Annotated in this window: 50 protein-coding genes, 1 tRNA gene and 2 pseudogenes; 21 read left to right on the forward strand and 32 right to left on the reverse strand. The window is 70.1% G+C overall.

Annotated features, from left to right (window positions below; translation table 11 throughout):
• Positions 1-105 precede the first annotated feature (105 nt).
• From topA to AB0K36_RS25890, 7 genes are all read right to left on the reverse strand, one after another.
• A complete protein-coding gene (gene topA / locus AB0K36_RS25860) occupies positions 106-2,925 on the reverse strand; it encodes a type I DNA topoisomerase (RefSeq protein ID WP_364598774.1) in 2,820 nt (939 codons plus the stop codon).
• A 224-nt stretch (positions 2,926-3,149) separates the two neighbouring features.
• Positions 3,150-3,347: a hypothetical protein gene (locus AB0K36_RS25865; RefSeq protein ID WP_159689215.1), complete on the reverse strand. Its 198-nt coding sequence runs from the start codon at positions 3,345-3,347 to the stop codon at positions 3,150-3,152.
• Positions 3,348-3,683: 336 nt separating this feature from the next.
• Positions 3,684-5,183, reverse strand: a complete 1,500-nt coding sequence (locus AB0K36_RS25870) for a DUF7059 domain-containing protein (protein WP_364598777.1) — start codon at positions 5,181-5,183, stop codon at positions 3,684-3,686.
• A gap of 178 nt (positions 5,184-5,361) precedes the next feature.
• Positions 5,362-5,949, reverse strand: coding sequence for a small secreted protein (locus AB0K36_RS25875; RefSeq protein ID WP_189470578.1), 588 nt, complete (start codon positions 5,947-5,949; stop codon positions 5,362-5,364).
• Positions 5,950-6,149: 200 nt separating this feature from the next.
• Positions 6,150-8,558 (reverse strand): sodium-translocating pyrophosphatase, encoded by a 2,409-nt coding sequence (locus tag AB0K36_RS25880; RefSeq protein WP_364598780.1) that lies wholly within the window; start codon positions 8,556-8,558, stop codon positions 6,150-6,152.
• Between the two features lie 546 nt (positions 8,559-9,104).
• Positions 9,105-9,548 carry an ATP-binding protein gene (locus AB0K36_RS25885; RefSeq protein ID WP_189470582.1) on the reverse strand — a complete coding sequence of 148 codons (444 nt, stop codon included), beginning with the start codon at positions 9,546-9,548 and terminating at the stop codon, positions 9,105-9,107.
• A gap of 111 nt (positions 9,549-9,659) precedes the next feature.
• Positions 9,660-10,013, reverse strand: coding sequence for an STAS domain-containing protein (locus tag AB0K36_RS25890; RefSeq protein ID WP_003967428.1), 354 nt, complete (start codon positions 10,011-10,013; stop codon positions 9,660-9,662).
• 78 nt (positions 10,014-10,091) lie between these two features.
• On the opposite strand from AB0K36_RS25890, the gene AB0K36_RS25895 reads away from it, so the two are divergent.
• The gene (locus tag AB0K36_RS25895; protein WP_364598783.1) at positions 10,092-12,575 is read left to right on the forward strand and encodes a DEAD/DEAH box helicase; all 2,484 of its coding nucleotides are present in this window, start codon (positions 10,092-10,094) and stop codon (positions 12,573-12,575) included.
• Here the strand turns inward: AB0K36_RS25895 and AB0K36_RS25900 are convergent.
• From AB0K36_RS25900 to ssd, 7 genes and pseudogenes are all read right to left on the reverse strand, one after another.
• Positions 12,511-12,876: an Rv3654c family TadE-like protein gene (locus tag AB0K36_RS25900; protein WP_364598786.1), complete on the reverse strand. Its 366-nt coding sequence runs from the start codon at positions 12,874-12,876 to the stop codon at positions 12,511-12,513. The two genes, AB0K36_RS25895 and AB0K36_RS25900, sit on opposite strands and share 65 nt — an antisense overlap.
• A 344-nt stretch (positions 12,877-13,220) precedes the next feature.
• A pseudogene (locus tag AB0K36_RS25905) lies at positions 13,221-13,538 on the reverse strand (TadE family type IV pilus minor pilin); the annotation flags it as partial.
• Positions 13,539-13,686: 148 nt separating this feature from the next.
• Positions 13,687-13,887, reverse strand: a complete 201-nt coding sequence (locus AB0K36_RS25910) for a DUF4244 domain-containing protein (RefSeq protein ID WP_189470586.1) — start codon at positions 13,885-13,887, stop codon at positions 13,687-13,689.
• A gap of 52 nt (positions 13,888-13,939) precedes the next feature.
• A complete protein-coding gene (locus tag AB0K36_RS25915; RefSeq protein ID WP_364598789.1) occupies positions 13,940-14,728 on the reverse strand; it encodes a type II secretion system F family protein in 789 nt (262 codons plus the stop codon).
• On the reverse strand, positions 14,725-15,561 hold the full coding sequence (locus tag AB0K36_RS25920; protein ID WP_364598879.1) for a type II secretion system F family protein: 837 nt from the start codon (positions 15,559-15,561) through the stop codon (positions 14,725-14,727). Before AB0K36_RS25920 ends, AB0K36_RS25915 begins: the two co-directional genes overlap by 4 nt.
• Before the next feature lie 14 nt (positions 15,562-15,575).
• Complete coding sequence (locus AB0K36_RS25925; protein ID WP_364598792.1) at positions 15,576-16,724, reverse strand: TadA family conjugal transfer-associated ATPase; 1,149 nt, start codon at positions 16,722-16,724, stop codon at positions 15,576-15,578.
• Positions 16,721-17,824: a septum site-determining protein Ssd gene (gene ssd, locus AB0K36_RS25930; protein ID WP_364598795.1), complete on the reverse strand. Its 1,104-nt coding sequence runs from the start codon at positions 17,822-17,824 to the stop codon at positions 16,721-16,723. The genes AB0K36_RS25925 and ssd overlap by 4 nt, the downstream gene beginning before the upstream one ends.
• Positions 17,825-18,357: 533 nt before the next feature.
• On the opposite strand from ssd, the gene AB0K36_RS25935 reads away from it, so the two are divergent.
• Positions 18,358-19,206, forward strand: coding sequence for an HAD family hydrolase (locus AB0K36_RS25935; RefSeq protein ID WP_364598798.1), 849 nt, complete (start codon positions 18,358-18,360; stop codon positions 19,204-19,206).
• Positions 19,207-19,616: 410 nt separating this feature from the next.
• Here the strand turns inward: AB0K36_RS25935 and AB0K36_RS25940 are convergent, their stop codons facing one another.
• Positions 19,617-20,447 (reverse strand): Fic family protein, encoded by an 831-nt coding sequence (locus tag AB0K36_RS25940; RefSeq protein WP_364598801.1) that lies wholly within the window; start codon positions 20,445-20,447, stop codon positions 19,617-19,619.
• A gap of 103 nt (positions 20,448-20,550) precedes the next feature.
• Here AB0K36_RS25940 and AB0K36_RS25945 point away from each other — a divergent pair, with 103 nt between their 5' ends.
• On the forward strand, positions 20,551-21,537 hold the full coding sequence (locus AB0K36_RS25945; protein ID WP_364598804.1) for an ATP-binding protein: 987 nt from the start codon (positions 20,551-20,553) through the stop codon (positions 21,535-21,537).
• Between the two features lie 84 nt (positions 21,538-21,621).
• Here AB0K36_RS25945 and AB0K36_RS25950 read toward each other — a convergent pair whose 3' ends face one another.
• On the reverse strand, positions 21,622-22,932 hold the full coding sequence (locus AB0K36_RS25950; protein ID WP_364598807.1) for a polysaccharide deacetylase family protein: 1,311 nt from the start codon (positions 22,930-22,932) through the stop codon (positions 21,622-21,624).
• Positions 22,933-23,220: 288 nt separating this feature from the next.
• On the opposite strand from AB0K36_RS25950, the gene AB0K36_RS25955 reads away from it, so the two are divergent.
• The 6 genes from AB0K36_RS25955 (at position 23,221) to AB0K36_RS25980 (ending at position 31,253) form a co-directional block, all read left to right on the forward strand.
• Positions 23,221-25,596 carry a SulP family inorganic anion transporter gene (locus tag AB0K36_RS25955; protein WP_364598810.1) on the forward strand — a complete coding sequence of 792 codons (2,376 nt, stop codon included), beginning with the start codon at positions 23,221-23,223 and terminating at the stop codon, positions 25,594-25,596.
• Positions 25,597-25,822: 226 nt separating this feature from the next.
• The gene (acs, locus tag AB0K36_RS25960; protein WP_364598813.1) at positions 25,823-27,778 is read left to right on the forward strand and encodes an acetate--CoA ligase; all 1,956 of its coding nucleotides are present in this window, start codon (positions 25,823-25,825) and stop codon (positions 27,776-27,778) included.
• A 194-nt stretch (positions 27,779-27,972) separates the two neighbouring features.
• Positions 27,973-29,370, forward strand: coding sequence for a Na+/H+ antiporter NhaA (gene nhaA, locus AB0K36_RS25965; protein ID WP_364598816.1), 1,398 nt, complete (start codon positions 27,973-27,975; stop codon positions 29,368-29,370).
• A 55-nt stretch (positions 29,371-29,425) separates the two neighbouring features.
• Positions 29,426-29,932, forward strand: coding sequence for a phage holin family protein (locus AB0K36_RS25970; RefSeq protein ID WP_364598819.1), 507 nt, complete (start codon positions 29,426-29,428; stop codon positions 29,930-29,932).
• A 55-nt stretch (positions 29,933-29,987) separates the two neighbouring features.
• Complete coding sequence (locus AB0K36_RS25975) at positions 29,988-30,935, forward strand: alpha/beta fold hydrolase (RefSeq protein ID WP_364598822.1); 948 nt, start codon at positions 29,988-29,990, stop codon at positions 30,933-30,935.
• Positions 30,936-31,061: 126 nt separating this feature from the next.
• On the forward strand, positions 31,062-31,253 hold the full coding sequence (locus AB0K36_RS25980) for a hypothetical protein (RefSeq protein WP_005314416.1): 192 nt from the start codon (positions 31,062-31,064) through the stop codon (positions 31,251-31,253).
• A gap of 86 nt (positions 31,254-31,339) precedes the next feature.
• On the opposite strand, the gene AB0K36_RS25985 is transcribed toward AB0K36_RS25980, so the two are convergent.
• The 3 genes from AB0K36_RS25985 to nth all read right to left on the reverse strand — a co-directional run bounded on the left by AB0K36_RS25985 (position 31,340) and on the right by nth (position 34,278).
• Positions 31,340-32,548: a MarP family serine protease gene (locus tag AB0K36_RS25985; protein ID WP_364598882.1), complete on the reverse strand. Its 1,209-nt coding sequence runs from the start codon at positions 32,546-32,548 to the stop codon at positions 31,340-31,342.
• A gap of 115 nt (positions 32,549-32,663) precedes the next feature.
• Complete coding sequence (locus AB0K36_RS25990) at positions 32,664-33,401, reverse strand: NUDIX hydrolase (protein WP_435877933.1); 738 nt, start codon at positions 33,399-33,401, stop codon at positions 32,664-32,666.
• A gap of 58 nt (positions 33,402-33,459) precedes the next feature.
• Positions 33,460-34,278: an endonuclease III gene (gene nth, locus AB0K36_RS25995; RefSeq protein ID WP_364598826.1), complete on the reverse strand. Its 819-nt coding sequence runs from the start codon at positions 34,276-34,278 to the stop codon at positions 33,460-33,462.
• A gap of 316 nt (positions 34,279-34,594) precedes the next feature.
• On the opposite strand from nth, the gene AB0K36_RS26000 reads away from it, so the two are divergent.
• Positions 34,595-35,269, forward strand: coding sequence for a Crp/Fnr family transcriptional regulator (locus tag AB0K36_RS26000; protein WP_005314425.1), 675 nt, complete (start codon positions 34,595-34,597; stop codon positions 35,267-35,269).
• A 93-nt stretch (positions 35,270-35,362) separates the two neighbouring features.
• Here the strand turns inward: AB0K36_RS26000 and AB0K36_RS26005 are convergent, their stop codons facing one another.
• From AB0K36_RS26005 to sp36, 6 genes are all read right to left on the reverse strand, one after another.
• Positions 35,363-36,247 carry a prohibitin family protein gene (locus AB0K36_RS26005; protein ID WP_364598829.1) on the reverse strand — a complete coding sequence of 295 codons (885 nt, stop codon included), beginning with the start codon at positions 36,245-36,247 and terminating at the stop codon, positions 35,363-35,365.
• 151 nt (positions 36,248-36,398) lie between these two features.
• Complete coding sequence (locus AB0K36_RS26010) at positions 36,399-37,235, reverse strand: MBL fold metallo-hydrolase (RefSeq protein WP_364598832.1); 837 nt, start codon at positions 37,233-37,235, stop codon at positions 36,399-36,401.
• On the reverse strand, positions 37,232-38,098 hold the full coding sequence (locus AB0K36_RS26015; RefSeq protein ID WP_364598835.1) for an NUDIX hydrolase: 867 nt from the start codon (positions 38,096-38,098) through the stop codon (positions 37,232-37,234). Before AB0K36_RS26015 ends, AB0K36_RS26010 begins: the two co-directional genes overlap by 4 nt.
• 9 nt (positions 38,099-38,107) lie before the next feature.
• Complete coding sequence (locus tag AB0K36_RS26020; protein ID WP_364598838.1) at positions 38,108-40,237, reverse strand: PQQ-dependent sugar dehydrogenase; 2,130 nt, start codon at positions 40,235-40,237, stop codon at positions 38,108-38,110.
• A gap of 264 nt (positions 40,238-40,501) precedes the next feature.
• Positions 40,502-40,972: a RidA family protein gene (locus AB0K36_RS26025; RefSeq protein WP_189470619.1), complete on the reverse strand. Its 471-nt coding sequence runs from the start codon at positions 40,970-40,972 to the stop codon at positions 40,502-40,504.
• Entirely contained in the window at positions 40,969-41,136 is a 168-nt protein-coding gene (sp36, locus tag AB0K36_RS26030; protein WP_356620772.1) for a Sp36 family protein, read from the reverse strand. The genes AB0K36_RS26025 and sp36 overlap by 4 nt, the downstream gene beginning before the upstream one ends.
• Before the next feature lie 96 nt (positions 41,137-41,232).
• Between sp36 and bagA the strand changes: the two genes are divergently transcribed.
• Complete coding sequence (gene bagA / locus AB0K36_RS26035) at positions 41,233-42,195, forward strand: ATPase BagA (RefSeq protein WP_189470623.1); 963 nt, start codon at positions 41,233-41,235, stop codon at positions 42,193-42,195.
• Positions 42,192-43,493 carry an ATPase BagB gene (bagB, locus tag AB0K36_RS26040; RefSeq protein WP_364598843.1) on the forward strand — a complete coding sequence of 434 codons (1,302 nt, stop codon included), beginning with the start codon at positions 42,192-42,194 and terminating at the stop codon, positions 43,491-43,493. The genes bagA and bagB overlap by 4 nt, the downstream gene beginning before the upstream one ends.
• Before the next feature lie 297 nt (positions 43,494-43,790).
• On the opposite strand, the gene AB0K36_RS26045 is transcribed toward bagB, so the two are convergent.
• Complete coding sequence (locus tag AB0K36_RS26045; RefSeq protein ID WP_050791514.1) at positions 43,791-44,135, reverse strand: WhiB family transcriptional regulator; 345 nt, start codon at positions 44,133-44,135, stop codon at positions 43,791-43,793.
• 408 nt (positions 44,136-44,543) lie between these two features.
• Here AB0K36_RS26045 and AB0K36_RS26050 point away from each other — a divergent pair, with 408 nt between their 5' ends.
• Entirely contained in the window at positions 44,544-46,775 is a 2,232-nt protein-coding gene (locus tag AB0K36_RS26050; RefSeq protein ID WP_364598846.1) for a transglycosylase domain-containing protein, read from the forward strand.
• 406 nt (positions 46,776-47,181) lie between these two features.
• Here AB0K36_RS26050 and AB0K36_RS26055 read toward each other — a convergent pair whose 3' ends face one another.
• Complete coding sequence (locus AB0K36_RS26055) at positions 47,182-47,646, reverse strand: GatB/YqeY domain-containing protein (protein WP_189470629.1); 465 nt, start codon at positions 47,644-47,646, stop codon at positions 47,182-47,184.
• A 594-nt stretch (positions 47,647-48,240) separates the two neighbouring features.
• Here AB0K36_RS26055 and mptB point away from each other — a divergent pair.
• The 4 genes from mptB (at position 48,241) to AB0K36_RS26075 (ending at position 52,055) form a co-directional block, all read left to right on the forward strand.
• Entirely contained in the window at positions 48,241-49,704 is a 1,464-nt protein-coding gene (gene mptB / locus AB0K36_RS26060; RefSeq protein WP_364598849.1) for a polyprenol phosphomannose-dependent alpha 1,6 mannosyltransferase MptB, read from the forward strand.
• Positions 49,701-50,924, forward strand: a complete 1,224-nt coding sequence (locus AB0K36_RS26065; protein WP_364598852.1) for a glycosyltransferase 87 family protein — start codon at positions 49,701-49,703, stop codon at positions 50,922-50,924. The genes mptB and AB0K36_RS26065 overlap by 4 nt, the downstream gene beginning before the upstream one ends.
• Before the next feature lie 21 nt (positions 50,925-50,945).
• Positions 50,946-51,884, forward strand: coding sequence for a metallophosphoesterase (locus AB0K36_RS26070; protein ID WP_364598855.1), 939 nt, complete (start codon positions 50,946-50,948; stop codon positions 51,882-51,884).
• Between the two features lie 97 nt (positions 51,885-51,981).
• Positions 51,982-52,055 (forward strand) — tRNA-Pro (locus AB0K36_RS26075).
• A gap of 78 nt (positions 52,056-52,133) precedes the next feature.
• Here the strand turns inward: AB0K36_RS26075 and AB0K36_RS26080 are convergent.
• Positions 52,134-52,589: pseudogene (locus AB0K36_RS26080) on the reverse strand (tyrosine-type recombinase/integrase); the annotation flags it as partial.
• On the opposite strand from AB0K36_RS26080, the gene AB0K36_RS26085 reads away from it, so the two are divergent.
• Both AB0K36_RS26085 and AB0K36_RS26090 read left to right on the forward strand, forming a co-directional pair.
• Complete coding sequence (locus tag AB0K36_RS26085) at positions 52,490-52,852, forward strand: hypothetical protein (protein WP_364598858.1); 363 nt, start codon at positions 52,490-52,492, stop codon at positions 52,850-52,852. The pseudogene AB0K36_RS26080 and the gene AB0K36_RS26085 sit on opposite strands and share 100 nt — an antisense overlap.
• 98 nt (positions 52,853-52,950) lie before the next feature.
• Positions 52,951-53,127, forward strand: a complete 177-nt coding sequence (locus tag AB0K36_RS26090; RefSeq protein ID WP_364598861.1) for a hypothetical protein — start codon at positions 52,951-52,953, stop codon at positions 53,125-53,127.
• A gap of 163 nt (positions 53,128-53,290) precedes the next feature.
• On the opposite strand, the gene AB0K36_RS26095 is transcribed toward AB0K36_RS26090, so the two are convergent.
• Together AB0K36_RS26095 and AB0K36_RS26100 are read right to left on the reverse strand one after the other, a co-directional pair.
• Entirely contained in the window at positions 53,291-53,749 is a 459-nt protein-coding gene (locus tag AB0K36_RS26095; protein WP_364598863.1) for a hypothetical protein, read from the reverse strand.
• 221 nt (positions 53,750-53,970) lie between these two features.
• Positions 53,971-54,531, reverse strand: a complete 561-nt coding sequence (locus tag AB0K36_RS26100; protein WP_364598865.1) for a hypothetical protein — start codon at positions 54,529-54,531, stop codon at positions 53,971-53,973.
• 249 nt (positions 54,532-54,780) lie between these two features.
• On the opposite strand from AB0K36_RS26100, the gene AB0K36_RS26105 reads away from it, so the two are divergent.
• The gene (locus tag AB0K36_RS26105) at positions 54,781-55,224 is read left to right on the forward strand and encodes an SCO4402 family protein (protein WP_364598868.1); all 444 of its coding nucleotides are present in this window, start codon (positions 54,781-54,783) and stop codon (positions 55,222-55,224) included.
• A 332-nt stretch (positions 55,225-55,556) separates the two neighbouring features.
• Here AB0K36_RS26105 and AB0K36_RS26110 read toward each other — a convergent pair whose 3' ends face one another.
• Both AB0K36_RS26110 and AB0K36_RS26115 read right to left on the reverse strand, forming a co-directional pair.
• Positions 55,557-55,769: a DUF4287 domain-containing protein gene (locus AB0K36_RS26110; RefSeq protein ID WP_364598871.1), complete on the reverse strand. Its 213-nt coding sequence runs from the start codon at positions 55,767-55,769 to the stop codon at positions 55,557-55,559.
• A 155-nt stretch (positions 55,770-55,924) separates the two neighbouring features.
• Positions 55,925-56,155, reverse strand: a complete 231-nt coding sequence (locus AB0K36_RS26115) for a hypothetical protein (RefSeq protein WP_364598873.1) — start codon at positions 56,153-56,155, stop codon at positions 55,925-55,927.
• Between the two features lie 162 nt (positions 56,156-56,317).
• On the opposite strand from AB0K36_RS26115, the gene AB0K36_RS26120 reads away from it, so the two are divergent.
• On the forward strand, positions 56,318-56,766 hold a 449-nt coding region (locus AB0K36_RS26120; RefSeq protein WP_364598876.1), incomplete at its 3' end, for a TerD family protein.

A 56,766-nucleotide genomic window follows, 5' to 3' on the forward strand; every position in this document is an offset into this window, starting at 1 on the left:
GCCAGACGCTGCAGCACGTCCAGGGCGAGCCCTCCACCGCCTGTGGCCACACCCAGGACCAGCGCGCCGATCACTCCTCATGAGGAGACCGCCCCGCCGTCCCGGCTACTCGTCCGCCGAAGCGGTCGTCTTCTTCGCCGCCGACTTCGCGGTCGTCTTCTTGGCCGTCGTCTTCTTCGCGGCGGTCGTCTTCTTGGCGGCGGTCTTCTTCGCCGCCGTCTTCTTGGCCGCCGTCTTCTTCGCGGGAGCCTTCTTCGCCGTCTTCTTGGCGGGCCCCTTCGCCCGCTTCTCGGCGAGCAGCTCGTATCCGCGTTCCGGGGTGATGTCCTCGACGCTGTCGCCGGTCCGCAGAGTGGCGTTCGTCTCGCCGTCCGTCACGTACGGGCCGAACCGGCCGTCCTTGACGACCACCGGACGCTCGCTGACCGGGTCGGTGCCCAGCTCCTTCAGCGGCGGCTTGGCGGCGGCCCGGCCACGCTGCTTCGGCTGGGCGTAGATCGCCAGCGCTTCTTCCAGCGTGATGGAGAAGAGCTGCTCCTCGGTCTCGAGGGAGCGCGAGTCGGTGCCCTTCTTCAGATACGGGCCGTAGCGGCCGTTCTGCGCGGTGATCTCGACACCCTCGGCGTCGGTACCCACGACCCGCGGCAGGGACATCAGCTTGAGGGCGTCCTCCAGGGTCACCGTGTCCAGGGACATGCTCTTGAAGAGCGAGGCGGTACGCGGCTTGACCGCGTTCTTGCCCGTCTTCGGCGTGCCCTCGGGCAGGACCTCCGTCACGTACGGGCCGTAACGCCCGTCCCTGGCGATGATCTGGTGGCCGGTGGCCGGGTCGGTGCCCAGCTCGAAGTCGCCGCTCGGCTTGGCGAGCAGTTCCTCCGCGTACTCGACGGTGAGCTCGTCCGGTGCGAGGTCCTCGGGGACGTCGGCGCGCTGGTGGCCCTCCGCCTCCTTCTCGCCCCGCTCCACGTACGGCCCGTACCGGCCGACGCGCAGCTTGATGTCGTTGCCGACGGGGAAGCTGGAGATCTCCCGGGCGTCGATCGCGCCGAGGTCGGTGACCAGTTCCTTGAGGCCGCCGAGGTGGTCGCCGTCGCCGTTGCCCGCCTCGGAGGCGGCGCCGGCGGCGTCGCCCTCGCCGAAGTAGAAGCGCCTCAGCCACGGCACGGCCTGGGCCTCGCCCCGCGCGATGCGGTCGAGGTCGTCCTCCATCCTCGCGGTGAAGTCGTAGTCGACGAGCCGGCCGAAGTGCTTCTCCAGCAGGTTGACCACGGCGAAGGAGAGGAACGAGGGGACGAGGGCCGTCCCCTTCTTGAAGACGTAGCCGCGGTCGAGGATGGTGCCGATGATCGAGGCGTAGGTCGACGGGCGGCCGATCTCGCGCTCTTCCAGCTCCTTGACGAGGGACGCCTCGGTGTAGCGGGCCGGCGGCTTGGTGGCGTGACCGTCGACCGAGATCTCCTCGGACGACAGGGCGTCGCCCTCCGCGACCTGCGGCAGGCGCCGCTCACGGTCGTCGAGCTCCGCGTTCGGGTCGTCGGCGCCTTCGACATAGGCCTTCATGAAGCCGTGGAAGGTGATCGTCTTGCCGGACGCGCTGAACTCGGCGTCACGGCCGTCCGAAGCCCGGCCACCGATCTTCACGGTGACGGAGTTTCCGACGGCGTCCTTCATCTGAGAGGCAACGGTCCGCTTCCAGATCAGCTCGTAGAGCTTGAACTGGTCACCGGTCAGGCCGGTCTCCGCGGGGGTACGGAAACGATCACCCGACGGGCGGATCGCCTCGTGCGCCTCCTGCGCGTTCTTGACCTTGCCGGCGTACACACGCGGCTTCTCCGGCAGGTAGTCGGCGCCGTACAGCTGCGTCACCTGCGCACGGGCCGCGGCGACGGCCGTCTCGGACAGCGTCGTGGAGTCCGTACGCATATAGGTGATGAAGCCGTTCTCGTACAGCTTCTGCGCGACCTGCATGGTCGCCTTCGCCCCGAAGCCGAGCTTGCGGGACGCCTCCTGCTGGAGCGTCGTCGTACGGAACGGTGCGTACGGCGAGCGGCGGTACGGCTTGGACTCGACCGAGCGGACCGCGAACGACGCGCCGTCGAGCGCTGCCGCGAGGGAGCGGGCGTTCGCCTCGTCCAGGTGCAGCACCTGGGCGGACTTGAGCCGGCCGTCGGAACCGAAGTCGCGGCCCTGCGCGACACGCTGCCCGTCGACGGTGTTCAGGCGGGCGGTGAGCGTGGACGGGTCGGACGGGTCACCGGCCCGGCCGGTGGAGAACGTGCCGGTCAGGTCCCAGTACTCGGCGGAACGGAAGGCGATGCGCTCGCGCTCCCGCTCGACGACGAGCCGGGTCGCGACCGACTGCACACGCCCGGCGGACAGCCTGGGCATGACCTTCTTCCACAGGACCGGCGAGACCTCGTAGCCGTAGAGGCGGTCGAGGATACGGCGGGTCTCCTGGGCGTCGACCATGCGCTTGTTCAGCTCGCGCGGGTTGGCGACGGCGTCCCGGATCGCTTCCTTGGTGATCTCGTGGAAGACCATCCGGTGGACCGGGACCTTGGGCTTGAGCACCTCGAGGAGGTGCCACGCGATGGCCTCGCCCTCGCGGTCCTCATCGGTGGCCAGGAAGAGCTCGTCGGATTCGGCGAGCTGCTCCTTGAGCTTCCTGACCTGGGCCTTCTTGTCGGCATTGACGACATAGATGGGCTGGAAGTCATGTTCGACGTCGACGCCGAGCCGCCGCACCTCGCCGGTGTACTTCTCCGGCACCTCTGCGGCACCGTTCGGCAGGTCGCGGATGTGCCCGACGCTCGCCTCGACGACATAGCCAGGGCCGAGGTAGCCCTTGATCGTCTTCGCCTTGGCAGGCGACTCGACGATCACAAGTCGGCGGCCGCCGTGTGCGGTCTCGCTGGTCGGGGACAACTTCGCTCTTCTCTCCGGTCGACGCTCGATGGGCGCTCACGGCGGGTGCGGCACGTGGTCCTGTGCCTGGTCGCACTGCTGTGACGCTGCTGTCGCTGCGGAGTGTGACGGTACAACCCGCCCCCGTGTCAAACGGCAAAAGCCCGCAACGGCCACTCGAACGGTAACCCGAGTCCAGCCGTTCCTGCCGCCCGGACCCGGCACGCCGTCTTCCCGGGACCGGGTCAGAGGCGGCCGAAGCACCACACGGCGAGAGTGAGGAACACCGCACCGAACAGCATCCCGAAGGTCACGCCCGTGGCCGTGGTCACTCCGTGTGCGACGGGCCGGCGGTGCAGCGCGCGCATCCCCGTCCACAGCAGCAGCGCGGCCCCGAACAGCGCGAATGCCGTTCCGGCGAAGATCGCTGGCCCGCTCTCCATGCCCGTACCCGGTCCTTTCCTGATGCCGAGGTCCCTGTGCAGGGCGAGGCTGGCACCCCTGGGCGTCGCAGGCACGAACTCCGGGTGAACGCCACGTGGGGTTCACCCGCCCGGTCGCGGTCGAAGTCACACAGCGGCGGGGGCGAAGTCACAGGAAATGCGACCGCAAACCGAACCTTGGCCGGATTTCCCCGTCGATTTCCGCCACCGGAAGCCGCGGGAGCCGGGGGAGCAGGAGAAGCGGGGCCCGGGACTGGGGCGGGGCCGGAAGCAGGGCGGGGCCGGGAACCTGGAGCGAGGCCGGGAGACGGAGCCGGTCAGCCGCATGCGACGGCCTCACCGCGGGGCCGGCTCCAGGAAGCCCTCCTCGATCAGCAGCCGCAGTGCCTGCGGAGTGCGGTCGCGCAGCAGGACCGGATCCTCCCCGAGGAGCTGGGCGATGGCGTCGAGGATCTGCCCGGCGCTCAGGCTGCCGTCGCACGCGCCCGCGAAACCGGCGCCGACCGTGTCCACCTTGGTGGCGCGCCGCATGCCCCGGTTCTGGCGCAGCACCACATGTTCCGGGTCCTCCGCGCCCGGCATACCGACCTGCTCCTGCATGATCTCTCCGGCCAGCACGAAGTGATCGGCGAGCAGCGCGGCATCGTCACGCGCACGCAGATAGTCCTGCCGGGCGAAGTGCGCGCGCACCGTGTCGCCGAGCGGCTGCTCGACGGGGTGCGGCCACTCCTCCGTGACGATCGAGGGGCGTTCGGCACCGGACTTCCGCAAGGTGATCCAGCCGAAGCCGACCGACTTCGTGCCACGGGCCTCGAACTCGTCCAGCCAGGCGTCGTACCGCGCGGCGTACCGGGCCGGGTCGGTGCGGTGGTCCCCGCTGTCGCGCAGCCAGAGCTCCACGTACTGCGTCACGTCCTGCACCTCGCGCTGCACGATCCACGCGTCGCAGCCGGGCGGCACCCACGAGCGCAGCCGGTCCTGCCAGTCCTCCCCTTCCACGTGCTGCCAGTTGGCGAGGAACTGGGCGTGACCGCCGTCGTTGAGCCTGTCCCCCGCCTGCTGAACGAGGGAGCGGCACAGATCGTCCCCGCCCATCCCGCCGTCCCGGTAGGTGAGCCGGGCACCGGGAGAGATGACGAACGGGGGGTTCGACACGATCAGGTCGTACGTGTCGGAGCCGACCGGCTCGAACAGCGAGCCCTCGCGCAGGTCGGCCTCCCGCGCACCTGACAGGGCGAGTGTGAGCCGGGTGAAGTGCAGGGCCCGGGGGTTGAGGTCGGTGGCCGTGACCCGCGTCGCGTGCTGGGCGGCGTGCAGCGCCTGGATGCCGGAACCGGTTCCCAGGTCCAGCGCGGCAGCGACGGGCGTGCGGACCGTGATGCCGGCGAGCGTGGTGGACGCACCGCCGACGCCGAGGACCACTCCCTCGCCCTGGCCGCTCGCCCCGCCCGCTCCGCCGACCGCGCATCCGAGGTCGGAGACGATGAACCAGTCCTGCCCCTCCGGCCCGCCGTACGGACGGACGTCCACGGTGGCCCGTACCTCGTCGCCGCCGCGCGTCACCCAGCCGCCGGCGAGGCACTCCTCGAGAGGGAGCGCCTTGCGGGCCTGCTCGTGGGGAACGGCGCACTGGAGCAGGAACAGCCGGACGAGCGTCTCCAGGACACCCGCCCCGCGCGTGGCGCGCAGGGCGGGCACGGTCTCGCTGCGGGCGAGCGCCGCGTAGGCGGGCGCGCCGAGCAGATCGAGCAGCCCGTCGGCCGTGAAGGCGGCGGAGAGGAACGCGTCACGCAGCCGGGGCGCGTGGTCGGGCACGGGGAGGCTTGTCGTACTCACCAGCCCATTGTGGCCGCCGCGACGGACGCCCGCCGCGCGGCCCGGCGTCCCACCGGACCGATGTCCTCCACCGGACGGCCGGCTCCCGTCGGCGATGCCGCGGGGCCACGCCGTCCAACGGCACGCTTACCCGCCCGCCGGGCGGGTAGGCGCGTCGAATTCACGGCGCCGGGACGGCCTACGCCTTCCCCGACGACGCCGAGGCGCCGCCCGCGGGGCTCGACGTGTCGGCCCGCTGGCAGCCGGGCTGCTTCGCCATGGCCTTGCCCAGTTCCCCGGACTGCAGCTTCGCCAGCGCCGCTTGGTCCATGCGCTCGATCTTCTTCAGCCCCTCCGCGACGGTCTGCAGGCCGTCCGCGAACTTCTGCTGGTTCTTCGGGTCGAGTTCGTCGACCTTCTTCTTGAGGTCCAGGTAGGCGGCGGCGGTGGCGTCGAGCTCCTTCACCGCGTCCTGCTGGAGCTTCTCGCCGTTCTCGACCGGGGGAACGCCGGCGTCCTTGACCGCCTTGGCGAGCGCCTTGTCCGCGGCCGCGATGTCCGCGAACGCCTTGGAGTCGGCAGCCTGGATGTCCGCGGGCTTACCGTCCGCGGCCGTCGAGATGATGGCCTGCTGTGCGTCGGCCCTCTTCTTGATCTGCGGCTGCGCCTGGTCGCAGACGTCCTTCGCCCAGGCGTTCACCTTTTCCTCGCTGTCGTCGCCGCAGCCCGACAGCGCCAGTACCAGTACCGCGCCGCCGGACAGGGCGGCCGCAAGCTTCTTGTTCACCGGATTGGTCCCTTCCAAGGCCTCTCGGCCCCGGAACATACACGCCAACTGGGCGACAACCGCGTGTCGTGCGCCCGGTTCAATACCTTTTGAAGCCATTTGCACCAAGAGAGACAAGGCTCACCCTGAGCGGTGATTCCACAGACGGACGGGCGGACGGCACGTCAAGCCGTGCCGCCCGCCCGTCCGCTGAATCTGTGTCAGGAGACCACCGCCGGATCGGTCGGTTTCGCACTGCGCTCGGCAGTGCCGCCGGACTCGTCTCCGACGGCGATGCCCCGCCGCTTCGAGATGTACACGGCACCGACGATGATCAGAATCGCCAGGACCGCGACCACCGCACGCACTCCCGCGCTGGCGTCGTCCCCGTAGCTGAACTGGATCACCGCGGGCGCGATGAGCAGCGCGACCAGGTTCATGACCTTCAGCAGCGGGTTGATCGCCGGGCCGGCGGTGTCCTTGAACGGGTCGCCGACCGTGTCACCGATGACGGTCGCGGCGTGCGCCTCGCTGCCCTTTCCGCCGTGGTGACCGTCCTCGACGAGCTTCTTGGCGTTGTCCCACGCGCCACCGGAGTTGGCGAGGAAGACGGCCATCAGGGTGCCCGTGCCGATCGCGCCCGCGAGGAACGAGCCGAGGGCGCCGACGCCGAGCGAGAAGCCGACCGCGATCGGTGTCAGCACGGCGAGCAGGCCGGGTGTCGTCAGCTCACGCAGCGCGTCCTTGGTGCAGATGTCGACGACGCGCCCGTACTCCGGCTTCTCCGTGTAGTCCATGATCCCGGGGTGCTCGCGGAACTGCCTCCGCACCTCGTAGACCACGGCGCCCGCGGAACGGGACACCGCGTTGATGGCCAGCCCGGAGAAGAGAAAGACGACCGCGGCGCCGAGGACCAGGCCCACCAGGTTGTTGGGCTGCGAGATGTCCATCACCAGGTTCATCGGTGCGCCGTCGCCCAGCTTCTCGCCGACGTCCGAGGCCGCCGTCGCGATGGCGTCGCGGTACGAGCCGAAGAGCGCCGAGGCCGCGAGCACGGCTGTGGCGATCGCGATGCCCTTGGTGATGGCCTTGGTGGTGTTGCCCACGGCGTCCAGGTCGGTCAGGACCTGGGCGCCCGCGCCGGTGACGTCACCGGACATCTCGGCGATGCCCTGGGCGTTGTCCGAGACCGGGCCGAAGGTGTCCATGGCCACGATCACGCCGACGGTGGTGAGCAGACCCGTGCCGGCCAGCGCCACCGCGAACAGCGCCAGCATGATCGACGTGCCGCCGAGCAGGAAGGCACCGTAGACGCCGAGACCGATCAACAGGGCGGTGTAGACGGCGGATTCCAGACCGATGGACATGCCGGCCAGGACGACGGTCGCCGGGCCGGTGAGCGACGACTTGCCGATGTCGCGCACAGGGCGCCGGTTGGTCTCCGTGAAGTAGCCGGTCAGCTGCTGGATCAGCGCCGCCAGGACGATGCCGATCGCGACGGCGACGAGCGCCAGGACCCGAGGGTCCCCGTCGTGCGCCTGGACCGCCGCGTCGCCGACCCCGTCCAACTCGGCGTACGAACCGGGCAGATAGACGTAGGCCGCCACGGCCACGAGGACGAGCGAGATCAGCGCGGAGATGAAGAAGCCGCGGTTGATCGCCGTCATGCCGCTGCGGTCGGCGCGCCGCGGGGCGACCGCGAAGATACCGATCATCGCGGTGACCACGCCGATCGCCGGGACGATGAGCGGGAAGGCGAGCCCGGCGTCGCCGAACGCGGCCATACCGAGGATGAGGGCCGCGACGAGCGTGACGGCGTACGACTCGAAGAGGTCGGCCGCCATGCCCGCGCAGTCGCCGACGTTGTCGCCCACGTTGTCGGCGATCGTGGCGGCGTTGCGCGGGTCGTCCTCGGGAATGCCCTGTTCGACCTTACCGACGAGGTCGGCGCCGACATCGGCCGCCTTGGTGAAGATGCCGCCGCCGACACGCATGAACATCGCGATCAGCGCCGCGCCGAGGCCGAAGCCCTCGAGCACCTTCGGCGCGTCCGCCGCGTAGACGAGCACGACACAGGACGCACCCAGCAGGCCGAGGCCCACCGTGAACATGCCGACCACGCCGCCCGTACGGAAAGCGATCTTCATGGCCTTGTGCGAGACGGCCGTGAGATCTTTTTCCGGCTCGCCTTCCGCCGGCGTGGCTTCGCGCGCGGCAGCGGCGACGCGCACATTGGCCCGCACGGCAAGACGCATGCCGATGTAACCGGTGGCCGCCGAGAAAAGCGCACCCACCAGGAAGAACACCGAGCGACCGGCGCGCTGCGCCCAGTCGTCGGCCGGGAGAAGCATCAGCAGGAAGAACACCACGACGGCGAAGACGCCGAGAGTGCGCAGCTGCCGTGCCAGATATGCATTCGCGCCTTCCTGTACCGCGGCCGCGATCTTCTTCATGGAATCGGTGCCCTCGCCCGCGGCCAGCACCTGGCGTACCAGGAGCTGGGCGACCACAAGCGCTGCCAGGGCGACGACCGCGATCACAATAACGATCAGTCGGTTGTCATCCGTGAGTACCGCGGCTGCGAGAGAAGTGGGGTGATCGATCAGGTGTGGGTTGAAGAGCCCCGCCATTCGTCCTCCTTGACGTCAGAGCTCAAGATGTGGACGGATTGTAGGGAGCGGAACCTGATCAAAACAGGGCGCGGTAAATGTAATTGACCTTGACTTGCTACTCAGCAAATGATCGGGCCCGAAAATGATCCCCGAAAGCGGTAACGGGGCAAAAGCATTGACGCCCGAACGATGATCTAGAAAATACGAAAGAGGCCCTGCTCAGCAGGGCCTCTTTACGTCGGATCGATCCAGAATGATCAGCGGACAATGGGACCGGCCTGCCGGACGACGCGGATCTGCCCCTCCGGCACACCGGCCCCAGGACTGTCCGGTCCTGCACGGTCGGATCCAGGCGTGACGGCTCAGGAAACGACGATCGGGGGCCGCGACGGCCGGCTCCGGGACCGCCGGGCCACGCACCGACGGGCTCTGACCGCCCGCTCTGGCCGCCGGCCCCTGCCGGCGGCTCTGGGACCGCCGGGCCGCTGGGACCGCCGGGCCTCTGCCAGGGGCTGCCTACGGCTCCCAGGCGACTCGGAGGGTGACGAGTCAGGATGTGACGACTCAGGACGTGACGGCGAACGACGTCGCCGGCCAGCTCATACGGATGACACCGCCGTCCTCGCTGGAGGAGACCTCCATGTCGTCGACGAGACCGCTGATGACGGCGAGACCCATCTCGTCCTCGCCCTCGGCGTCGACGTCCTCGGTGCCCTCGCCGCGTCCACCGGACACGGCTGTGGAGCCGGCGCCCGCGCTCGGGACCTCGTCACCGACCTCGATGGAGAAGATCTTCTCCTCGTCGGCGAGGATCACCCGTACGGGCGCGGTGATGCCATGGCTGCGGTGCAGCCCGACAGCGCGGCTGCAGGCCTCTCCGACGGCGAGCCGGACCTCGTCCAGCACCGCCTCCTCGACCCCGGCACGACGAGCCACGGCAGCGGCGACCAGTCTCGCCGTCCTGACATGTTCGGGCTGGGCGCTGAAGCGGAGCTCAACGGTGGCCATGCAGTCCCCCTCGGACGTACGGGCGTGCCTCTCGACGTACGGGCGTGCCTCTCAGAGGCCCGGGCTGGATGCCCGGGGCCCCTCTTGCTTCCGGCAGTCTCCGGCCGACCGTCAGTCGGTGGCCGCGACAGCTTCGTCGACCGTGGTGTGAATGGGGAACACCTTGGTCAGACCCGTGATCCGGAAGATCTTGAGAATGCGCTCCTGGTTGCAGACCAGGCGCAGGGAGCCCTCGTGCGCACGCACACGCTTGAGCCCGCCCACGAGCACGCCGAGGCCGGTGGAGTCGAGGAAGTCCACGCCCTCCATGTCGACAACCAGGTGGTAGCTGCCGTCGTTCACCAACTCGACCAACTGCTCGCGCAGCTTGGGCGCGGTATACACATCAATCTCGCCACCGACCTCGACGACCGTACGGTCGCCACCAGGTCCGGACACATTGCGAGTCGACAGGGACAGGTCCACGGATCCTCCAGCACCTTGCTATCGAGCGGCCGCCCTTCAAGTCTCCCCGACGGAGCCGGAGGACGGTCGCCAGCCGCGATGGCATTCAATCACTTACCAGCAGCCATGCACGACGCCTTGGGACCATTGTCCGTCACGCCAGTGACACACTCGGTGCCGATGGCCATGAATCACCGTCCCAGTCGACCGCCCGGGAGCGTGGAAAACCGCCCCTCCCCCAGCACGGTCCTCGACCGGCTCACCGCTGGTGCGAGCCGGGCTGCGCGCATCACTCATACGGAGCACCTGCCCCCTCGACCGGGCAGGCATGCCGTCTGGCCGGACCGCATCCGGGCAGAAGTGATCAGCGCCGTCCAAGATGCCGGGATCGAGCACCCCTGGGCCCACCAGGCGACCGCCGCCGAGCACGCTCTGGACGGCGAATCCGTGGTCATCGCGACCGGCACGGCGTCCGGCAAGTCACTCGCCTATCTGGCCCCCGTGCTCAGCACGTTGCTCGACGGCGCGGAGGCCCCTAACGGCCGGGGCACCACCGCCCTCTACCTGGCGCCCACCAAGGCCCTCGCAGCCGACCAGCGCCGCGCGGTGAAGGAGCTGGCGGCCCCGCTCGGCAACCGGATCCGGCCCGCCGTGTACGACGGCGACACGCCGGTGGAGGAACGCGAATGGGTGCGTCAGTACGCCAATTACGTCCTCACCAACCCGGACATGCTGCACCGCGGGATACTTCCCGCCCACCCACGCTGGTCCTCCTTCCTGCGCTCACTGCGGTACGTCGTGATCGACGAGTGCCACACCTACCGCGGCGTCTTCGGCTCCCATGTGGCCCAGGTGCTGCGGCGCCTTCGCCGGCTGTGCGCGCGCTACGGTGCGAATCCGGTCTTCCTGCTCGCCTCCGCCACCTCGGCGGAACCGGCCGTCGCCGCGGGCAGGCTCACCGGCCTCCCCGTACACGAGGTCGCGGACGACGCCTCCCCCCGCGGAGAGCTGGTCTTCGCGCTGTGGGAGCCGCCGCTGACCGAGCTCCACGGCGAGAAGGGCGCACCGGTCCGCCGCACCGCGACCGCGGAGACCGCCGACCTCCTGACCGACCTGACGGTGCAGGGCGTCCGCAGCGTGGCCTTCGTCCGCTCCCGCCGCGGCGCCGAGCTGATCTCCGTGATCGCCAAGGAGCGCCTCGCCGAGGTGGACCGCTCCCTGCCCCGGCGTGTCGCCGCCTACCGGGGCGGCTATCTCCCGGAGGAGCGCCGGGCACTGGAGCGTGCTCTGCACTCCGGCGAACTCCTCGGGCTGGCGGCCACCACCGCCCTCGAGCTCGGTGTGGACGTCGCCGGCCTGGACGCTGTCGTGATCGCCGGATACCCGGGCACACGGGCCTCCCTGTGGCAGCAGGCGGGCAGGGCGGGCCGTTCGGGTCAGGGCGCCCTCGCCGTGCTCGTGGCCCGTGACGACCCGCTGGACACGTATCTCGTCCACCATCCCGAGGCGCTGTTCGACCGTCCGGTGGAATCCACCGTCCTCGACCCGGACAACCCCTACGTGCTGGCCCCGCACCTGTGCGCGGCGGCCGCCGAGCTTCCGCTCACGGAGACCGACCTGGAGCTCTTCGGCCCGGGCGCGGCGGAACTCATGCCCCAGCTGGAGGACGCGAGGCTGCTGCGGCGGCGGGCATCCGGCTGGCACTGGACCCGTCGCGAGCGGGCCGCCGACCTGACCGACATCCGGGGCGGCGGCGGGCGCCCCGTCCAGATCGTGGAGTCCGCCACGGGCCGGCTGCTCGGCACGGTCGACGAGGGGGCCGCCCACACAGCGGTCCACGACGGCGCCGTCCACCTGCACCAGGGCCGTACGTTCCTCGTCGACAAGCTCGACCTGGAGGACTCCGTCGCTCTCGTCACGGAGGCCGGCCCGCCGTACTCGACCACCGCCCGCGACACCACCTCCATCTCCGTACTCGAAACGGACGTCGAGATCCCGTGGGGAGACGGACGTCTGAGCTACGGCTCCGTCGAAGTCACCAACCAGGTCGTCTCCTTCCTGCGGCGCAGACTCATCACCGGTGAAGTCCTCGGCGAGTCCAAGCTCGACCTGCCTCCCCGGACCCTGCGCACCCGCGCCGTGTGGTGGACGGTCACCGAGGACCAGCTGGACGCCGCCCGGATCAACCCGGAGCAGCTGGGCGGAGCCCTCCACGCCGCCGAGCACGCCTCCATCGGGATGCTGCCTCTGTTCGCCACCTGCGACCGCTGGGACATCGGAGGCGTCTCCGTGCCGCTCCATCCCGACACGCTGCTGCCGACCGTGTTCGTGTACGACGGGCACCCGGGCGGGGCGGGCTTCGCCGAGCGGGCGTTCCACACGGCCCGCGAGTGGCTCACAGCCACCCGGGAGGCGATCGCCTCGTGCGAATGCGAGGCGGGCTGCCCGTCGTGCATCCAGTCGCCCAAGTGCGGCAACGGCAACGATCCGCTGCACAAACGGGGCGCGGTCCGGCTGCTCACGGAGCTGCTCCGGACTGCGCCGGCGCCACAGGAGGCACCGGCGGCCCCGCCCGCGCCCTGACCGCCGGGGCGTACGGGCCGAAGCGGGCCATCGCCGTCACGTCCGCGATCTCGCCCGTCACGGAGCACCGGACGAGCTGCGCTCCCTGCGCGTCGGCCACCCGGCCCGCCGACGCACAAGCCTCGGCCGTGCCCCGGAGAGCGTTGTCGGCGGCGGCGAGGGCCGCGAGGTCGGCCGCGGCTCCCGCCCGGTGGCGGGCGACCACGGCCTGGCCCATCGCCAGGATGATCGCGAACACCGCACACAGCACAGTCGTCGCCATCGCCGCCCACACGGTCGCCGAGCCACGGTCCTCGCTCACGGCGTCACCTCCACGCTCGCCGCCGTGGCCGGGTGGGGCCGTTCGAGGCGTTCCGCTCTCGGCACTCCGACGACGCGGGCAGGCCCTGTGTCGCTTACGCGGCCTCCTCTGTCCGCACGAACCAGCACAAGGCCCCCTCCCCGCTCCTGAGCGCCCGCCCGGTGCCGGTGGACCGGGGAGGCCGGGGCGGGCCCTGAGACCACCGCCAGGGCCGACGCCGGGGCCGGCGCGGCCGCCCGCAGTGTGCCCCTAGGCGCCGGCTCCCGTGCCGCGTGGCCTGCGACGCTCTGTGGACCGGTGCCCCGCCCGACGACGGCGCCGGGCGCGACCGTCTTCGGCACCGGTCCCACGGAGTCCTCGGCGAACGCGGCCGCCTCCGCGCTCAGCGTCAGGGCAAGCGCGCCAGGCCCGGGCGTGTCCGCCTCGACGCGTACGCGCCACAGGTCGCCGGTCCGCGTGAGGGTGACCGCGGAGCCGCTCGGTGCCGCGGAACGGGCGGCGGCGACCGCCGCGGTTCGCGGCTCCGACCGGGCCGCCGCGCGAGCACCGGCCCGCGCGGCGTCCACGCACTGGATCTGAGCCGAAGCCGCCATCAAGGCCCAGACCAGTCCCATGGTGAACATCACCAGCGCAGGCACCGCGACGGCGGCCTCCGCCGTCACGGACCCCCGGTCCCCGAACTCTTTGCCGCTGTCTTCACCTTGGGCATCGTGTCGGCCCGGGCCGCGTTCTGCGCCGGGACCTGAGCCTGTGCCTGGACCTGACCGCGTGCCGGCTTCTGCACCCGCACCCGCACCCGCGAAGGAGGCCTCAGAACTGAGCATCGAGCGCCTTCCCGATCACGGCTTCCAGAGCTCCCGATACGGTGCCGCTGGTGACGATCTTGTAGAGGACCGCCGCGAACGCGCACGCGGCGATCGTTCCCATCGCGTACTCGGATGTGGTCATTCCGTCGTCGGTTCGCATCCTGTGCCGCAGCGCAGTCAGCCGAACCCGCATCGCCTGCCACATGGTGAACCCCCTGATGTCGAAATCGCCGTCTGTGTAGTCGAGTTGTCTGCCGTCAGTTGCCGTGCAGGAGTCCGCCCGCGAGCCCGATCACGACGGGCGCCACGCCGACCGCGAGGAAGGCGGGCAGGAAGCACAGCCCCACCGGCGCCGTGATCAGCACCTGCGCCCTGCGTCCCCGGCCGGCCACGGCACGGGCACGTTCGGCACGGAATCGCTCCGCGAGCCGGGACACCGGATCCGCGGCCGGCGCTCCGGTGGAGTCGGCCCGCTCCAAGCAGCGAGCCAGCTGCTCCGCGCCCGGTATCTCGCCGAAGCAGCCCCACGCGGGCGCCGGTTCCGCACCGAGCCGCAGCTGCGCGGCAGTCCGTGCGAGGCGGACGCCGACCGGGCCGCCCAGCGACTCGCCGACCGCCTCCGCCGCCTCCCGCGGACCCGCTCCGGCGGAGATGCACGCGGCCATCAGGTCCGCCGCCAGCGGCAGTTGGCGCGCCGCCTCCTCACGGACGTCGACCTCAGGCGGGCCGGCGCCGGTCCGCTGCTGCCGACCCCGCCGCCATCGGCGCACTCCCAAGCCGGCGGCAAGTCCCACTGCGCCGCCCGCAGGTCCGCCGATCAGGAACCAGCCGACAGCGGCTACGCCCAGTGGTGCCGCCCAGGGCTTGGCCCATCGCCCGACGTCGATTCGCCTGCGGCGGGCTTCGGGCCCTTCCCTGAGCAAGGCCGCGCCTCTCGCGCGCGCCTTGCCTTCTCGCCGCTTCGCCGCTGCCAGGGAGACAAGGCACGCCACAGCGGCGAGAACCGCCGCCGTCGTCCCCAGCCTGTGGACGGCCTCGCCGCTCACGTCTCTTCTCCGGCGCGCACGATCCGTCCGGCCCAGCACAGCCCCGCCGTCTCCAGCAGCCCTCCGATCACCAGACAGGCGATACCAGCCGGACTGTGGAACAGCACATGCAGCGGGTCTGCTCCGAGAGCCCAGCCCATGGCCAGACCCGCGACCGGCAGCAGCGCGAGCAGCACGATCGTCGACCAGGCGCCGGCCAACTGCGCTTTCAGTTCCTCCCGTTGATCCATCTCCGCGCGCAGGGCCGCTTCCAGCCGGTCCAGCCCGGCCGCCAGGCCGGCACCGCTGTCCACGGCGACCCGCCAGCACGCCGCCACCCCGGCCAGCCCTTCCGCGCCCGGCTGTCGTGCCGCCGTCCGCAATGCCTCGGGCACGTCTCCGCCGAACCTGGCCGCCGCCAGCACCTCGGCCTCCGCGTCACCGAGGACGTCCGTCGCCCCCACGGCGAAGAGCAGTGCCTGCGCCGGTTGCAGTCCCGCCCTCAGTTCCCCGGCCGTCGCCCCGCACAGACCGATGACGCCCTGGGCCCGCCGGTCCTCGTCCCTCCTGCGTGCCCGGGCCCGCAGCCACCGCCGCACCAACGGCACGGCCACGGCTCCAGCTGCGAGAGGCAGCGGAGATTCGCCGGCGACGGCCGCCGCCGCTCCCGCGGGCAGGCACCACCACTCCTTGCGGAGCCTGATCACCGGCAGCAGCCGCTCCCACGACCACCAAGGCGGCAGCACCACCGCCCCTTGGCCCGCGAACATCAACCGCGCCCTTCGCAACGCCTGTTCCTGTCCGCCGGTCAGCAGCCAGGCGGCCGCGATCAGGCACAGCGCCGCCGCGCACATCGACTGGACGACCGTCACAGCGCATCACCGACCAGGATCCGCAGCCGCTCCCAGCCGGCCTCCGCCGCAAACGCCCCCTTGGCCCATCTCAGGGCCGGCACCGTCACCACCAGTCCCGCCGCGCCCCGCTCCAGCACGTGGATCTCCGCCAGCCGCCGCCGGCCTGCCCCGTCCCGCACGAGGTGGATCACGACCGCCAGGGCAGCGGCCAACTGGCTGTGCAGCGCGGCCCGGTCGAGCCCGGCCGCGGTGCCCAGCGCCTCGAGCCGAGCCGGCACGTCCGCCGCCGCGTTCGCGTGGACCGTGCCGCAACCGCCTTCATGGCCCGTATTGAGGGCCGCCAGGAGCTCGGTCACCTCCGCTCCCCGGACCTCGCCGACGACCAGCCGGTCGGGGCGCATACGCAGCGCCTGCCTCACGAGGTCCCGCAGGGTCACACGCCCCGCGCCCTCCTGGTTCGCCGTGCGCGACTCCAGCCGCACCACATGCGGATGCTCGGGTCTCAATTCTGCCGAGTCCTCGGCCAGGACGATGCGCTCCCGCTCCCCGACCATCCCCAGCAGGGTGCTCAGCAGCGTCGTCTTCCCCGAACCGGTCCCGCCGCTGATCAGGAACGAGAGCCGGGCCTCGATCAGCGCCCGCAGCAGCCTGTCCCCGCCGGGTGGCACCGTGCCCGCGGTGACCAACTCTCCGACGGAGAAGGCACGGGGCCGCACGACGCGCAGCGAAAGGCACGTCGAGCCGACGGCCACGGGAGGGATCACGGCATGCATCCGTGTCCCGTCGGGCAGACGGGCGTCCACCCATGGACGGGCGTCGTCCAGCCGCCGCTCGGCCACGGCCGCGAGCCGCTGGGCCAGTCTGCGCACCGACGCCGCGTCCGCGAACGTCACCTCGGTGAGCTCCAGGCCCCTGCCCCGGTCCACCCATACCCGGTCGGGCGCGGAAACCAGCACGTCCGTGACCGACGGGTCGGCCAGCAGCGGCTCCAGCGGCCCCGTGCCCACCAGTTCACAGCGCAGCCGCTCCGTGCCGCCCAGCACTTCGGCATCGCCCAACAGCCTGCCCTGCGCCCGCAGGGCCGCGGCCACGCGGGCCGGTGTGGGCTCCGCGCCGCTCTCCGCGAGGCGCTGCCGTACGGCCTCCAGCAGTCCGGGGCTCATACGACGCCCTCCCCCACCAGCGCCCGCTCCCAGAAGGCGGTGCAGAACCTGGCCAGCGGTCCACGACCGCTGCCGCCCGGTGGCGCTCCGGCGGTCTGCGCGGCCGCCAGTCCTGGCTCCGTCGGGAGTTCACCGGCGAGCGGCAGTCCGAGGGCGGCCGCCACCCACTGCTCGTCCAACCCTGGTGCGTAAGGGCCGCGACACACCACCCGCAGGTCCGCCAGGACCATGCCCACGGCCGAGGCCACCCTGTTCGCGGCGGCGACCGCTCGCAGTTCGCCCGGAACGACGAGCAGTCCCAGATCGAGCTGTGCCAAGGCCTCCGCCACGCCCTCGTCAACACGCCGGGGCAGGTCGACGACCACCACTCCTCCCCGTCGGCGGGCGGCCGCGAGGACGGACCTCATGGCCTCCGGGGGGATGACGACGGAATCGCCGCGGTCCCAACTGAGCACGCGCAGCGCATGCAGCTCGGGCAGCGACTCCTCCAGCGCACCGCCGGCGACACGGCCCTTCGAAGCGGCGAAATCCGGCCATCGTCTGCCTTCCGTGTGCTCGCCTCCGAGCAGCACGTCCAGTCCTCCGCCGAGCGGATCGCCGTCGACGAGCATCGTGCGCCGCCCGCTGCGGGCGGCGGTCACCGCGAGAGCGGTGGCCAGGGTCGAAGCTCCTGCGCCGCCACGGCCGCCGATCACTCCCACGGTCAGCGCCGGACGCCCGACGCCTTCGACGACGTCCGCGATCCGGTCGACCAGCCAGCTCTCCGCGTCGGGGAGCCGCAGCACGCAGTCCGCCCCGATCTCCACAGCTCGCCGCCAGACGTCTGGGTCGTCCTGGTCCCTGCCCACCAGGAACACGCCGCGCCTGCGCGAGGCCCCGCGGCAGCGCGCGGCGGCATCGTCGCCGACGAGGACGAGCGGCGCCTCTTCCCAGCCGCCCTTGCGCTCCGGAAGCGAATGGTGGACCTCCGGCTCGGCACCCGCCGCGGCGCACAGCCGCAGCAGATCGTCGAGCAGCTCCATGTCCTCGGTGACGATCAGGGGCCCGCCAGGCCGCTCCTCCGCGGCGCGCGGGCGGTTCGATGTGATGGATCCGGCCACGATCTCCACCCCTTCCCTCTGCGATCTCGCATCGCATCGAGATCCGTGATTCCTTCGGCCCGCGACTTACGCGGCTGGAATCACGGTGCGGCCCGGTGAAAAATCGTGTGGATCTTGCTGAAAAGCTGTGGACAACTCGCCACTTGTGAATATCCCGGTAGCTCATACCGGTGAGTGCTCGAAGACTCATGGACAGATCTCCGAGCGTCTCTGCAGACTCATCGGAGGACTCTCGGAGAGCACCCCACCGACTACACTCAGTGACGAATCCGGGGGTGAACCGTCCGGTGCCATCCGGATCGGTCGAAAGGCGAAGAGCGGCGCCTGAAGCGCGGGAGATCCGGGAAACGTGCCCGGACATGCGACGACCCCCGCCGGGGGGGAGAGCGGGGGTCGTCTCTCCGGCCGACTCGGGGGGGGAGGAGCCGGACCGGGTTAGCACGGTCGCGAACGATCCGTGACTTCCATGGTGTACCCGAGAGCCTTCTCAGGCAAACCCACACGCCCGAGCGTACGCCGAATGGCGGGCACATATGCTCTGCCTCGTGGAAAACCACTCCTTGCCGCGCACAGCCGCCTTCTTTGACCTGGACAAGACGGTCATTGCGAAGTCATCGACTCTGACCTTCAGCAAGTCCTTCTACCAAGGCGGGCTGATCAACCGACGCGCCGTACTGCGTACCGCCTATGCACAGTTCGTCTTTCTCGCCGGCGGTGCGGACCACGACCAGATGGAGCGGATGCGCGAGTACCTCTCCATGCTCTGCAAAGGCTGGAACGTCCAGCAGGTCAAGGAGATCGTCGCCGAGACGCTCCACGACCTCATCGACCCGATCATCTACGACGAGGCCGCCTCGCTCATCGAGGAGCATCACGCCGCCGGCCGCGATGTGGTGATCGTCTCCACCTCCGGGGCCGAGGTCGTGGAGCCGATCGGCGAGCTGCTCGGCGCCGACCGTGTGGTGGCCACCCGCATGGTCGTCGGCGACGACGGCTGCTTCACCGGCGAGGTGGGCTACTACGCCTACGGGCCCACCAAGGCGGAGGCGATCCGGGAACTCGCCGAGTCCGAGGGGTACGACCTGGCGCGCAGTTACGCGTACAGCGACTCGGTCACCGACGTCCCCATGCTCGCGGCCGTGGGACATCCCTACGCGGTGAACCCGGGGCGCGGGCTGCGCCGTGAGGCGGTCCTGCGGGACTGGCCGATTCTCGACTTCCACCGTCCGGTGCGGCTGAAGCAGCGACTGCCCGGCTTCTCGATGACGCCGCGGCCCGCACTGATCGCCATGGCCGCCGTCGGAGCGGCAGCGGCCACGGCCGGGCTCGTCTGGTACGCCAGCCGCCGGCGGACCGCCGCCACACAGGCTGCCGCCGGCTGACACCTACCACCGCCCGGAGCCTCCGGGCGGTCCGGCCGGCACCGGCCGGACGAGGACGATTCGGTTCGCCCGTATTTGAACCTAAAAGTAAAGAACTGCAGGCAGGCCTTTCACATCCGTGGCCGCAGTAGTACAAAGGAGTCACGGCCCGCGAGACCGAGGACATCCGAAAGGATCATCTGTAACGCAGAAGGCCCCACGGACCGAAGCATGAAAACTGAGCACCCACGCGACGTCGACCCGTCGATTACGGGCCAGCCGCACCAGGTGACGGGCAAAGTTCCCGACCTGATGGGCAACATTTCGAGGACGCATGGTAACTCGGGGCTCATGCCAGCGGCGGTACCGGAAGCGGTACCGCCGCAACCCGTTGCAGGGGCTTTTCCCAGTTCAGGCAGCCGCCGGCAGCCTCAGGCAGCGCCGCGCTGAAGCGCCTCGCACACCGCGGTCGACTCCCTGACGCCGAGCTCCACCGCGCGGCCGCAGTGGGCGATCCACGCGCCCAGCCCTTCCGGAGTTCCGGTCAGATACGCCTCGAAGGCGGCGACATAGGCGGCCCTGCCCTGCTCGGCGTGGCCCACCTCGGCCGGGCAGATCGACTTCGGGTCGAGCCCGCTGCCGACGAGCACGATCCGCTCGGCCGCCCTGGCGACCAGCCCGTTGCAGGAGCCGAACGGCCGTAGGGCCAGGAGCTCGCCGTGCACCACCGCCGCCGTCACGAGAGCAGGCGCTTCGGTACCCGCGATGATCAGCTCCGCCAGGCCGTCGAGGCGCCCCGTCATCTCGGCGACGTCCGGCAGCGGCGCGTTGATCAGCGGCTCGTCCACCGTCTCGCCGGGGAGACGCGGCCGTCCGACGGCGTCGTCGTCGCCCGCGCGGCCGACCGCGACCAGGTGCAGTCTGGCCAGAACGCGCAGCGGCGACTGCCGCCAGATGGAAAGCAGTTGCCCGGCTTCCGCCGTGAGCCGCAGGGCGGCTCCGACGGTGCGCGCCTCCGGCTCGCTGCCGAAGTCGGTACGCCTGCGCACCTCCTCCAGCGCCCAGTCCGCCCCGGACAACGCGGCGGAACCACGCGCTCCACGCAGGGCGGCCTCGGAAGTGATCTCGTTGCTGCGCCGGCGCATGACCCGGTGTCCGTAGACCCTGTCGACGGCCTTCCGCACGGAATCAACGGAGTCGGCAACGCCCGGCAGGGCACCGAGGGCGGCGAGGGGATCGGCCGACGAGGCGTTCGTACTCATAAGTAGCGAGGTTACGCGCGGGAGCGGGCCCGGCCCACCTTGGAGTGGTCTTCCTCACCCTTCGAGACAACCCGAAGCAATCACTCCGCTACTCTAGGTGAACATGAAGATCGCTTTCGTAGGGAAGGGCGGCAGCGGCAAGACGACCCTGTCCTCCCTCTTCATTCGTCACCTGGCCGCCAACGAGGCCCACGTCATCGCGGTGGACGCCGACATCAACCAGCATCTCGGGGCCGCGCTCGGTCTCGACGAGGCGGAGGAGGCGGCGCTGCCCGCGATGGGCGCCCACCTGCCGCTGATCAAGGACTACCTGCGCGGTTCCAACCCCCGCATCGCTTCGGCCGACACGATGATCAAGACCACCCCTCCCGGCGAGGGATCGCGGTTGTTGCGCGTCGTCGAGGACAACCCGGTGTACGACGCGTGCGCCCGCACCGTCCGGCTCGACGACGGCGACATCCGGTTGATGGCGACCGGCCCCTTCACCGAGTCGGATCTCGGTGTCTCCTGCTACCACTCCAAGGTCGGAGCGGTCGAGCTCTGTCTGAACCACCTCGTGGACGGCCCCGAGGAGTACGTGGTGGTCGACATGACCGCCGGCTCCGACTCGTTCGCCTCCGGGATGTTCACCCGCTTCGACATGACGTTCCTGGTGGCCGAGCCCACCCTCAAGGGCGTTTCCGTGTACCGCCAGTACAAGGACTACGCCCGCGACTTCGGTGTGGCGCTGAAGGTCGTGGGCAACAAGGTGCAGGGACCGGACGACATCGCGTTCCTCAGGGAGGAAGTGGGCGACGACCTGCTCGTCACCGTGGGGCACTCCAACTGGGTGCGCGCCATGGAGAAGGGGCGTCCGCCCCGCTTCGAGCTGCTGGAGGCGGACAACCGCATGGCCCTGCAGAGCCTGCAGAACGCGGCGGAGGACTCGTACGCGGCCCGGGACTGGGAGCGCTACACGCGGCAGATGGTGCACTTCCATCTGAAGAACGCCGAGAGCTGGGGCAACGCCAGGACGGGAGCCGACCTGGCGGCGCAGGTGGACCCCTCGTTCATGCTCGGCGAGCACATCCCCGTGGCGCAGCCCGGCTGATGCCGACGGCCGGTCCCGTCCCCGGAGTCCGGGACGGGGCCGGCCACTGTCAGGCGCTCGCGGCGTTCTGCGACGGCCGGCCGCTCAGCGCTTGTCGGCCGGCTCGGCCGCTGCCTTCTCGGCCGGCTTCCTGGCGGGCTTGTCGGCCGGCTCGGCCGCCGGGGCCACCGGCTTGGCCAGGAACTGCATCCAGCCGCCCTTCGGCGCCTCGCCGACATCGAGACCCCGCAGCTTCTCGAGGACGTTCGGGTCCTGCGCGTCGAGCCAGTCCACGAGTTGCCGGAACGACACGCACTTCACGTCGCTCTTCACGCACACCGTCGCGATCGTCTGCTCGATGGCGCGCATGTATGTGCCGCCGTTCCAGGACTCGAAGTGGTTGCCGATGATCAGCGGTGCGCGGTTGCCCTGATAGGCGCGGTCGAAGGCCTGGATCAGGCCGTCGCGCATCTGGTTGCCCCAGTAGGTGTGCTTCGAGGGGTCACCCTTGGTGGTGCCGGACTGGTTGACCATGAAGTTGTAGTCCATCGCCAGCGTCTCGAAGGCGCGGCCGGGCACCGGGACCATCTGGAGGGAGAGGTCCCACAGGCCGAGTTCCTTCTTCGGCCACACCTGGTTGTTCACGCCGCTGGTGTCGTAGCGGAAGCCGAGCTCGCTCGCGGCGCGGATGAAGTTGTCGCGGCCCTCGAGGCACGGCGTTCGGGCGCCGATGAGTTCCTTGTCGTAGTCGAACGGAAGCGGGTCCATGGAGGCGAGGCCCGCGTTCGTCTTCCAGTTCTTGACGAAGGACTTGGCCTGGCTGATCTCGCTCTTCCACTCCTCGGCGGACCAGGTGCCCACCCCGCCGTCCTTGCCGCAGAAGTGGCCGTTGAAGTGGGTGCCCACCTCGTTGCCGTCCAGCCAGGCGGCGCGCAGCTCCCGAACTGTGTCCTTGATCCCGTCGATGTCGTTGAAGCCGATGTCGGAGCGGCCGGCCGAGTGCTGCGGCGGGTTGTACATCGACCGCTTCTCCTCGGGGAGGAGATAGACGCCGCTGAGGAAGTACGTCATCGTCGCGTCGTACTTCTTGCCGACTTCGCGGAAGTGCGAGAACAGCTTCTGGCTGTCCTCACCGGCGCCGTCCCACGAGAAGACCACGAACTGCGGGGGCTTCTGGCCGGGCTTGAGGCGTTCGGGGCGAAGGAGCCCGGGCTGGGCACCGGTGAAGGCCGTGGACCCGTCGCCGATGAGGCGTACGGCGCTCTTCGGCGCGGCGACACCCTCCTTCCCGCCGGAAGCGCCCTGCTCACCGGCCGAGCCGCCCGGCGCCTTCGAGCCGGAACACCCTGCGAGACCTGCGATCAGCGCCGTGGCGACCGTGCCGACGGCGACGACCCTCTTCGTGGCGGCCAACATCCGCCCACCTCATTCCTGTGCCAATACGACTGTCAGACGGCGGTGCATACGGAGCCGTCAAAGTCGCATCGCGTTGAACGAAGAGGGCGGGCGACGAGCCGTGATGAAATTACTAATCACCACATCGGGTGAAACATTGCTCTATTTGCGCGGAAAATAATGCCCGAGTCTTTACTCTGCATTACGATCCATTTACCGAACGTTTGAAGTATCCCGCCGCTGCACGCCGTGACCCACGGCCGCGTCCCCACATTCCGCGACCGCGCCGCCCCGGAGGAGACGGGAACCATGTCCTGCGCCCCAACGCGTACCGACGACGCTTCTCACCAGCCCGACAACCCCCAAGAGAACGACCCCGCCCGCACGAATCTGCTGTCCCCCGCATCACGCTTCCAGCGCCCGCACGGGCCGCCGTCGGGCAACGCCCGCCGCTTCCGCATCCACGGCGCCGATGTCTCCGCGTCCGTCGCCGTCTTTCTGATCGCGCTTCCGCTGTCCCTCGGCATCGCGCTCGCCACCGGCGCGCCGCTCCAGGCAGGTCTCGTCGCCGCGGCGGTCGGAGGCATCGTCGCCGGCCGGCTCGGCGGAGCACCGCTCCAGGTCAGCGGCCCCGCCGCAGGACTGACCGTGGTGACGGCCGAGTTGATCCAGCAGTACGGCTGGCGCACCACCTGCGCCATCACCGTCCTCGCCGGACTGTGCCAACTCGTCCTGGCCGCCCTGCGGGTGGCCCGGTCGGCCCTCGCCGTGAGTCCGGCGATCGTGCACGGCATGCTCGCGGGCATCGGCGCCACGATCGCCCTCGCCCAGCTCCACATCGTTCTCGGCGGCACACCCCAGAGCTCCGCCGTGAGCAACGTCCGTGGGCTGCCGGCCCAGTTGGCCGACCTCCATCCGGCCGCGCTGTCCGTCAGCGTCCTGACCGTCGCCGTGCTGCTGATCTGGCCGCGGGTGCCCGGGCACGCCGGCAGGATCGTCCGGAAGATCCCCGCCGCCCTCGCGGCAGTGGCCGCCGCCACGGCGTTCGCGGCCTTCGCCGGACTGCACCAGGCGCGGGTCGACCTGCCCTCCTGGCGTTCGCACGCGCTGCCCGAGCTCCCCGAGGGTCCGGTGCTCGGCCTGCTCGCCGCTGTCCTCACCATCACGCTCGTCGGGAGCGTGGAGTCACTCCTGTCGGCAGTCGCCATCGACAAGCTCGTCGCCGCCCGTAAGAAGCCGGCCGTACGCGTTCCCCGTGCCGATCTGGACCGTGAGCTCGCGGGCCAGGGCGCCGCGAACATGGTGTCCGGAGCTCTCGGTGGACTGCCCGTCACCGGCGTCGCGGTGCGCAGCTCCGCGAACGTCTCGGCCGGCGCCGTGAGCCGCAACTCCACGATGCTGCACGGCCTGTGGGTCGTAGTGGCGGCCCTGCTGCTGGTGCCGGTCCTCGATCTGATCCCGCTGGCCGCGCTGGCGGCACTGGTCATGGTCGTGGGTGTCCAGATGGTCAACATCACGCATCTGCGCAGCGTGAAGAAGAACCGCGAGATGCTGGTCTACGCGGCCACCCTGACCGCCGTCGTCCTCACCGGGGTGCTGGAAGGCGTCGTCATCGGCATCGCGGTGGCCGTGGCGGTCGCGCTGCACCGGCTCACCCGCACGCGGATCACCGTCGAGGAGCAGGACGGCGTCCACCGGATGCGCGCCCGGGGTCAGCTGACATTCCTCGCCGTGCCGAGGCTGAGCCGGATGCTGAGCCAGGTCCCCCACGGAGCCGACTGCGTGGTCGAGCTGGACGGCTCCTTCATGGACCACGCCGCCTACGAGGCCCTGCACGACTGGCAGACCTCCCACACCTCGCAGGGCGGCACGGTCGAGGTGACCGGGCGGGCCGGCGGCCGGATCAGCGAGCCGGCCGACGAGACCCACGGTTGCTGCCGGCCTTGGACCCCATGGCGCAACCACCATTGCGACGACCGGCCCCGCGACGCGGACACCCACCACCTGGCCAACGGGTTGAGCTCTTTCCAGCGCAACACCGCCCCGCTGGTACGCGACGAGCTGGCCCGGCTGGCACGCGAGGGCCAGCGGCCGTCACAGCTGTTCATCACCTGCGCGGACTCCCGGCTGGTGACCAGCATGATCACGGCGAGCGGACCGGGTGATCTGTTCACCGTGCGCAATGTGGGCAATCTCGTGCCGCTGCCCGGCGAGAAGGGGGCGGACGACTCCGTCGCAGCCGCGATCGAGTACGCAGTAGACGTCCTCGGAGTGGATTCGATCACCGTCTGCGGACATTCGGGCTGCGGCGCGATGCAGGCCCTGCTGAACAGCCCGCCGGACGGCACCGCCACACCGCTCGCCCGCTGGCTGCGGCACGGCCGTCCCAGCCTCCGGCGGATGAAGAACCGCCATCGCTCCTGGGCCCGGATCTCCGGCCGCCTGCCCGCCGACGCGGTGGAGCAGTTGTGCCTGACCAACGTCGTCCAGCAGCTGGAGCATCTGAGGGCCCATGAGTCGGTGGCCCGACGACTTGCCGAGGGCTCGCTCCAACTGCACGGGATGTACTTCCACGTCGGGGAGGCACAGGCGTATCTCCTCACGAGCACTGCGGAGCAGGAGATCGACGAGGTCTTCGACAGAGTGGCACCGGCACCCTCCACGCTCGAGAAGTCGCACAGCTGAGGCATGCGGCGAAGCCTGCTCCACGGCACGCCTGGACGGCACGGATGAACCCTGCGCGGTCCTCGTCCGTGAGAACGTGTGGCCCCTCGTCCCCACCGCCCGGGGACGAGGGGTGCCCACAGGTCTAAACCAATATCCGGAAGGCCCTTGTCACCCGGCCCTCCGGCTGATGAGCTATGGCCTGGGACACATACGCACAGAAGACGCCCTGGGAAAGGGAGATGTCGTGAGCAACGAGAGCCTGGCCAACCTTCTTAAGGAAGAGCGGCGGTTCGCCCCGCCGGCCGAGCTGGCAGCGAACGCCAACGTGACGGCGGAGGCGTACGAACAGGCCGCGGCGGACAGGCTTGGCTTCTGGGCCGAGCAGGCGCGTCGGCTCAGCTGGGCCACCGAGCCGACCGAGACCCTCGACTGGACCAACCCGCCCTTCGCGAAGTGGTTCGCCGACGGCAAGCTGAACGTGGCGTACAACTGCGTGGACCGCCATGTCGAGGCGGGCCACGGCGACCGTGTCGCGATCCACTTCGAGGGCGAGCCCGGCGACGGACGGGCCATCACCTACGCCGAGCTCAAGGACGAGGTCTCCAAGGCCGCCAACGCCCTGCTCGAGCTGGGCGTCCGCAAGGGCGACCGGGTCGCCGTCTACCTGCCGATGATCCCCGAGGCGGCCGTCGCGATGCTGGCCTGCGCCCGTATCGGCGCCGCGCACTCGGTGGTCTTCGGCGGCTTCTCCGCGGATGCGGTGGCCTCACGCATCCAGGACGCCGACGCCAAGCTCGTCATCACGTCCGACGGCGGCTACCGCCGTGGCAAGCCGAGCGCCCTCAAGCCCGCGATCGACGAGGCGGTCAGCCGCTGCCCGCAGGTCGAGCACGTGCTCGTGGTGCGGCGCACCGGTCAGGAGACCGCCTTCGCCGAGGGCCGCGACGTGTGGTGGCACGACATCGTCGGCCGGCAGTCCGCCGAACACACCCCCGAGGCCTTCGACGCGGAGCACCCGCTCTTCATCCTCTACACCTCGGGCACGACGGGTAAGCCGAAGGGCATCCTGCACACGTCGGGCGGCTACCTCACCCAGACGGCCTACACACACCACGCCGTGTTCGATCTCAAGCCCGAGACGGACGTCTACTGGTGCACGGCCGACATCGGCTGGGTGACCGGCCACTCGTACATCGTGTACGGCCCGCTCGCCAACGGCGCGACGCAGGTGATGTACGAGGGCACCCCCGACACCCCGCACCAGGGCCGCTTCTGGGAGATCGTGCAGAAGTACGGCGTCACGATCCTCTACACCGCGCCCACCGCGATCCGCACGTTCATGAAGTGGGGCGACGAGATCCCCGCCAAGTTCGACCTGAGCAGCCTGCGCGTCCTCGGCTCCGTCGGCGAGCCCATCAACCCGGAGGCGTGGATCTGGTACCGGGAGAACATCGGCGCCGGCAAGACCCCGGTCGTGGACACCTGGTGGCAGACGGAGACGGGCGCGATGATGATCTCGCCGCTGCCCGGGGTCACCGCGGCGAAGCCCGGTTCGGCGCAGCGTCCGCTGCCCGGTATCTCGGCCACCGTCGTGGACGACGAGGCGAACGAGGTCCCCGACGGGGGCGGCGGCTACCTGGTCCTCACCGAGCCGTGGCCGTCGATGCTGCGCACCATCTGGGGCGACGACCAGCGCTTCCTCGACACCTACTGGTCGCGCTTCGAGGGCAAGTACTTCGCGGGCGACGGCGCCAAGAAGGACCAGGACGGCGACATCTGGCTGCTCGGCCGGGTCGACGACGTGATGCTGGTGTCCGGGCACAACATCTCGACCACCGAGGTGGAGTCGGCTCTCGTCTCGCACCCGAAGGTCGCGGAGGCCGCGGTCGTGGGCGCCACGGACGAGACCACCGGTCAGGCCATCGTCGCCTTCGTGATCCTCCGCGGTTCGGCCAGCGAGGACGACAGCCTGGTCAACGACCTGCGCAACCACGTCGGGACGACGCTCGGCCCCATCGCCAAGCCCAAGCGGATCCTCCCGGTGGCCGAACTGCCGAAGACCCGCTCCGGCAAGATCATGCGTCGGCTTCTGCGCGACGTGGCCGAGAACCGCCAGCTGGGAGACGTCACCACACTGACCGACTCCTCCGTCATGGATCTCATCCAGACGAAGCTCCCCAGCGCGGCCAGCGAGGACTGACCTGCGGATTCGGTGAACGGGCCCCCGGGAGTGCCGGGGGCCCGTTCGTGCTCGCCGCCCCGCTCACCGAACGCCCGGGACGGCCTTCTGTAGAGTGAAGAACGCGTCAATGACGCGATGAGCATTCCAAGGTGCGCCGGGAAGTCTGGTCGGCAAGTGTTTTGTCCTGCCCGCCAGCACGGAGGTTCCATCTCGTGGCCGCGCCCAGTCCCACCCCTCGCAAGGTCCTCGGACGCCTCTCCCTGCCGGAGCGGAACTACGTCGCGGACGCTCTGCGCACCGAGACGGTCGGCGGAGTGCTCCTGCTGATCGCCGCGGTCGCCGCGTTGATCTGGGCGAACACCCCGCTGGGTGACAGCTACACCACGGTGAGCGACTTCCACATCGGCCCCGCGTCGCTGGGCCTCGACCTGTCGATCGAACACTGGGCGGCCGACGGCCTGCTCGCGATCTTCTTCTTCGTCGCCGGCATCGAGCTCAAGCGTGAGCTGGTCGCCGGCGAACTGCGTGACCCGAAGGCCGCAGCCCTGCCCGTGATCGCCGCGCTCTGCGGCATGGTGATGCCCGCGCTCGTCTATCTCGTCGTCACCACCGCCGGTGGCGGATCCACCGCGGGATGGGCCGTCCCGACCGCCACCGACATCGCGTTCGCGCTGGCCGTCCTCGCCGTCATCGGCACCTCGCTGCCGTCGGCGCTCCGCGCCTTCCTGCTGACCCTCGCGGTCGTCGACGACCTGTTCGCGATCCTGATCATCGCGGTCTTCTTCACGAACGATCTGAATTTCGCGGCTCTGGGCGGGGCCTTCGCGGGCCTCGCCGTGTTCTGGCTGCTGGTGCGCAAGGGAGTGCGTGGCTGGTACGTGTACGTGCCGCTGGCGCTCGTCGTGTGGGGGCTGATGTACAACAGCGGCATCCACGCCACCATCGCCGGTGTGGCGATGGGTCTGATGCTGCGCTGCAGCCGGCGGGAGGGCGAGGAGCACTCGCCGGGTGAGCAGATCGAGCATCTCGTACGGCCGCTGTCCGCCGGCGTCGCCGTGCCGCTGTTCGCGCTGTTCTCCGCGGGTGTGGCCGTCACCGGCGAGTCCCTCACCGACGTCTTCACCAAGCCGGAGACCCTCGGTGTCGTCCTCGGTCTGGTGGTCGGCAAGGCACTCGGCATCTTCGGCGGCACCTGGCTGGCCGCACGCTTCACCAAGGCAGAACTCAACGAGGACCTCGCCTGGCCCGATGTCCTGGCGCTCGCCACGCTGGCCGGCATCGGCTTCACCGTCTCCCTGCTCATCGGCGAGCTCGCGTTCACCGGCGACGCGACACTGACGGACGAGGTCAAGGCATCGGTCCTGATGGGCTCGCTGATCGCCGCGATCTTCGCCGCTGTTCTGCTCAAGCGCCGGGTACGCGTCTACCAGGCGCTGGCGGCCGAGGAGGAGCGCGACGAGGACATGTCCGGCATCCCTGACATCTACGAGCAGGACGACCCGGCGTACCACCTGAGGATGGCCGCGATCTACGAGGAGAAGGCGGCGGAGCACCGCAGAAAGGCGGAAGCGGCCGGGGTGTCGAGCGACGGCGGCGACAGTCCGGCATGATCTGACATCGGACCGTACGAACACCGGCCCCGTGGAAGAGGAGAGGGAGTCAGCGATGAGCGACCCCGGCAACACCACAGCGAACGCTGTCGGCGCCGACCGCAGTCTCGGCCAGCTGGTCGCCTCGGCGACCGCCGAGATGTCCGCCCTGGTACACGACGAGATCGCGCTGGCCAAGGCCCAGCTGCGGCAGGACGCGAAGAAGGCCGGGGTCGGGGGCGCCGCGTTCACCGCGGCCGGCGCGGTGCTGATCTTCTCGCTGCCGATGCTGAGCTTCGCGCTCGCCTACTTCATCCACATGTGGAGCGGCGGCTGGCATCTGGCGTACTGCTTCCTGCTCTCCTTCGCGGCCAACATCATCGTGGCCGGACTTCTCGCCCTGATCGGCGTGTTCTTCGTCAAGAAGGCGAAGAGGGGCAAGGGCCCGCAGAAGACGGTCGCCTCCGCCAAGGAGACGGCCGCCGTGCTGGGCAACGCCAAGCCGCATCCCCGCCGTGTGGAACTGACCAAGGCTTCCGGAAGCACGGCGTCGGCCCGGGTTTCGGACAAGGTTTCGGCGTGACCGTCGGTAGGAGGGTCGCGAACGCGGTGTGTCGCGTTGTGGGACGCTCATCAGCATGACGGTCCCTGAATCCGGCCCCGGCAGTCCCACCGCGCTCGGCAGCCCCGCACGCCTCGACGGTCCCTGGACCCACCGCGACGTGGCCGCCAATGGTGCCCGCTTCCATATCGCCGAGATGGGCGACGGACCGCTGGTGATGTTGCTGCACGGCTTTCCGCAGTTCTGGTGGACATGGCGGCATCAGCTGACCGCGCTCGCCGACGCGGGATACCGGGCCGTGGCGATGGACCTGCGCGGCGTCGGAGGCAGCGACCGGACGCCACGGGGTTACGACCCCGCCAACCTGGCGCTCGACATCACCGGTGTCGTGCGGTCGCTGGGTGAGCCCGACGCGGCGCTGGTGGGGCACGACCTGGGCGGCTATCTGGCCTGGACGGCGGCGGTGATGCGGCCGAAGCTGGTGCGCCGGCTCGCGGTCTCCTCGATGCCCCATCCCCGGCGGTGGCGCTCGGCGATGCTGTCCGACTTCGCGCAGAGCCGCGCGGGTTCCTATGTGTGGGGCTTCCAGCGTCCGTGGATCCCGGAGCGGCAACTGGTGGCGGACGACGCGGCCTTGGTCGGCGAGCTGCTCGAAAGCTGGTCAGGGCCGAAGCCGCTGGAGGAAGAGGCCGTCGACGTCTACCGGCGGGCCATGTGCATCCCTTCGACGGCGCACTGCTCGATCGAGCCGTACCGGTGGATGGTGCGGTCTCTGGCCCGGCCCGACGGGATCCAGTTCAACCGCAGGATGAAGCGTCCGGTGCGGGTTCCCACTCTGCATCTGCACGGTTCCCTCGATCCGGCGATGCGGACGCGCAGTGCGGCCGGTTCCGGCGAGTACGTCGAAGCGCCGTACCGGTGGCGGCTGTTCGACGGTCTCGGCCACTTCCCGCACGAAGAGGATCCGGTGGCGTTCTCGAACGAGCTGATCAGCTGGCTCAAGGACCCGGAGCCCGACCGCTAGGGTCGCGGGGCGATTTCGCACACCTCGCGAACGGTTGTGCTGCGAACAGCCACATGCCTGCCGCATAGGCCAATTGGCGGCCCACTGGACGGTTACCGACCATGGGGCACGGGCACACGTCCGGGTATGGGCTGGACGCACGACTACGGTGACGCAGCACGCAACCGCCGCTCGGCCGGCAGGCCGATCATCCACGAGACAGGTGGACTTCCGAGCGAGGATCACGCCCCTCCGGGCCAGGGGATGGGGATCCCGCGCATCCTCAAGCGCCGTGCACGCTGGGTGTCCGCGCGCCTGCGGCACCACCCCCGGGACTGACCGCCTTCCACACAGCAGGGCATGTCCGCGGGCATCCGTGCGCCTTCCGCGCCGCGGCATCCGTGCGCCTCCCGCGCCGCCGCCTCCTACAGGGCGCAGCCCTGGCTGTCGACCTGCTGGTTGGCGGCGCTGCCGAGCCTGATGTCCTCGCGGATCTCATCGGCCGTCAGGGCGTAGCCGGTGTCGGCGTCGTCGAGGGACCTGGCGAAGATGACGCCGTAGACCTTGCCGTCCGTCGTGAGCAGCGGGCCGCCGGAGTTGCCCTGGCGCACCGTCGCGAACAGTGAGTACACGTCGCGGCGGACGGTGCCCCGGTGGTAGATGTCGGGGCCGTTGGCGTTGATACGGCCGCGGACGCGGGCGGAGCGCACGTCGTACGAGCCGTTCTCAGGGAAGCCCGCGACGATCGCGCTGTCGCCGCTGCGGGCGTCGCCCTCCTCGAAGTCGGCGAACTCCAAGGGGCGGGCCTCGAGGTCGGGCACGTCCAGGACGGCGATGTCGCGCTCCCAGTCGTAGAGGACGACCTTGGCGTCGTAGAGGCGGCCCTCACCGCCGATCTGCACGGTCGGTTCGTCGACGCCGCCGACGACATGGGCGTTGGTCATCACGCGGCGTTCGTCGAAGACGAAGCCGGTGCCCTCGAGGACCTTGCCGCAGCTCGGGGCCGTACCGACGACCTTGACGATGGACTGCTTGGCACGCGCCGCCACGGGGCTGCCCACGAGCGCGGGGTCGGGCGCCTGGACCTCGGTGATGGGCTCGTTGGCGAACGGGCTGAAGACCTGCGGGAAGCCGTTCTGGGCGAGCACGGACGAGAAGTCCGTGAACCACGTGTTCGCCTGATCGGGCATCACACGGGACACCCCGAGGAGCACCTTCGAATTGCGCACCTCCTTGCCCAGGGTGGGCAGCGAGGTGCCGGCGAGCGCTGAGCCGATCAGCCAGGCGACGAGCAGCATCGCCACGACGTTGACCAGGGCGCCGCCGGTGGCGTCCAGCGCGCGGGCGGGCGACCAGGTGATGAACCGGCGCAGCTTGTTGCCGAGGTGCGTGGTGAAGGCCTGACCGACGGAGGCGCAGACGATCACGATGACGACGGCGACTATCGCGGCGGTGGTGGACACGTCCGAGTCCTCGGTCAGTGCGCCCCAGATCACCGGAAGCAGATAGACCGCGACGAGTCCGCCGCCGAGAAAGCCGATCACCGAGAGGATGCCGACGACGAAGCCCTGGCGATAGCCGACGATCGCGAACCACACGGCGGCGACCAGCAACAGGATGTCCAGCACGTTCACCGTCATTTGCCTCGCAGTGTCGTCGCCGGTGCTCTGTCCGGCTGGGGTGTGGCCACGGCGCACTGCCGCTTCGGACGTGACGCCCCCGCCGGGAGCGCATCACTGGGTCAGCCTGTCATGCGTGCCAGTCCAGCGGGACCTCCTTGGTGCGGTCCCATGGTCGTTCCCAGCCTGCGAAGTGCAGGATCCGGTCGATGACTCCGGCCGTGAAACCCCAGACCAGAGCGCCTTCGACCGTGAACGCGGGCCCTGCGTGACCGCGCGGGTGCACAGCCGTCGCACGGTTGGCCGGGTCCGTGAGATCTGCCACGGGCACGGTGAAGACCCGCGCGGTCTCGGCGGGATCGACCGCTCCGACCGGGCTCGGGGTGCGCCACCATCCCAGTACGGGCGTGACGACGAAACTGCTCACCGGGATGTAGAGCTTGGGCAGCACGCCGAAGGTCTGCACCCCTGCGGGGTCGAGCCCGGTCTCCTCCTCGGCCTCCCGCAGCGCTGCGCGCAGCGGGCCCGTGGTCGCCGGGTCTCCGTCCTCGGGGTCGAGCGCGCCGCCGGGGAAGGAGGGCTGCCCGGCGTGCGAGCGAAGGGTTCCCGCGCGCTCCATGAGCAGCAGCTCCGGACCTCTGTCCCCTTCGCCGAAGAGGACGAGGACGGCGGACTGGCGGCCGTGGCCGCTCTCCGGCGGGAGGAACCGGCTGAGCTGGTGCGGCTCGACGGTCTCCGCCGCCCGGACGACGGGCCCCAGCCAGTCGGGCAGCCCTTCGGTGGTGACGACCACGTCACCGTCCACGACCACCTTGCCGTCGTCATGCTGCTCGAAGCGCTGGTACGTGTCTTCTCCTGTGCGTGTCATCGGCACCCCCTCACGGGCAACGTGCCGGAGGTCCTCGATCGTTCCGTCGGCGCCGGCGTCACTCGATCGCACCCACGGCGGGTGCCGGTTCGCCGGGGTAGTCGGGGGGCGGCTTGAGGCGCTGGCCGGGCCGGCCGCCCATCTCGTACTTCAGGAGCTTCCTGGCCTTCTCCGGGTCGGTCTCACCCTCACCGTAAGCAGGGCAGAGGTGCGTGATGGGGCAGGCGCCGCAGGCGGGCCGGCGTGAGTGGCAGACACGGCGGCCATGGAAGATCACCCGGTGCGAGAGCATCGTCCACTCGCTCTTGGGGAAGATCGTGGCGATCTCGGCCTCGATCTTCACGGGGTCGTCCTGGTCAGTCCATTTCCAGCGCCGGGCGAGGCGCATGAAGTGGGTGTCCACGGTGATCCCGGGGACGCCGAAGGCGTTGCCGAGGACGACGAAGGCCGTCTTGCGGCCCACGCCGGGCAGGGTGACCAGGTCTTCCAGCCGGCCGGGGACCTCGCCGCCGAAGTTGTCACGGATGGCGGCGGAGAGGCCCATGATCGACTTGGTCTTGGCGCGGAAGAAGCCCGTCGGACGGATGAGCTCCTCGACCTCCTCCGGCTGCGCCGCCGCCAGATCCTCCGGCGTGGGGTACTTGGCGAAGAGCGCCGGCGTGGTCTGGTTGACCCGGAGGTCGGTGGTCTGTGCGGACAGGACCGTCGCGATCAGCAGTTGGAAGGCGTTCTCGAAGTCGAGCTCCGGATGGGCGTACGGATACACCTCGGCGAGCTCGCGATTGATGCGGCGGGCACGCCGGACCATGGCCAGTCGCGTTTCCGGTTTGGGCGTTTTCTTCCTTTTGCCGGAGCTGGGCGACTGCTGTTCGCCCACGGCGGAATTCTGCTTACCGGACACGCTGCCAGCCCCCTCGGCCTGTGCTCTCACCGGCGAATTGGACACCCGGCCAGCCTAAAGGCCCCCACCGACATCCGCCCCGGTCCCCCGCAATCCGGCCCCGATCGGGCCCCTGCCGTAGGGAGAGACGCGCCGGTACGTCAAACTTGTTGTGATTGATCGCACGATTGTTTACTACCGGGGTCCGTTCCCCGGTGGTGCCCCACGGGGGCACAGTGTCCCCGGGCCGGCACAGCACAGTCCGGCATCATGGGACCAACGTCCCCTGAGCAGGTCGACAAGGAGAGAACTCGTGGACGACGTTCTGCGGCGCGCCCCGCTCTTCGCGGCGCTCGATGACGAGCAGGCCGCGGAGCTCCGCGCCTCGATGAGTGAAGCGACGCTCGCCCGCGGCGACGCGCTCTTCCACGAGGGCGAACCGGGCGACCGCCTCTACGTGGTCACCGAAGGCAAGGTCAAGCTGCACCGCACTTCCCCCGACGGCCGCGAGAACATGCTGGCGGTCCTCGGCCCCGGCGAGCTGATCGGCGAGCTGTCCCTCTTCGACCCCGGACCGCGCACCGCGACCGCCACCGCGCTGACCGAGGTCAAGCTCCTCGGCCTCGGCCACGGCGACCTCCAGCCCTGGCTGAACGTCCGGCCCGAGGTGGCGACGGCACTGCTGCGCGCGGTCGCCCGCCGGCTCCGCAAGACCAACGACCAGATGTCCGACCTGGTCTTCTCGGACGTGCCGGGCCGTGTCGCCCGTGCGCTCCTCGACCTGTCGCGCCGCTTCGGCGTGCAGTCGGAGGAAGGCATCCACGTCGTCCACGACCTCACCCAGGAGGAGCTGGCCCAGCTGGTCGGCGCGTCCCGCGAGACCGTGAACAAGGCGCTGGCCGACTTCGCGCAGCGCGGCTGGCTGCGGCTGGAGGCCCGTGCGGTGATCCTGCTGGACGTCGAGCGGCTGGCCAAGCGCTCCCGCTGAGCCACGGACCGCCGGGCGCACCCGGCCGACCCGCGCACCGAGCACATGCACGAGGGGCCGCCCGCATCACGCGGGCGGCCCCTCGTGCGCTGTTCACCTCTTGCTGCCGTCCACGATCAGCGGGTTCCCGGTGCCGCTGCCGCACGGCACGGCGTACACGGGGTTCTTCGCCGCCGCCTCCTTGAAGGCCTCGATGCACTGGTTGGCGAGCACTCTGTCGCTCAGCGAGTCGTTGAGGATCTTGTTGGCCTTGGCGATGCCCTCGGCCTCGATCCGGCGGCGCTCGGCCTCTGCCGTGGCGGTCCGCGCCGCCTCCGTCGCCCGCTCGGTGGCCTGCTGCTGCTGGATCTTGCGGTCGATCTGCTCCTGCAGCTGCTCGGACGGCCGGACATTACGCAGGTTGACGGTGGTGACCGCGATCCCGCGGGGCGCCAGGCGCTCCTTGATCAGGTCGCCGATCTCCCCGTTGATCTTCTCTCGGGCGGAGGTGTAGCCCTCTTCGCTCGTGTGGCGGGCGAAGACGTTACGGATGATCTCGCGGCTGTCGGGGAAGACCAGGCGCTGCTGGATGGCGTCCTCGCTGCCCGCGAGCCGGTACAGCTCGACCGCCTTGGCAGGCGTGACCGCCCACTTCACGGTGACCTCCACGTACATCACACCGCCCTGCGAGGAGCGCACCTCGACCACGTCCTTGTCGGAGAGGTTGAGGTCCACGGGGCGGGTGGAGAAGGTGGTGACGTTGGTGAACGGCGACGTGATGTTCATGCCCGAGTTCATGGGCGAGCCGACCTTGCCGAAGGTGACGGGCACGCCGACCTCGTAGGCGCTGATGACGTGGACACAGCTGGCTATGCCCGAGAAGAGGCCGGCGATGAGCGCCCCCGCCGCGCCGAGCTTGAGCCCCTTGTTGTCGCCGCCTCTGGCGACGAGGTACATCACCGCCGCGGCGATGACGAGGATGACGAAGAGTACGAACACGGTTTCCCCCCGGGAACGGATGCCGCAAGTAAGCGGAGCGTAAAGCATCGCTCGCACCACGACGCCGTGGGGTGGCCGGCCGGTTCCGTCCGCGCCGGGGACCGATCGAAGCGGCGGGTACGGCCCCTTCGCCGGGCCGCCCCTCCGGCTGTCAGGGGCTGATCAGCCCGTGCTCCCGCAGGTACTCCAGCTGTGCCCGCACGGAGAGCTCCGCGGCGGGCCACAGCGACCTGTCCACGTCCGCGTACACCTGGGCGACCACCTCGGAGGCGGTGGTCCAGCCGTCCTCGACCGCCGTCTCCACCTGGGCGAGCCTGGTCGCGCGGTGCGCGAGGTAGTACTCGACGGCGCCCTGGGCGTCGTCGAGCACCGGGCCGTGGCCCGGCAGCACGGTGTGGATGCCGTCGTCGACGGTGAGCGAGCGCAGCCGCCGCAGGGAGTCGAGGTAGTCGCCGAGCCGCCCCTCCGGGTGCGCGACGACGGTGGTGCCGCGGCCGAGGATCGTGTCGCCGGTCAGTACGGCCCGGTCGGCGGGCAGGTGGAAGCTGAGGGAGTCCGCGGTGTGCCCGGGGGTGGGGACGACCCTCATCTCCAGGCCGCCCGTTGTGATCACGTCACCGGGGGCGAGCCCTTCGTCACCGAGCCGCAGCGCCGGATCGAGGGCCCGGACGTTCGTACCGGTGAGCTCCGCGAAGCGGGAGGCGCCCTCCGCGTGGTCGGGATGGCCGTGGGTGAGCAGGGTGAGGGCGATCCGCTTGCCGGCGCGTTCCGCCGTGGCGATGACGGCCCGCAGGTGGGTGTCGTCGAGCGGTCCGGGATCGACGACGACCGCGAGCTCGGAGTCCGGCTCCGAGACGATCCAGGTGTTGGTCCCGTCGAGGGTCATGGCGGACGCGTTCGGCGCGAGGACGTTGACGGCACGGGCGGTGGCGGGCCCCGACAGCACACCGCCGCGCGGCTGTCCCGGCAGAGTGGCCGCGTCGGTCATCGCGTGCCTCCCGTGGAGACGTGCTTGGTGAACTCCTCGTGGCCCGGCCAGCTGAGGACCACTTCGCCGTTCTCGAGCCGGGCCTTGGCCAGCACCGGGGTCATGTCCTGGCTCGCCGCCGCCGCCAGCGCCTCGGCGGACGTACGGAACGCCTGGAGCGTCCGCAGCGTCGCGACGGTCGGCGGCATCATCAGCAGTTCGCCCTTGTCGTAGCCGTCCGTGGCGTCGGCAGGGCTGATCCAGACCGTGGACTCCGCCTCGGTCGACACGTTGCGGGCGCGCTGGCCCTCGGGCAGGGCGGCCACGAAGAACCAGGTGTCGTAGCGGCGCGGCTCGAACTCCGGCGTGATCCAGCGTGCCCACGCGCCCAGCAGGTCGGACCGCAGCACGAGGCCCCGGCGGTCGATGAAGTCCGCGAAGGACAGGCCGCGGTCGACCAGGGCCTGCCGGTCCGCCTCCCAGTCGTCGCCCGTCGTGTCCCCGACGACGGTGTCAGGGGTGGGGCCGGCCAGCAGGATGCCCGCCTCCTCGAACGTCTCACGCACCGCAGCGCACACGATCGCCTGCGCGGACGACGTGTCGTCGACGCCGAGCCGCTCCGCCCAGACGTCCAGCGAGGGGCCGGCCCAGCGCACGGGCCGGTCGTCCCGCGGGTCCACACCGCCGCCCGGGTACGCGTACGCGCCTCCGGCGAAGGCCATGGAGGCGCGTCGGCGCAGCATGTGGACAGCGGTACCGTCCGCGGTGTCACGCAGCAGCATCACCGTGGCGGCCCGCTTGGGGACCACGGCGGTGAGCTCACCGGCGGCGAGTGCGCGGATACGGTCGGGCCATTCCGGCGGGTACCACTGACCATTGGACATGGGCGGATGCTATGCGCTTCCGCGCCGATGTTCGAGAGCCTCCTTCCCGCTGCCGGTTCCGCGGGCCGCTCCCGCGCCGGCCGCTCCGCCCGAGTACACGATGTCGATCCGCAGGATCCTGTCGTTGCCGTTCACACCGTCCTTGTCGGTCGATGTGGTGAGCCAGATGTCGCCCTGGTGGTCGACCTCGACGGTGCGCAGCCGGTCGTACGTGCCCTGGAAGTAGATCTTCTGCTCCACCAGGTCGCTGCTCGTGTCGATGCGCATCCGGTAGACGCGTTCGCCCCTGGTCGTGGCGACGAAGACGTGGTCGTTGATGATCGTCAGGCCGCTGGGCGAGGCCTGAGCCGTCGGCCAGGTCTTCTTCGGCGCGATGTAGCCCGAGCAGCTGCCGCTGGTGCCCTCGCAGGCCGGCCAGCCGTAGTTGCCGCCCTTGCGGATCAGGTTGACCTCGTCCATGACGCTGTTGCCGAACTCCGCCTGCCAGAGCCGGCCCTGCGAGTCGAAGTCGAGGCCCTGGGGGTTGCGGTGTCCCAGGGACCAGACGGCGTTGCCGAAGGGGTTGTCCGCCGGGATCGAACCGTCGCGATCGATCCGAAGGATCTTGCCGTTGAGGGAGTTCTTGCCCTGGGCCTTGCTGGAGCTCTGCGCGTCGCCCATGGCGGCGTACAGCTTCCCGTCAGGGCCGAAGCGCAGCCTGCCGCCGTTGTGGAAGCGGCTCTTCTCCATGCCGTCGAGCAGCACGGTGTAGCCGCTGAGGCTGTTGTTCTCCAGCTTCATGCGGGCGATGCGGTTGCCGTCGCTCGAGGTGTGCAGGAAGTACAGCAGGTGGTCGGTGGCGAAGTCCGGACTGACCTCGAGGCCCATCAGGCCTCCCTCGCCGCCGGTGGTCTGCGACTCGGGGACCTTGCCGACGAGCGTCTTCCGGCCGGCCGGGGAGAGCGTGTAGACGTCGAAGGTGTTCCGCTCGGTGAAGACGCCGGTGCCGTCCGGCAGGAAGCCGAGTCCCCAGGCGACGTCCACGCCGCTCGTCAGGGTGGACACCGTGCCCGGGTCCGGAGTGCCGCCGGGGATCGCCCCGCGGGTCCTGACGGTGATCTCGGGGCTGAAGGCGGACCTGTTGCCCTTGAGGTCGTAGGCCCTGACCTTGAAGCGGTAGGAGGTGTCGGCGGTCAGGCCGCCGACGGTCGCGGAGGTGGCGTCGGCTTCGGCGGCGGCGGCCCCGTCGCGGTGGATCTCGTATCCGGCGACTCCCGTGTCGTCCGTGGACGCCGTCCACGCGAGGTCGACGCTCGTCGCCCCCGTGCTGGTGGAACGCAGGCCGCCGGGAACGCTGGGCGCCTGCGTGTCGGGCGGGGCGGGCAGGGTGGATACGGTGACGGCGTTGCTGGCGGCGGAGACGTTGCCCGCGTCGTCACGGGCGAAGACGGTCCAGTCGTAGGCCGTTTCCGGGTCGAGCCCGTCGACGGTGGCCGCGAGGGTGGTACCGCCGACCTGTTTCATCGACTGGCCGTGCTGGTAGATGTCGTAGCCGGTGACGGCCGTGTCGTCGGAGGCGGCGTCCCAGGCGAGCGAGACGCTCGTCGCGGTGGGCTCCTTGCCCTTGCGCAGGTTCGCGGGGGCCGTCGGTCTCTGCGTGTCGGCGGGGCCGCTCGGGGTGACGGTGAGCTTGTCCAGGTTCGGGCCGTCGGACGCCGCGGTGGTGACCCGGACCGTGTTGTCGCCTGCCTTGAGGGCGGCCTGCGCGGTGACGGTCCGCCAGGTGGTCCAGGCGCCGGTGGCGGGGAAGGCGCGGTTGTCGGCGACGAGCGCGCCGTTGACCCGGACATCGAGAGGACGGTTCGCGGACGTGCCGTTGGCGTACCGGAAGTCGAGGGTGGCGTCGGTGGCCCGGTCGGAGGCGACGGTGAACTCGACGTAGGCGCCCGTCACGGGCTGGAAGTTCACGAAGCCGGTGCCGGAGTGACCTGCGTGATCGGAGTCGACGGCGCCTTGGAAGACCGTGGCCGCCTCGGCCTCGTACGCGACGGGAGCGGCTGCCGCCGTCCCGGCGAGGGGTGGTGCGGCGACGGATAACGCCGCGGTCGCGGCGGCCACGAGGACGCCGAGGGCGGCCCGCGGGCGGGGGGTGGGTGCCACTGGTTCCTCCCACTTTCGTTCGGGGGGACGAGGGGATGGAGGAAGTGCGTGCGGGTGCTCGCCGGTTTCACGAGCGCGTTCACGTCGATAGGAAGGATTCCTAACCATGGACGCCAAGGGACAGGGCACACCCGCCGACGCGTCCGCGTCAAGACCGGCGCGCGAGGATTCGCGCGCCCCCGGCCGGAACGGCAACGGCCCCGTGCTCGCCGGGAATCCGGGGGCACGGGGCCGTACGTACAGGGACCGGGGGTTCGGCAGGGCTCAGCCCTGGACGAGCTCCACCTGGATCTCGACCTCGACGGGGGCGTCCAGCGGCAGTACCGCGACACCCACCGCGCTGCGGGCGTGCACGCCCTTGTCGCCGAGCACCTCGCCCAGCAGTTCGCTCGCCCCGTTGAGGACGGCCGGCTGCCCGGTGAAGTCCGAGGCCGAGGCGACGAAGCCGACGACCTTCACGACCCGCGCGATCCGGTCCAGGTCACCGATGACCGACTTCACGGCGGCCAGGGCGTTCAGCGCACAGGTGCGCGCCAGTTCCTTGGCCTCCTCCGCGGTCACCTCCGCACCCACCTTGCCGGTGACCGGGAGCTTGCCCTCCACCATCGGGAGCTGACCCGCGGTGTAGACGTACACGCCGGAGACGACGGCAGGCTGGTAGGCGGCGAGCGGCGGCACGACCTCGGGCAGCGTCAGCCCCAGTTCGGCGAGCCTGGCGTCGACCACGCCGCTCACGAGGACTTCTCCCGCTTCCGCTTCAGATAGGCCACGAGCTGCTCGGGGTTGTTCGGCCCGGGCACGACCTGGACCAGCTCCCAGCCGTCCTCGCCCCAGGTGTCCAGAATCTGCTTCGTCGCGTGCACGAGAAGCGGCACGGTCGCGTATTCCCACTTGGTCATGGAGCCGACTGTAGCCGCACCCTCCACCCGGTCCGTGACGCAGCCCGCAGGCAGCCTCGTGCGTAGGCCGGGGTCCGACTGGTTAGGCTCGAATACGTGAGCAGGCTCCAGGTCGTCAGCGGCAAGGGCGGTACCGGTAAGACCACGGTGGCCGCTGCCCTCGCGCTCGCCCTCGCGACAGAGGGAAAGCGGACTCTTCTCGTCGAGGTCGAGGGCAGGCAGGGCATCGCCCAGCTGTTCGAGACGGAGGCCCTTCCTTACGAGGAGCGCAAGATCGCCGTCGCCTCCGGCGGCGGTGAGGTGTTCGCGCTGGCCATCGATGCCGAGCGCGCCCTCCTCGACTACCTCCAGATGTTCTACAAACTCGGCAGCGCGGGCCGCGCCCTGAAGAAGATCGGCGCGATCGACTTCGCGACGACCATCGCCCCAGGGGTCCGGGACGTGCTGCTGACCGGCAAGGCCTGCGAGGCCGTCCGCCGCCGGGACAGACAGGGGCGGTACGTCTACGACTACGTGGTCATGGACGCGCCGCCCACCGGCCGCATCACCCGCTTCCTGAACGTCAACGACGAGGTGGCGGGCCTGGCAAGGATCGGCCCGATACACAATCAGGCGCAGGCGGTGATGCGGGTCCTCAAGTCGCCGGAAACGGCCGTCCACCTGGTCACCCTGCTGGAGGAGATGCCGGTGCAGGAGACGGCCGACGGTGTCGCCGAGCTGCGCGCCGCCGACCTGCCGGTGGGCAACGCCATCGTGAACATGGTCCGGCCGCACCTCCTCGACGAGGACGCCGTGCACGACGCGGCGAACGGCCGGCGCGCCGCCGTCACCGACGCGCTCAAGGCCGCCGGCGTCACCGGCGCCGCGGGCCTCGTCACCCCGCTGCTGGAGCAGGCGGCCGAGCACGCGGAGCGCGTGGAGCTGGAGCGCGAGCAGCGCAAGGCGCTCAACGCCCTGGAGCTGGGCGCCTACGAACTCCCCATGCTGAGCGAGGGAGTCGACCTGGCAGGGCTCTACCAACTGGCGAAGGAACTGCGCAAGCAAGGGGCCGGCTCATGACCCTGGACTCATCGGCCCGGCTGGAGGTCGACCCCCTCATCGACGACCCGGCCACCCGGATCATCGTGTGCTGCGGCGCCGGCGGCGTCGGAAAGACGACGACGGCCGCGGCACTGGGCGTACGGGCGGCGGAGCGCGGACGCAAGGTGGTCGTTCTCACCATCGACCCGGCCCGGCGGCTCGCGCAGTCCATGGGCATCGACTCGCTCGACAACACTCCGCGCCGTGTCGAAGGCATCGAGGGCGGCGGGGAGTTGCACGCCATGATGCTCGACATGAAGCGGACCTTCGACGAGATCGTCGAGGCGCACGCGGACGCGGAACGGGCCCGCGCCATCCTGGAGAACCCCTTCTACCAGTCCCTGTCCGCCGGTTTCGCCGGCACGCAGGAGTACATGGCCATGGAGAAGCTGGGCCAGCTGCGGGCCCGCGAAGAGTGGGACCTGATCATCGTGGACACCCCGCCGTCGCGCTCGGCGCTGGATTTCCTCGACGCGCCCAAGCGCCTGGGGTCGTTCCTCGACGGCAAGTTCATCAAGCTGCTGATGGCCCCGGCGAAGATGGGCGGCCGGGCCGGGATGAAGTTCCTCAACGTCGGCATGTCGATGATGACGGGCACCCTGGGGAAGCTGCTGGGCGGCCAACTGCTGCGGGACGTGCAGACGTTCGTGGCCGCCATGGACACGATGTTCGGCGGCTTCCGCACCCGGGCGGACGCGACGTACCGGCTGCTGCAGGCCCCCGGGACGGCGTTCATGGTGGTCGCGGCACCCGAGCGGGACGCGCTGCGCGAGGCGGCGTACTTCGTTGAGCGGCTGGCGGAGGAGGACATGCCGCTCGCGGGCCTGGTCCTCAACCGGGTGCACGTCAGCGGCGCCGCGCGGCTGTCGGCGGAGCGGGCGCTCGCGGCCGCCGAAAATCTTGACGAGGCCGGCATTGTGGATCAGGGGCACGGGAAGACTGGTGTTCGTGACGCCGCGGCCGTCTCTCCCGAATCCCCGTCCGCGGGCCACTCCCCCGAAGCCCACCCGCAAGTCGCCGAAGAACCCTCGGAGTCGAAGAATTCCCGGACGCAGACCACGCAGGAGATGACTGCCGGTCTGCTGCGTCTGCATGCCGAGCGGATGCAGGTGCTCGCGCGCGAGCAGCGCACGCGTGACCGCTTCACCGCACTCCACCCGGAGGTGCCGGTGGCCGAGGTCCCCGCCCTCCCGGGCGACGTGCACGATCTCGCCGGCCTGCGCGCCATCGGTGACCGCCTTGCCACGGGGGGCCGCGCCCCCGCCGGGGCGGCGTAGCCGCGCTCAGGAGCGCTCCGGCCTGACAGGGCCGCGGGCACCGGCTCGCTGGTGCGTCGACGCCACGGCACGGGATCGGCTTCAGGCATCTGGTTCGCCACGTGGTCCGGTGTGCGCGCATGCCGGACGGCCCGGCGTGCTCGGCCGGTGTCCGCGATACGTCGGCGCACCACGCCGACCAGCGCTGCCCGCAAGGCATGCCTCGGTCACTCGTGGCGGACACCACGACGGCCGCTCGCGGCCCCGTACCACCAGGCGAAGGGCCGGCCGCGGCCGACCGAGCACGACAGCCGACCGCTAGCCGACCGCCGCGTACGCCTCGTAGGTCTCGTCGTCGTCGAGGGCGACGGGCAGAATCCCCGCGCTGCGCTCGTATTCCGTGCGTGCGGTCTCGAGCAGCCTGCGCCAGGACGTGACGGTGGGGCGTCTGCGCAGCAATGCGCGTCGCTCCCGCTCCGTCATTCCGCCCCAGACGCCGAACTCGACGCGGTTGTCGAGCGCGTCGGCCAGGCATTCGGTCCGCACCGGGCATCCGGTGCACACCGCCTTGGCCCTGTTCTGCGCTGCCCCTTGTACGAACAGTTCATCCGGATCGGTAGTGCGGCAGGCTGCCTGCGCACTCCAGTCGGTTACCCAGCCCATGCCGGCGCCGTCCTCTCCCGAATCGAGGCTCCCCCACGGCGGCAGCGGCATATTCACCGCTGCCAGTTGAGGACGTTACGGAAGGTGGGCACAGCGCAACACCCCCTTGGGGCCCAATCTTGAATGGCCCGAACGGACTATGCGTACGCGGCAGATCACCCAGGGGAGTGACCTGAGGGCATAACGAACAAAGCCGACATAGCGGGGCAGTTCAGCTGGGTCACAAGGGGCACCGTGCAACACAAGTGCCGGATACGGACATGACTGACGGACACAACTCCGCCGGATTCGGGTACAGCGGAAATCATGTCAAGTGTTTGATGCAGAACCGCACTGCTGTGACAGTTGTGAGCAGCTTAGGCCAATGCCTTTACGCGTGTCCGGCGAATGAGAACGTAGGCTGGCCCCATGCCAAAGAAGCGCTCGGGCGGTGGTCTGACCGGGACCCAGCAGGCCGCCAAGTTCCTCGGTGTCAGCGTGCTCGCCGGAGCGGTGCTGGCGGGCATCGCCCTGCCCGCCGCCGGAGCACTGGGACTCGCGGCCAAGGGAACGGTCGAGGGATTCGACACCATCCCGGCCAACCTCAAGACCCCGCCGCTGAGTCAGCGCACCACCATCCTCGACTCCGAGGGCGGTCAGATCGCCACGGTCTACTCCCGGGACCGCACGGTCGTGCCGATCGAGGACATCTCCCCGTACATGCAGAAGGCGATCGTCGCGATCGAGGACGCCCGCTTCTACGAGCACGGCGCGATCGACCTCAAGGGCGTACTGCGCGCGCTGAACAAGAACGCGCAGTCGGGCGGCGTCTCCGAAGGCGCCTCGACCCTCACCCAGCAGTACGTGAAGAACGTCTTCGTGGAGGAGGCCGGTGACGACCCCGACAAGGTCGCCCAGGCCACCCAGCAGACCCTCGGCCGGAAGATCCGCGAGCTGAAGTACGCGATCCAGGTCGAAGAGGAACTGGGCAAGAAGAAGATCCTCGAGAACTACCTCAACATCACCTTCTTCGGACAGCAGGCGTACGGCGTCGAGGCCGCGTCCCAGCGCTACTTCTCCAAGAAGGCGAAGGACCTGAAACTGGAGGAGGCCGCGCTGCTCGCCGGCATCGTCCAGTCGCCGAGCCGCTTCGACCCGGTCAACGACTCGGAAGAGGCGACGAAGCGCCGCAACATCGTGCTCCAGCGCATGGCCGACGTCCGGGACATCTCCCAGGCCGAGGCGGACAAGGCGAAGGCGAGCCCGATCAAGCTGAAGGTCAGCAAGCCCAAGAACGGCTGCATCACCGCCGTCAACGGCGCCGGCTTCTTCTGCGACTACGTACGCCAGGTGTTCCTGACCGACCCGGTCTTCGGCAAGACCAGGGAGGACCGGCTCAAGATCTGGAACCAGGGCGGTCTGACGATCAGGACCACCCTGGACCCGCAGGCCCAGGCGTCGGCGCAGAACTCGATAAAGGACCACGTCTACCAGACCGACAAGGTCGCCGCCGCGGTCACGCTCGTCCAGCCCGGGACCGGCAAGATCGTCGCCATGGGCCAGTCCAAGCCGTACGGCTTCGGCAAGAACGAGACCCAGATCAACTACTCGGTCAACCACGACATGGGCGGCTCGAACTTCGGCTTCCCGGTCGGCTCGACCTTCAAGCCGTTCCTCGCCGCCGCCGCCCTGGAGCAGGGCAAGCCGCCGACGCAGGTCTACCCGTCGCCGTACAAGATGCCGTACCCGCAGTCGGTGTCGACGTGCAGCGGCAAGCCCTGGGTCAACACCGGCAACACCATGCTGGAGAACGAGAACGAGACCGAGGTCGGGCCGTACCCGCTCAAGGAAGCGATGGCGCTGTCCGTCAACACCTACTTCGTGCAGATGATCGGCGAGATCGGGATGTGCCCGATCACGGAGATGACCGGCAAGCTGGGCGTGGTGCAGGGCAACAACACGAAGCTGCCGGAAGTGCCCTCGGCGCTCACCCTCGGCTCCACCGGTATCTCGCCCCTCGTGATGGCCAACGCCTACGCGACCTTCGCCAACCGCGGGACCTACTGCACGCCGACGGCCATCGAGTCGATCAAGACGGCCGACGGCAAGAGCCTGAAGGTCCCGCAGACCGAGTGCAGCAAGGCGATGTCCGAGCGGACCGCCGACACGATCAACACCCTGCTGCGCGGAGTGATCGACTCCGGTACGGGTCAGCAGGCCGGCCTGCAGAGCCGCGACAACGCGGGCAAGACCGGTACGACCGACTTCAGGAAGAACGCCTGGTTCGTGGGCTACACCCCGAACATGTCGGGAGCCGTCTGGGTCGGCAGCGCCAGCCAGCAGGTGAAGATGGAGTACATCACCATCGGCGGCCAGTACCACGAGAAGGTCTTCGGTGGCGCGGTCCCGGGTCCGATCTGGAAGGACGCGATGACGGGGGCGCTGGACGGCGAGCCCGCTCCGCCCTTCGTCGGTGTGCACATCCCGGACGTCCCGAAGGACAAGGACAAGGACAAGGAGAAGGACCGGGACAAGCCGGACGACGGCAAGCCGGGTGACGAGGAGCCGTGGCCCGGCATCTCCATCCCGCCGGACCTGATCGGCGGCGGCAACAACCGCGGCCAGGGCAACGGCGGCGGTGACGGCGGCAACTGGCCGTAGACGGCCCGCGAGACGAGAAGAAGGGGGACCCGGTGACCGGGTCCCCCTTCTTCATGCCCTCACAGCGGGCTGCCGCTGGCGTCACGGCGAGCGCTCTGCCGTCACGGCGTGCGCGCCTGCCCATCCCGGCGGGGGCCATGCGTTCATGGCGGTGCTCTGCCATGCCGGCGTGCGCCCCTGCCCATCCCGGCGAGGGCCATGCGTTCACGGCGGGCGCACTGCTATGAGCGGCGGGCACCATCGCCCAGGGCGGGCGCCGCGCCATCCCGGCGGGGACCATCGCTCAGGGCGGTGCTCTGCCATGCCGGCGGGCACCACGCGCTCGTGGCGCGCGCCCCGCTATGAGCGGCGGGCACCATCGCCCAGGGCGGGCCCTGCCGTCCCGGCGGGCACCGCGGCCCGGCTCTCAGCCTGCGAGGAGCCGCTTCACCGCGGCGGCGACCCGGCCGCCCTCGGCCCGGCCCGCCACCTTCGGGTTCACGATCTTCATGACGGCACCCATGGCACGCGGCCCCTCGGCGCCCGCGGACCTGGCCTCCTCGACGGCCTGGGCCACGATCTGGTTCAGCTCGTCGTCCGTCAGCTGCTGCGGCAGGTACGCGTCGAGGATCACGCCCTCCGCCTTCTCGCGCTCGGCCTGCTCGGCCCGACCGCCCTGAGCGAAGGCATCGGCGGCCTCGCGGCGCTTCTTCGCCTCCTTGGCGATCACCTTCTGCACCTCGTCGTCGGAGAGTTCACGGGCGGTCTTGCCCGAGACCTCCTCCTTGGTGATCGCGGAGAGGGTCAGCCGAAGCGTGGAGGAGCGCAGTTCGTCGCGCGCCCTGATCGCCGCGGTGAGGTCTTCCTGCAGCTTGGACTTGAGCGTGGTCATGCGGCCAAGTGTGTCAGGTGCGCGACGGAACTCGCCCGCGCATTTCGCGGCGGGGCGCGGTGCGCGTCGCGGACGGCGGGGCGCGGTGCGCGACGCGCGGACGGAACGGAGGCCGGGGCCGAGACCGGAACGGAGGCCGGGGCCGAGAGCGGGAGGGCGGTCGGCCTCACGAGGCCGGGGAGGAAGCCGGGGTCGTCGCGCGGCGGGGACGGAAGCCGGCATCGCATGGTGACGACGGCAGCCGGCATCGCGTGTCCGCGAGGGAGGCCGGCGTCGCACGGCCGCGCGCGGAAGCCGGCCTCGTGCGGCAGAACGAAGGCGGTCGAAACCGGGACGGAAACCGGCCTCGCAAGGACGGTAGGGAAGCCACGTCGCACGGCTGGGGCTGAAGCCGGCGTCGCATGGCCGACCAGGCGCCGCGCCAGGGTCAGCGGAGCGGAGCTTCGGCGAGCAGGGCCCCGCGGGGGCCGCCGCCGGGGCCCCCGCCTAGCGACGTCGGCAGGCGGCGTCCCGTAAAGCGGCGGACACGCGACCGACCCCCACACGCGGCCGTCGCGTCGCCTGCGGGACACCGGCCGTTGACAGCCTGCGCAGGTGCCGTCCCTCCGTCTCGTCGTCGACCGGGTACTCGACCGGGCCGTCGACTTCCGCCACTGTCAGCTGCTCGGGCTGACGGGTTCGACGGCCCTCGCGGCAGGTGGCGTGAGTTCCGGCGCCCTGCCGGTGCGGGAGATGCCCGCCCCCGACTCCGGCCCGGCCGCGCTCGGGCTCGTCGGCGCGTACTTCGGGCTCGTCGTCCTGATAGCGGCCTGGACGCTGGTCGGAGCGGCGGTGCGCGGGGCCCGCCCGCCGGGCCGCCGCGATCTGCTGCTGACGCTGGTGCTGTGGGCGGCGCCGCTGGTGGTGGCGCCGCCGTTGTTCAGCCGCGATGTGTACAGCTACCTCGCGCAGGGCGCGATGGTCGACGCGCGGCTCGATGTCCACACCCTCGGACCGTCCCACCTCGGCGGCCCGCTCCCGGCGGAGGTCGCCCCCTTGTGGCGGGACACGCCGGCCCCGTACGGCCCGGTCTTCCTCGCCCTCGCCGCGCTGGCGCACTCCCCTGGCCCGGCCTCGTTCCCCGCCGACCAGGTGTCCACCGGGGTGCTCGGGATGCGGCTCGTCGCACTCCTCGGGGTGGCGGCCATGGCACTGTGTCTGCCGCGGCTGGCCCGGCACTGCGGCACGGACACGTCCGTGGCTCTCTGGCTCGGCGTGCTCAACCCGTTGGTGCTCCTGCACCTGGTCGGCGGCGCGCACAACGACGCGGTCATGCTGGGCCTGCTGGGCGTCGGACTGGTGGCGGCGCTCGGCCGCAGGCCGGTGGCCGCGGTCGTACTGATCACCCTGGCGGCCCTGGTGAAGGCCCCTGCGGCGCTCGGTCTCTTCGCCGTGGTGACGCTGTGGGCCCGGCAGGGGGAATGGGCTCGGGCACCGCGACTGTCCGCCACCGCCGCCGTCATCTGTCTCTGCGTGGCGACCACGGCGGTGACCACGGCAGCCGTGGGTACGGGATACGGGTGGCTCGCGACGCTGGACACTCCCGTCTCCCCCGGCAACTGGTCCCTCACCTCTACCCTCGGCCGGATGACCACCGCCCTCCTCGACCGGGCCGGCGCCTGGCCCGCGGCTCTCGCCCGCTTCGCGGGTCCGGCGTGGCATCTGCTCGGCCTCGCCGCCACCGCGGCCGCCGTACTGCTCGCCTGGCGCCGCCACCATCTGCTGCGCCCGGTCCACGCGCTCGGGCTCAGCCTGACGGCGGTGGCCGTCCTCGGCCCCGCGATCCGCCCCTGGTACCTGCTGTGGGGACTGTTCCTGATCGCGGCCGCCGGACCGGGCAGATCCCTGCGGCGGACGGCCACCGCGGCCAGTGCGATCCTCGCCCTCGTCGTTCTGCCCAGTGGATTCGCACCGGATGCCGCCCAGTTGGGGGCGGCCGTCGGGGGCGGCCTGCTCGCCGTGACAGCTCTGTGGGGCGCGGACCGCTTCGCGCGTCGACCGATTGGGAGTACTGCATGACACAGCTGGGTACGACGGAGACCACGTGGCGGTGGCCGACGACCACCCGCGGACGGCTCATCCTGGTCGCCTCCCTGGCCTCCACCGTCCTGCTGTTCCTGATGACGGTGCCCCTGCACCGCGGCTGGTTCGACCTGGGTGTGTACTACGGGGCCGTGCACCACTGGGTGGGCGGCGGCGCGCTCTACGACTACCAGGTGCCCGGCAGCAAATACGGCTTCACCTACCCGCCGTTCGCCGCCGTGACCATGCTGCCGATGACGCTGATCCACTGGAACGGTGCCATCGCCTTCACCCTGCTGCTCAACGCCGCCGCGGCAGTCGTGATCCTGCGGCTGACCGCCGGGCCGGTCGTCAGGACCCGGGGCTGGACACCTTGGTACGCCCTGGCTCTCACCGGCTGCGCCTTCGCCCTCCTCGAACCGGTCCGCGACACCGTCAGCTTCGGACAGGTCAACCTGCTTCTGCTGGCGCTCGTCCTCGTCGACCTCCGCCTGCCGGCCGACGGCCGGGCCTCCCGTTACGCCGGCATCGGCATCGGTCTCGCCGCCGCCGTCAAGCTCACCCCCGCCGTGTTCATCGGCCACCTGCTCCTCACCGGCCGCCCCCGCGCCGCCGCGACAGCCACCGCGGTCGCGCTCGGCGCCACCGGGCTGGCGGCATGGATCGCGCCGGACACCTCGCGCGTCTACTGGACCCAGGCGCTCTGGGACACCGACCGGGTCGGCTCGCTCGCGTACGTCTCCAACCAGTCCTGGCAGGGACTGCTCGCCCGGTTCGTCGAACCGTACGAGCCGAGCCGCGGCATCTGGGCGGCCGGAGTCCTCGTACTGCTCACTCTGTGGTTCGTACGGGTCCGCCGGGCGACCGCCGCCGGTGACCACGCCGCCGCGGTCGCGCTGACCGGCGTCCTGGCGTGTCTGATCAGCCCGGTCACCTGGGTGCATCACCTGGTCTGGCTGGTGCCCGCCCTCGCGGTCCTCGCCGGTGCCGCCCTGGACACACCCGCGGGACCGGACCGCCGCAGGCTGCTGACCTGGGCCGTCGCGCTGCCGGTCGTACTGTCGAGCAGTGTCGTGTGGCTGTGGAGCAAGGACTCGTCCGGAATCGACGGCTTCCTCGGCGGCAACACGTACGTGTGGATCGCGCTGGGTCTGCTCGTCGCGCTACCGGTCCGCAGCGCGCCCCGGACGCACCTCCCACCACTGCCCCGCGCCTGACTGTTCTGCGACGATGGACCCATGCGCGCACGCTACGGGCTCCCCCTGAAGATCACCGCAGGAATCACGGCGGCCGGAGCCGCCGGCCTCGTCTACGCCGCGGGCATCGAAGCCCGTTCGTACCGGCTGCGACGGGTGACGGTGCCGGTGCTGCCGCGTGGGATGCGGCCGTTGCGCGTGCTGCAGGTCTCCGACATCCACATGGTGAGCGGCCAGCGCAAGAAGCGGGCGTGGCTCCAGGCCCTGGCCGGACTGCGCCCGGACTTCGTCGTCAACACCGGCGACAACCTCTCCGACCCGGAGGGCGTGCCGGAGGTACTGGACGCGCTGGGTCCGCTGATGGAGATCCCCGGCGTCTACGTCTTCGGCTCCAACGACTACTACGGTCCGAAGCTCCGCAACCCGGCCCGCTACCTCCTCGAGAAGGCGCAGGGCCGCCACGGCCTCAACGGCAACGCCCCGGCCGTCGGCGCCGTCCACAACCCGTGGGAGGGAATGCGGGACGCGTTCGACGCGGCGGGATGGGTGGACCTGACGAACACGCGCGGCCGGCTGAAGCTCGACGGCTACGAGATCGCCTTCACCGGCCTCGACGACCCGCACATCAAGAGGGACCGGTACGACAAGGTCCTCGGCGGCCCCGAGAAGGACGCCGACCTGTCGCTGGCCGTCGTCCACGCTCCTTACCTGCGCGCCCTCGACGCCTTCACCGCCGACGGCTACCCCCTGATCCTGGCGGGCCACACCCACGGCGGCCAGCTGTGCATCCCCTTCTACGGCGCCCTGGTCACCAACTGCGACCTGGACACCGACCGGGTCAAGGGCCTGTCCAGGCACCGGGCGGAAGGGAACATCTCCTACCTCCACGTCTCCGCGGGCTGCGGCACGAACCGCTACACCCCGGTCCGCTTCGCCTGCCCCCCGGAAGCGACCCTGCTGACGCTGACCCCACGCGACTGATCCCCGCGCCGCGCCACCCCCGGCCCGCCGAAACCGGATTTCGCCTCCGGCCGCGGGTGGGCTAAAGTAATCGATGTCGCCGGGACACCGGCGGCATCGGGGTGTAGCGCAGCTTGGCAGCGCGCTTCGTTCGGGACGAAGAGGTCGTGGGTTCAAATCCCGCCACCCCGACAGCTGAAACACCAGGTGAGGCACCTACTGCATTGAGTAGGTGCCTCACCTGTTTTACCTGCGCGTCTATCTGCCTGACTACCGCTCCAAACCACACATGAAGATGCCGTCCATGATCACGGCACCGGTCGGGATCATGGGACGAATCTGCTTGCGGTAGACCTCCTCGGTCGCGGCTGTGCCGGAGTGGCCGACGAGCCGGGAAATCTCCTCCAGCGGGACGCCACGGTCGGAGAGGAGGGACACGAAGCTGTGCCGAAGCTCCCGAGGCGTCCATTCATCCGCCTTGATCTCCTCGGCATCTTTGAGCGCCTGGTGGAAGGCGCGCCGGACGTTGGTGGCGTCGAGCGGCTTGCCCACGGCCGACGAGAAGACGAGCCCGTGCTCCTCCCACTTGTCACCGGCGGCGAGCCGTTCCCAGCCCTGGTCCTGTAGTGGACCCGGCGAAGTTCGACTTCTACGCGATGGACTGTTACCGGCTGCTCGGAGAGGACCGCTTCGCCGAGAACCTTGCCCATGAGGTGATCCGGGCGGGCACCGACTTCGACGGGTCCGAGCGATCGCCGATGCGCATGACGAAGGCGCGGATCACGCTGGGCGTGGTCGCAGCCAGGCAGGGCGACTTGGACCAGGCCGTGAACTACGGCGAGTGGGCGCTGAAGGGCGACCGGCAGTCCCTGCCGTCCCTGCTCATGGTCAGCCGCGAGCTGGCGGCCATCGTCAATCGGGACTTCGCCAATGAGTCGACGGGCCGGGAGTACCTGGATCACCTGACCGCGCTCAGTCGCGCCAGTTAGGGCTGCCCGGCCGAGCATGCTGGGGTGCTGCCGTGGGCGCCGCTCGGCAGCACGTCTCTAAGTGCTCATGCTCTACGCTCCGGTCCGGGGGTGTTCGCATGAACGATCGTGACTGCTACGAAGCCGACTACCAGGATGCGCTTACCCAGGCCGAACGCGTCGTGCGGTTCAGCTGGAAGGTCATCGCAACCGCCTGTGCGGCATCGCTCGCTGTGTTGGCCCTCTGCTTCATCGCTTGGGTCGGCCTTTCCTTCGGCATAGCCGCGATGGACTAGAAGGCGACGCGGTTGCTAGGGCCTGTTACAGGTTTCTCTACCTCGCTTCAAGGCGGCTCGCTCCGCTCGCCGCGCACGGCCCCGGCTCCGCCGGCCGCGCGGCTAGAGCGAGCACACCTGATGCAGTGGACGGTAGCCCGCTGTGGCTGGGCCCGGTCGGCTCCTAGTGGCCGTAGATGTGCCCTAGCACCAGTGGGTCGTTCTCCAGGATGAAGTCCGACACCTTCCAGAACTCGTTCAGCCGCGGGTGCTGCAAGGCCGCCTCGCGATCGAGCTTGAGCCCGAAGAGCGGGCCATCGGGGTGGGCCAGGCCGGCGGTCACAAGCGTGGAGGCAGGCGTGGTCTGCCCCACCACCGGACCAATGCGGCAGGCGAAGGCGACGTGGTCACTCCACTGGTCAGATCCCCCGCCCCACGTCCCGAAGATGACGTCTATCCAGGCATCATGGTCGCGGTCGGTGTGGTGGTAGCAGTTCGCGAAGTACGCGGCGTGCGGGGCACCGTCGGCATAGATGAAGTCCCACGCTCGCTCAATGGGAGCATTGCAGCAGTCGCAGGTGAACTCGCGCGTTTGGCGGTCGGGACCGAAGGTCAGCAGCATGCGCACATGATGCTCGATCATGCGAGAAGCGCTCCTGGCGGGTGCCGCGTGCCCCATGCGTGCCTGATCGGTCGGAGGCGGGCGGGGAACCACGGGGAGCAGAGTGACGACGGCACTCCCCCGCAGGTCAGCAAACTGCCAGGTCAGCCGTCACCCGCATACGGCGTCTTCCAAACTGGTGCTCCAGGGCCTGGCCGACCACGCTTGACTCAGTCATTGAGACTCCACAGACCTTGGGTCGGTCATATGATGGCCACGCAGGGGGCCGCTGGGGGTGGCTCGGTTTCGCCGTTCAAGGCTCTTCGGGCCGCATCGGACATGCTTCCCACTGCCCGCAGCCTCGCGCGTCCAGCATCAACCATGTTCTCAGCAGAGCCGCTACCGGAGCGGTGTGCATGCGTGGCTTCCAGCTCTCGATCAAGGCTACGACGTGCATGAACGGCGGCGGCGGAAACCTCCTTGGGGCCTTCCACGCTGACAATGGCCTGAGCGAGGATCAGGTCGGACAGTGCACGCTGAACTGCTGAGTAACGCTCCTTATACTCTTCGTCATCGATGTGGCTCTCCTTCGCCTCGCGGATCAAGCCAGCGCAACGGATGGCAGCAGCAATGAACTGGGTATAGGCGTCCCGTCTGACCGCACGAGCTTCGGCTTCCCGGCGGTCAATGCGGTCCGCTACGGCCAGCTCGCGTTGTGTCGCGGTCTGGTGGCGCACGCCCCGCAACGCAAGCCAGGAGGCGAGTCCTGCTGCGGCGAAGGCGGCGGCAGCAGTCAAGGCAGTAGTTATCAGCGCTTCGCTCACGAGCAGATCTCACCAAACACTCGCAGCGAGCGCAGCCAATTGGCCGGTTCAGCATTGCGACGGTCAGCCCGTGCCACAGGCGTGCCAGAAGGAGCGGGGACTCACGGGGAACGGCGGCGGCGAAGGGGTCTCCGGGGCCGCCGCCGCAGGAGCCAGCATGGCCCAGGTCAGAGCCCAACTCGCCCCACCACGCTCCTAAAGCGGTGCTATTCCACAACCTCGCCTGAACCCGTTCGCTACGCTCCGCCAATGAATGAGGCCTCTCGACGCTTGGCAAACTTCCGAGTCCACGTGGTGCCAGCGGTCCTGGCTCTGGCCAATCCGCCCTGGCAACGGGATGTGTGGCTTGACCCGTCAACGTTCGAGAACCTGGACCACATCTTCCACACGCTCTTCGACGACTTCTGCGACGCCGACGAACCCGAGCGGTACCTCGGCACAAGTCTGCGAACGGAGGAGGAGGTCGCCCTCATGCGAGAGCTTGGTGCAGCGCTCAACACGGCCGCCGACGAGGCGCCCAACGACACCGATACGGAGTACCTCCAGGCAACCTCCTGGCCAGAGGTCGTGGCCGTCGCCGGACGACTCGCTCAAGTCATGGTCAGTAACGACCTGGGCGAACTCGTCGCACTGCACGAATCCAAGGCTGCTGGCCAGCCGACCGATCAGGCGTGCAGCAAGGAAGCGCAGTGAGTGTCTAACTGCGTGACAACCGCAACGCACAACCGCGCACACCCGCGGACGTCAGCGGTCCATCAACGCAGGCGACAGGCACAGCAGTCCAAGGGCAGCGACCATCCCGAGTTGCTTCGGGACGAAGAGGTCGTGGGTTCACATCCGGCCACCCCGGCAGCTGAAACACCAGGTCAGGGGCCTGATCCGCATCGCGGGTGGGTCCCCTGAGTGGTTTCCGGGTCGTCCGGGAGCCGACTCCGCGGGCGGCCTCCAGCGCCAGGGTCGGGAATCCGCGCTTCAACCTGCCAAGCCGCTCGGGCGAGGACGCCGACTTCGGCGTCCCCGCCCGGTCACTTGCCGCTGTCCTCGGCGAGGGTGTGAGCAACGAGGGCGTTGGCGTGGCCGTGGCCGAGGCCGTGCTCGGACTTCAGCCAGGAGACGAGCTCCATGTGCTTGGTCAGCGGGGAGGAGCGGATGAGGTCCTTCCATTCGGCAATCGGGCGGCCGTACTTCTTCTCGATGGAGGGGAAGTAGCTGGCCGGACCCTTCACTGCGTTCGTCATGGGTGCCCCCGTTTCGTATCGAATGATCTGGCCCGCCGGCGGTGAATGCCAGGACCTAAGCAAGGCATGAACCGCCGGCCTTCCTTGTGCCGGTGTTGTCGTTCCTCTGACCGGCGGCACAGGGCGGAGTCATCGCTCCGGCGATGTGCGCTGGGTCACACGCGGGCCGGGGGCGGTTTCGCGCGCGGGACCGGCGGGTCGCCGGCGGAGCTGGCGACATCGTCCACGTGCCCGTCGGCGAGCCACGCGTTCAGGAACGAGTCGGACGTTCCCGCCTCCATGCTGACGCTCTTCCCGCCCGGGGCTGCCGAGGGAGGTACGTCGAGCAGGTCGCCGAGGCGACGGCCGGCGGTGGGCCGGAGTACCCCGATCTCCTCGTCCGGCACGGCAACTGCTTCGTCGTCGGGGAGGGCCGTCCCCCCCGGTCGTGAGAACCGATTGACCCGATCGGGAAAAGGGGGAACCGAAGCGGTGGGCCGGTCGTTGTCCGGTCGGGCAAAGGAATCGTCAAGTGGCGCGGCCCGCGCCGGATTGCGCAGGGGATTTCCATGGGTGTCAGCCTTTCCAAGGGCGGCAATGTCTCGCTCAGCAAGGAGGCCCCGGGCCTGACCGCGGTCGTCGTGGGCCTCGGCTGGGACGTACGCAGCACCACCGGGACCGACTTCGACCTGGACGCCAGCGCCCTGCTGGTGGACACGAACGGAAAGGTCCTGTCCGACCAGCACTTCGTGTTCTTCAACAACCTCAAGAGCCCCGACGCCTCCGTCGAGCACACCGGTGACAACCTCACCGGTGAGGGCGAGGGCGACGACGAGCAGATCAAGGTCAACCTGGCCGGTGTGGCCGCAGAGGTCGACAAGATCGTGTTCCCGGTGTCCATCCACGAGGGCGAGAGCCGCGGCCAGTCCTTCGGCCAGGTGCGCAACGCGTTCATCCGCGTCGTCAACCAGGCCGACAACAACGAGCTCGCGCGTTACGACCTGAGCGAGGACGCCTC

Origin of the sequence: Streptomyces kurssanovii, assembly GCF_040677245.1 — a bacterium.
In the GTDB taxonomy this organism is placed as follows: Bacteria; Actinomycetota; Actinomycetes; order Streptomycetales; family Streptomycetaceae; genus Streptomyces; species Streptomyces kurssanovii.

Excerpts from the sequence above, each read along its gene's own strand:
- AB0K36_RS25940 (WP_364598801.1), bottom strand. The coding sequence starts at position 20,447 with ATGAGTACGAACGCCTCGTCGGCCGATCCCCTCGCCGCCCTCGGTGCC.
- AB0K36_RS25885 (WP_189470582.1), bottom strand. The coding sequence starts at position 9,548 with ATGGCCACCGTTGAGCTCCGCTTCAGCGCCCAGCCCGAACATGTCAGG.
- AB0K36_RS25865 (WP_159689215.1), bottom strand. The coding sequence starts at position 3,347 with ATGGAGAGCGGGCCAGCGATCTTCGCCGGAACGGCATTCGCGCTGTTC.
- AB0K36_RS26015 (WP_364598835.1), bottom strand. The coding sequence starts at position 38,098 with ATGTCCAATGGTCAGTGGTACCCGCCGGAATGGCCCGACCGTATCCGC.
- AB0K36_RS25975 (WP_364598822.1), top strand. The coding sequence starts at position 29,988 with ATGACGGTCCCTGAATCCGGCCCCGGCAGTCCCACCGCGCTCGGCAGC.
- AB0K36_RS26065 (WP_364598852.1), top strand. The coding sequence starts at position 49,701 with ATGACACAGCTGGGTACGACGGAGACCACGTGGCGGTGGCCGACGACC.
- AB0K36_RS25945 (WP_364598804.1), top strand. The coding sequence starts at position 20,551 with ATGAAGATCGCTTTCGTAGGGAAGGGCGGCAGCGGCAAGACGACCCTG.
- AB0K36_RS26095 (WP_364598863.1), bottom strand. The coding sequence starts at position 53,749 with ATGATCGAGCATCATGTGCGCATGCTGCTGACCTTCGGTCCCGACCGC.
- AB0K36_RS26050 (WP_364598846.1), top strand. The coding sequence starts at position 44,544 with ATGCCAAAGAAGCGCTCGGGCGGTGGTCTGACCGGGACCCAGCAGGCC.
- sp36 (WP_356620772.1), bottom strand. The coding sequence starts at position 41,136 with ATGACCAAGTGGGAATACGCGACCGTGCCGCTTCTCGTGCACGCGACG.
- AB0K36_RS26045 (WP_050791514.1), bottom strand. The coding sequence starts at position 44,135 with ATGGGCTGGGTAACCGACTGGAGTGCGCAGGCAGCCTGCCGCACTACC.
- AB0K36_RS25980 (WP_005314416.1), top strand. The coding sequence starts at position 31,062 with ATGGGCTGGACGCACGACTACGGTGACGCAGCACGCAACCGCCGCTCG.
- AB0K36_RS25935 (WP_364598798.1), top strand. The coding sequence starts at position 18,358 with ATGCTCTGCCTCGTGGAAAACCACTCCTTGCCGCGCACAGCCGCCTTC.
- AB0K36_RS26090 (WP_364598861.1), top strand. The coding sequence starts at position 52,951 with ATGAACGATCGTGACTGCTACGAAGCCGACTACCAGGATGCGCTTACC.
- AB0K36_RS25880 (WP_364598780.1), bottom strand. The coding sequence starts at position 8,558 with ATGGCGGGGCTCTTCAACCCACACCTGATCGATCACCCCACTTCTCTC.
- bagB (WP_364598843.1), top strand. The coding sequence starts at position 42,192 with ATGACCCTGGACTCATCGGCCCGGCTGGAGGTCGACCCCCTCATCGAC.
- AB0K36_RS25990 (WP_435877933.1), bottom strand. The coding sequence starts at position 33,401 with ATGACACGCACAGGAGAAGACACGTACCAGCGCTTCGAGCAGCATGAC.
- AB0K36_RS25970 (WP_364598819.1), top strand. The coding sequence starts at position 29,426 with ATGAGCGACCCCGGCAACACCACAGCGAACGCTGTCGGCGCCGACCGC.
- AB0K36_RS25925 (WP_364598792.1), bottom strand. The coding sequence starts at position 16,724 with ATGAGCCCCGGACTGCTGGAGGCCGTACGGCAGCGCCTCGCGGAGAGC.
- AB0K36_RS25910 (WP_189470586.1), bottom strand. The coding sequence starts at position 13,887 with ATGTGGCAGGCGATGCGGGTTCGGCTGACTGCGCTGCGGCACAGGATG.
- AB0K36_RS25950 (WP_364598807.1), bottom strand. The coding sequence starts at position 22,932 with ATGTTGGCCGCCACGAAGAGGGTCGTCGCCGTCGGCACGGTCGCCACG.
- AB0K36_RS26070 (WP_364598855.1), top strand. The coding sequence starts at position 50,946 with ATGCGCGCACGCTACGGGCTCCCCCTGAAGATCACCGCAGGAATCACG.
- AB0K36_RS26110 (WP_364598871.1), bottom strand. The coding sequence starts at position 55,769 with ATGACGAACGCAGTGAAGGGTCCGGCCAGCTACTTCCCCTCCATCGAG.
- AB0K36_RS26105 (WP_364598868.1), top strand. The coding sequence starts at position 54,781 with ATGAATGAGGCCTCTCGACGCTTGGCAAACTTCCGAGTCCACGTGGTG.
- AB0K36_RS25955 (WP_364598810.1), top strand. The coding sequence starts at position 23,221 with ATGTCCTGCGCCCCAACGCGTACCGACGACGCTTCTCACCAGCCCGAC.
- AB0K36_RS25920 (WP_364598879.1), bottom strand. The coding sequence starts at position 15,561 with ATGTGCGCGGCGGCGCTGTGCCTGATCGCGGCCGCCTGGCTGCTGACC.
- AB0K36_RS26055 (WP_189470629.1), bottom strand. The coding sequence starts at position 47,646 with ATGACCACGCTCAAGTCCAAGCTGCAGGAAGACCTCACCGCGGCGATC.
- AB0K36_RS25895 (WP_364598783.1), top strand. The coding sequence starts at position 10,092 with ATGGCATTCAATCACTTACCAGCAGCCATGCACGACGCCTTGGGACCA.
- AB0K36_RS26010 (WP_364598832.1), bottom strand. The coding sequence starts at position 37,235 with ATGACCGACGCGGCCACTCTGCCGGGACAGCCGCGCGGCGGTGTGCTG.